Source organism: Pseudoalteromonas 'SMAR', assembly GCF_048515945.1.
In the GTDB taxonomy this organism is placed as follows: domain Bacteria; phylum Pseudomonadota; class Gammaproteobacteria; order Enterobacterales; family Alteromonadaceae; genus Pseudoalteromonas.
Map to the genome: position 1 here is coordinate 1 of NZ_JBLWMW010000038.1, position 41980 is coordinate 41980.

44 protein-coding genes are annotated in these 41980 nt (G+C 46.8%); 16 read left to right on the forward strand and 28 right to left on the reverse strand.

The features are described from left to right. Positions 1-1127: 1127 nt before the first annotated feature. The 11 genes from ACNKW2_RS14855 to rpoE all read right to left on the reverse strand — a co-directional run bounded on the left by ACNKW2_RS14855 (position 1128) and on the right by rpoE (position 11768). Positions 1128-3179: a TonB-dependent receptor gene (locus tag ACNKW2_RS14855; protein ID WP_419149255.1), complete on the reverse strand. Its 2052-nt coding sequence runs from the start codon at positions 3177-3179 to the stop codon at positions 1128-1130. A 148-nt stretch (positions 3180-3327) separates the two neighbouring features. Then, positions 3328-4062, reverse strand: coding sequence for a pyridoxine 5'-phosphate synthase (pdxJ, locus tag ACNKW2_RS14860; protein WP_419149256.1), 735 nt, complete (start codon positions 4060-4062; stop codon positions 3328-3330). Positions 4063-4116: 54 nt separating this feature from the next. Then, entirely contained in the window at positions 4117-4809 is a 693-nt protein-coding gene (gene recO / locus ACNKW2_RS14865; RefSeq protein WP_419149257.1) for a DNA repair protein RecO, read from the reverse strand. After that, the gene (gene era / locus ACNKW2_RS14870; protein WP_419149258.1) at positions 4810-5709 is read right to left on the reverse strand and encodes a GTPase Era; all 900 of its coding nucleotides are present in this window, start codon (positions 5707-5709) and stop codon (positions 4810-4812) included. It abuts the gene before it with no gap. Then, positions 5699-6376 (reverse strand): ribonuclease III, encoded by a 678-nt coding sequence (gene rnc / locus ACNKW2_RS14875; protein ID WP_419149259.1) that lies wholly within the window; start codon positions 6374-6376, stop codon positions 5699-5701. The genes era and rnc overlap by 11 nt, the downstream gene beginning before the upstream one ends. A 2-nt stretch (positions 6377-6378) precedes the next feature. Then, positions 6379-7314, reverse strand: a complete 936-nt coding sequence (lepB, locus tag ACNKW2_RS14880; protein ID WP_419149260.1) for a signal peptidase I — start codon at positions 7312-7314, stop codon at positions 6379-6381. A gap of 12 nt (positions 7315-7326) precedes the next feature. Next, a complete protein-coding gene (lepA, locus tag ACNKW2_RS14885) occupies positions 7327-9114 on the reverse strand; it encodes a translation elongation factor 4 (RefSeq protein ID WP_419149261.1) in 1788 nt (595 codons plus the stop codon). A 59-nt stretch (positions 9115-9173) separates the two neighbouring features. Further along, entirely contained in the window at positions 9174-9632 is a 459-nt protein-coding gene (locus ACNKW2_RS14890) for a SoxR reducing system RseC family protein (RefSeq protein ID WP_419149262.1), read from the reverse strand. Then, on the reverse strand, positions 9629-10579 hold the full coding sequence (locus ACNKW2_RS14895) for a MucB/RseB C-terminal domain-containing protein (RefSeq protein ID WP_419149263.1): 951 nt from the start codon (positions 10577-10579) through the stop codon (positions 9629-9631). Before ACNKW2_RS14895 ends, ACNKW2_RS14890 begins: the two co-directional genes overlap by 4 nt. Continuing rightward, entirely contained in the window at positions 10580-11185 is a 606-nt protein-coding gene (locus ACNKW2_RS14900; RefSeq protein WP_419149264.1) for a sigma-E factor negative regulatory protein, read from the reverse strand. Position 11186: 1 nt separating this feature from the next. Further along, the gene (gene rpoE / locus ACNKW2_RS14905) at positions 11187-11768 is read right to left on the reverse strand and encodes an RNA polymerase sigma factor RpoE (RefSeq protein ID WP_419149265.1); all 582 of its coding nucleotides are present in this window, start codon (positions 11766-11768) and stop codon (positions 11187-11189) included. Between the two features lie 301 nt (positions 11769-12069). On the opposite strand from rpoE, the gene nadB reads away from it, so the two are divergent. Continuing rightward, positions 12070-13671, forward strand: coding sequence for an L-aspartate oxidase (nadB, locus tag ACNKW2_RS14910; protein ID WP_419149266.1), 1602 nt, complete (start codon positions 12070-12072; stop codon positions 13669-13671). A 40-nt stretch (positions 13672-13711) separates the two neighbouring features. Here the strand turns inward: nadB and ACNKW2_RS14915 are convergent, their stop codons facing one another. Together ACNKW2_RS14915 and ACNKW2_RS14920 are read right to left on the reverse strand one after the other, a co-directional pair. After that, positions 13712-14143: a hypothetical protein gene (locus ACNKW2_RS14915; protein WP_419149267.1), complete on the reverse strand. Its 432-nt coding sequence runs from the start codon at positions 14141-14143 to the stop codon at positions 13712-13714. Next, positions 14124-14375 carry an FAD assembly factor SdhE gene (locus ACNKW2_RS14920; protein ID WP_336566806.1) on the reverse strand — a complete coding sequence of 84 codons (252 nt, stop codon included), beginning with the start codon at positions 14373-14375 and terminating at the stop codon, positions 14124-14126. Before ACNKW2_RS14920 ends, ACNKW2_RS14915 begins: the two co-directional genes overlap by 20 nt. A gap of 159 nt (positions 14376-14534) precedes the next feature. Between ACNKW2_RS14920 and ygfZ the strand changes: the two genes are divergently transcribed. Together ygfZ and ACNKW2_RS14930 are read left to right on the forward strand one after the other, a co-directional pair. Further along, positions 14535-15446: a tRNA-modifying protein YgfZ gene (ygfZ, locus tag ACNKW2_RS14925; RefSeq protein WP_419149268.1), complete on the forward strand. Its 912-nt coding sequence runs from the start codon at positions 14535-14537 to the stop codon at positions 15444-15446. Positions 15447-15457: 11 nt separating this feature from the next. Then, positions 15458-15943: an FKBP-type peptidyl-prolyl cis-trans isomerase gene (locus ACNKW2_RS14930; RefSeq protein WP_419149269.1), complete on the forward strand. Its 486-nt coding sequence runs from the start codon at positions 15458-15460 to the stop codon at positions 15941-15943. A gap of 34 nt (positions 15944-15977) precedes the next feature. Here the strand turns inward: ACNKW2_RS14930 and ACNKW2_RS14935 are convergent, their stop codons facing one another. The 3 genes from ACNKW2_RS14935 to ACNKW2_RS14945 are packed head-to-tail and all read right to left on the reverse strand — an operon-like array spanning position 15978 to position 17606. Further along, positions 15978-16421: a hypothetical protein gene (locus ACNKW2_RS14935; RefSeq protein WP_336566809.1), complete on the reverse strand. Its 444-nt coding sequence runs from the start codon at positions 16419-16421 to the stop codon at positions 15978-15980. A gap of 9 nt (positions 16422-16430) precedes the next feature. Next, the gene (locus ACNKW2_RS14940) at positions 16431-17258 is read right to left on the reverse strand and encodes a DUF481 domain-containing protein (RefSeq protein ID WP_419149270.1); all 828 of its coding nucleotides are present in this window, start codon (positions 17256-17258) and stop codon (positions 16431-16433) included. Positions 17259-17285: 27 nt separating this feature from the next. Continuing rightward, positions 17286-17606 (reverse strand): DUF440 family protein, encoded by a 321-nt coding sequence (locus ACNKW2_RS14945; protein WP_336566811.1) that lies wholly within the window; start codon positions 17604-17606, stop codon positions 17286-17288. Between the two features lie 191 nt (positions 17607-17797). Between ACNKW2_RS14945 and ACNKW2_RS14950 the strand changes: the two genes are divergently transcribed. Genes ACNKW2_RS14950 through ACNKW2_RS14965 form a run of 4 tightly spaced genes read left to right on the forward strand, consistent with a single transcriptional unit; the run spans position 17798 to position 20555 of the window. Next, on the forward strand, positions 17798-18589 hold the full coding sequence (locus ACNKW2_RS14950; RefSeq protein ID WP_419149271.1) for a crotonase/enoyl-CoA hydratase family protein: 792 nt from the start codon (positions 17798-17800) through the stop codon (positions 18587-18589). A gap of 56 nt (positions 18590-18645) precedes the next feature. Beyond that, positions 18646-19035 carry a CidA/LrgA family protein gene (locus ACNKW2_RS14955; RefSeq protein ID WP_419149272.1) on the forward strand — a complete coding sequence of 130 codons (390 nt, stop codon included), beginning with the start codon at positions 18646-18648 and terminating at the stop codon, positions 19033-19035. Further along, complete coding sequence (locus tag ACNKW2_RS14960; RefSeq protein ID WP_419149273.1) at positions 19028-19720, forward strand: LrgB family protein; 693 nt, start codon at positions 19028-19030, stop codon at positions 19718-19720. The genes ACNKW2_RS14955 and ACNKW2_RS14960 overlap by 8 nt, the downstream gene beginning before the upstream one ends. 13 nt (positions 19721-19733) lie before the next feature. Beyond that, positions 19734-20555: a mechanosensitive ion channel family protein gene (locus ACNKW2_RS14965; protein WP_419149274.1), complete on the forward strand. Its 822-nt coding sequence runs from the start codon at positions 19734-19736 to the stop codon at positions 20553-20555. Here the strand turns inward: ACNKW2_RS14965 and ACNKW2_RS14970 are convergent. Together ACNKW2_RS14970 and cysS are read right to left on the reverse strand one after the other, a co-directional pair. Continuing rightward, entirely contained in the window at positions 20548-21438 is an 891-nt protein-coding gene (locus tag ACNKW2_RS14970; RefSeq protein WP_419149275.1) for a mechanosensitive ion channel family protein, read from the reverse strand. The two genes, ACNKW2_RS14965 and ACNKW2_RS14970, sit on opposite strands and share 8 nt — an antisense overlap. A 122-nt stretch (positions 21439-21560) precedes the next feature. Then, positions 21561-22940, reverse strand: a complete 1380-nt coding sequence (cysS, locus tag ACNKW2_RS14975) for a cysteine--tRNA ligase (RefSeq protein WP_419149276.1) — start codon at positions 22938-22940, stop codon at positions 21561-21563. A gap of 197 nt (positions 22941-23137) precedes the next feature. On the opposite strand from cysS, the gene ACNKW2_RS14980 reads away from it, so the two are divergent. Next, complete coding sequence (locus tag ACNKW2_RS14980) at positions 23138-23632, forward strand: peptidylprolyl isomerase (RefSeq protein WP_419149277.1); 495 nt, start codon at positions 23138-23140, stop codon at positions 23630-23632. 56 nt (positions 23633-23688) lie between these two features. Beyond that, positions 23689-24423: a UDP-2,3-diacylglucosamine diphosphatase gene (locus ACNKW2_RS14985; protein ID WP_419149278.1), complete on the forward strand. Its 735-nt coding sequence runs from the start codon at positions 23689-23691 to the stop codon at positions 24421-24423. Positions 24424-24429: 6 nt separating this feature from the next. Here ACNKW2_RS14985 and miaE read toward each other — a convergent pair whose 3' ends face one another. After that, a complete protein-coding gene (gene miaE, locus ACNKW2_RS14990) occupies positions 24430-25215 on the reverse strand; it encodes a tRNA isopentenyl-2-thiomethyl-A-37 hydroxylase MiaE (RefSeq protein WP_419149279.1) in 786 nt (261 codons plus the stop codon). Between the two features lie 209 nt (positions 25216-25424). On the opposite strand from miaE, the gene ACNKW2_RS14995 reads away from it, so the two are divergent. Beyond that, entirely contained in the window at positions 25425-26024 is a 600-nt protein-coding gene (locus tag ACNKW2_RS14995) for a Yip1 family protein (RefSeq protein ID WP_419149280.1), read from the forward strand. An 831-nt stretch (positions 26025-26855) separates the two neighbouring features. On the opposite strand, the gene ACNKW2_RS15000 is transcribed toward ACNKW2_RS14995, so the two are convergent. The 8 genes from ACNKW2_RS15000 to pspA all read right to left on the reverse strand — a co-directional run bounded on the left by ACNKW2_RS15000 (position 26856) and on the right by pspA (position 33518). Then, on the reverse strand, positions 26856-27200 hold the full coding sequence (locus ACNKW2_RS15000) for a 4a-hydroxytetrahydrobiopterin dehydratase (protein ID WP_336566821.1): 345 nt from the start codon (positions 27198-27200) through the stop codon (positions 26856-26858). Positions 27201-27211: 11 nt separating this feature from the next. Then, positions 27212-28009, reverse strand: coding sequence for a phenylalanine 4-monooxygenase (phhA, locus tag ACNKW2_RS15005; protein WP_336566822.1), 798 nt, complete (start codon positions 28007-28009; stop codon positions 27212-27214). A gap of 254 nt (positions 28010-28263) precedes the next feature. After that, positions 28264-29442 carry a trans-sulfuration enzyme family protein gene (locus tag ACNKW2_RS15010; RefSeq protein WP_419149281.1) on the reverse strand — a complete coding sequence of 393 codons (1179 nt, stop codon included), beginning with the start codon at positions 29440-29442 and terminating at the stop codon, positions 28264-28266. 221 nt (positions 29443-29663) lie between these two features. After that, the gene (locus ACNKW2_RS15015) at positions 29664-30692 is read right to left on the reverse strand and encodes a TIGR01620 family protein (protein WP_419149282.1); all 1029 of its coding nucleotides are present in this window, start codon (positions 30690-30692) and stop codon (positions 29664-29666) included. Then, entirely contained in the window at positions 30689-32101 is a 1413-nt protein-coding gene (locus ACNKW2_RS15020; protein ID WP_419149283.1) for a YcjX family GTP-binding protein, read from the reverse strand. The genes ACNKW2_RS15015 and ACNKW2_RS15020 overlap by 4 nt, the downstream gene beginning before the upstream one ends. A gap of 47 nt (positions 32102-32148) precedes the next feature. Then, on the reverse strand, positions 32149-32550 hold the full coding sequence (gene pspC, locus ACNKW2_RS15025) for an envelope stress response membrane protein PspC (RefSeq protein ID WP_419149284.1): 402 nt from the start codon (positions 32548-32550) through the stop codon (positions 32149-32151). Then, the gene (pspB, locus tag ACNKW2_RS15030) at positions 32547-32780 is read right to left on the reverse strand and encodes an envelope stress response membrane protein PspB (protein WP_336566829.1); all 234 of its coding nucleotides are present in this window, start codon (positions 32778-32780) and stop codon (positions 32547-32549) included. The genes pspC and pspB overlap by 4 nt, the downstream gene beginning before the upstream one ends. A gap of 78 nt (positions 32781-32858) precedes the next feature. Next, positions 32859-33518, reverse strand: a complete 660-nt coding sequence (gene pspA, locus ACNKW2_RS15035; protein ID WP_419149285.1) for a phage shock protein PspA — start codon at positions 33516-33518, stop codon at positions 32859-32861. A 183-nt stretch (positions 33519-33701) separates the two neighbouring features. Here pspA and pspF point away from each other — a divergent pair, with 183 nt between their 5' ends. From pspF to ACNKW2_RS15065, 6 genes are read left to right on the forward strand one after another with little or no spacing between them, the layout of a single operon-like run. Next, positions 33702-34781, forward strand: a complete 1080-nt coding sequence (gene pspF / locus ACNKW2_RS15040; RefSeq protein ID WP_336566831.1) for a phage shock protein operon transcriptional activator — start codon at positions 33702-33704, stop codon at positions 34779-34781. 2 nt (positions 34782-34783) lie between these two features. After that, positions 34784-36391: an ABC transporter substrate-binding protein SapA gene (gene sapA, locus ACNKW2_RS15045; RefSeq protein ID WP_419149286.1), complete on the forward strand. Its 1608-nt coding sequence runs from the start codon at positions 34784-34786 to the stop codon at positions 36389-36391. Positions 36392-36393: 2 nt separating this feature from the next. Continuing rightward, on the forward strand, positions 36394-37428 hold the full coding sequence (locus ACNKW2_RS15050) for an ABC transporter permease (protein ID WP_336566832.1): 1035 nt from the start codon (positions 36394-36396) through the stop codon (positions 37426-37428). Continuing rightward, a complete protein-coding gene (locus ACNKW2_RS15055) occupies positions 37415-38308 on the forward strand; it encodes an ABC transporter permease subunit (RefSeq protein WP_419149287.1) in 894 nt (297 codons plus the stop codon). Before ACNKW2_RS15050 ends, ACNKW2_RS15055 begins: the two co-directional genes overlap by 14 nt. Beyond that, on the forward strand, positions 38308-39315 hold the full coding sequence (locus ACNKW2_RS15060) for a peptide ABC transporter ATP-binding protein (protein WP_336566834.1): 1008 nt from the start codon (positions 38308-38310) through the stop codon (positions 39313-39315). The genes ACNKW2_RS15055 and ACNKW2_RS15060 overlap by 1 nt, the downstream gene beginning before the upstream one ends. After that, positions 39300-40061, forward strand: coding sequence for an ATP-binding cassette domain-containing protein (locus tag ACNKW2_RS15065; protein WP_419149288.1), 762 nt, complete (start codon positions 39300-39302; stop codon positions 40059-40061). Before ACNKW2_RS15060 ends, ACNKW2_RS15065 begins: the two co-directional genes overlap by 16 nt. 81 nt (positions 40062-40142) lie before the next feature. Here the strand turns inward: ACNKW2_RS15065 and ACNKW2_RS15070 are convergent. Beyond that, a partial coding sequence (locus ACNKW2_RS15070; protein ID WP_419149290.1) for a SurA N-terminal domain-containing protein occupies positions 40143-41980 on the reverse strand: 1838 nt, incomplete at its 5' end.

A 41980-nucleotide genomic window follows, 5' to 3' on the forward strand; every position in this document is an offset into this window, starting at 1 on the left:
GCTCATATGGTGCAGTGCGGGATCTCCGCGTAGCGGCTTAGTTCAACAGTGTATTAGCGTGAACGCAGAAATATCTCTATGTATGAAATATTGCATAGCTTCACACCAAAGCAGTTTATTCTCAACAATAACAGTAATTTACCACCAAACACTCTCAGTGCTCAAGTATTAGTCAGCTGGAGAAAGCGAGACCATAGATATTCGAGACTCTAAGTCTCGTTATGTAACATGATTAAGTTCCTTTATTTCATATAGTTAAAAAGGAAATTGAGTTATTCGAGACAATAAGAAATGATTAAAGCGAGAAGTATGGCTAGTGAATTTGAGCGCCTTTGCTTCGAGTAAACATCGATAAGTCAGTCGTCCACGCAAGCGGGCGTAAAAAGCCATCACAAGAACAGCTCTATCAGCTCTATCAGCTCTATCAGCTCTATCAGCTCTATCAGCAATAAAATAGCTAACAGAAATAAAACAGCAATCAACAGCAACATCCTCCTCCCTCATCACACCCTCAAGTCAGCAGCCAATTAACTTATTTCGCGCAGGGAAGCGCGAAAAAGCATGTCGGGCCAAGGACGGCCCTTACATGCTGGTAACGTTAAAATTGGCTGATTACTTGAGGACGATACCAGCTTGGCTTAATACATGCTCAATTCTGAGGGAGTAAATCTGCCACTAACTGCGTTAAAAATTTATTATTTAGCACCACCAAATCGCAAAATTTTTGCCTTGTTATTGACGAGATTTACTTGCCTCAGAATCGACCCTTTAATTAAGCAAACTGGTATTAGTGTGATGCTGGGAGCGCCCTTTCTTTTGCTTACTTTTCTTTGGGCGGCATCGATAAGTCAGTCGACGCCCATGGACGGGCGTCGAAACCCATCACGAGGACAACCAAACCCATTACACAAGAACAAAAAGTTCAGTCTCTAATAGTAAATGTGATGCTGGGAGCGCCCTTTCTTTTGCTTACTTTTCTTTGGGCAAGCATCGATAAGTCAGTTGGCGCCCATGGACGGGCGTCGAAACCCGTCAGGACGACAGCTCACTCACAACGAGAGGGCAAAGCGGGCTGTCCTTGCTAGCAGTTAAGGATAAGTTCCTAAATAAAATTACTACTATCTACTTCACCACACATAATCCAACGACAACATGACATTGCGAGGTCGCCCGGGAAAGTAGCGTTCGCCGCTAAAGGAAGTAAAGTCGGCGCGCTCGGCATAACGAGCATCAGTGAGGTTTTTCACCCGCATGGTAAGGGCTAGCTGAGGGCTGGCTTGCCACTTGGCACGCAGTGACAACAAGTCATGCCCTTCATAGCGGTGCAGGTTTTCCGGATCGGTGTAATACTCGCCAACATGACGCCACACTAATGCAGTACTAAAGCTATCAGAAGGCTGCCATTGCAGCTGTGACGTAGACACGACTTTCGGCGCCGTATCGAGCATATTGCCGTTAATATTTACGCCGTTAAGCACTCTATCTTGTTCATAGCGGTGTTCGGCATAAGTAGCAGCAATATCGAGTTGCCACTGCGGCGATAGACGATAATTTAACTCTACTTCCACGCCTTCGTGGCTAGACTCGCCATCGTTAATATAGAAAAAATCACTGTCTCTGAAGATTAGGTTGTCTTTGACCATACGGTACAGCGCTACTTGATAGCGCAGATCACGCGTTGCCCCTTTTAGCCCCACTTCGATGTTATCGGCCTGCACTTCTTGTAATTGCGCTTTTTGCTGAGCTCGCTGCAGCTGGTAAAGCTCCGCCGTTTGCGGTGCCCGAAAACCCTGTGACACGTTCGCATAAAGCATGGCATCGGCATCAAGGCGATAGCTCAGTGCCAAAGTAGGTGAAAAGCTACTAAAGTTGTCATCGCCACTGGCCGGGCGGCTATAGCGACACCCTCCCATGCCACATTCAGTGCCATCGGCTTTGGTTCTGCCCACGGGTAAAAAGTTGTCATAGTCATAGCGGATCGACTCAAAGCGTCCCCCTAGGTCCACAGTCCACTGCTGTTGTTGCCAGCGTAACAGCGCATATGGCGCGATTTGAGTGGCATCTACTTGGTAATCGTAATGCTTGCCCATGGGGATGGTGGCTTGTAAAAACGCCGACCCTTGCGTTGGGCTATCTTGCTGTTGCAGCATTTCCCCTTGGGTGTACTCGGCATCAAGCCCCCAATTAAGGGTGACATGCTCAGCCAACGGCGTTTTAACCGCAGTCTGAATACCGACACCGGTTTGACTGTTGGTTTCCAGTGGCTTGCCTGGTAAGAAGTGTTTTAAAAAGTCCATTTCTTGCCAGCGTAAGTATGGCTTCACTAAAACCTCGCTTTCTCCACGCTGCCAGTTTAGCGCACTCCAAGCTCGCAATGACTGGGCTTTACGATAGGCTTCGGGGTTTTCGTTGCCCTTAGCGGCCGCTTTATTTTTATAGCTATCGGCGCCAGTAATGTAGCCTGCAGTGTCTTGATCAAGGTGCGTGTAGGTGAGCCCAGAGGTAGCAAACACGCTTTGCCCTTGGTATTGGTGTCTTAGGCTCAGTTTTTGTTGTGAGACGCTTTCCCCTTCTCTGTAACCACTGTCGTGGCTAAGGGTTGCCGCGGCGCCAAGGTTATACTCACTGCTGCCGCCGGCCATGCGCGCCCGAGTATAACCAAACGAGCCATAATCTAGCCCCAACTCGGGAGCACTATTGATGGTATCTTTGCTTATTACATTCACCACACCATGCATGGCATTGGAGCCATACAGTACACTATTAGGGCCTTTTAACACTTCGATGCGCTCGGCCGCTTCAAAATGCGATTCAAACAGCTCATTGATGTTACAAAATCCCGCAGCGCGTAGCGGAATGCCATCTTCGGCGGTGAGTAAACCGCCGCACGCCCCGGCGCCAGAAAGCACCTGAGAGCGCAATGCCGGTAAATACTCTTGACCATTGCCATGCTGCAAATTAGCACCTGCTACCGTTTGCATGGCCTTTTCAATGTGCGTAACGCCTATGTCTTGCAGTTGCGCTTGTGAGATCTGAGATAAAGCCACCGGTTCAAGGGCACTGCTGGCTTCAAACCGCGATGCCGTAGTGGTGATCACCTCAATATCGCTGTTATCACTGGCCAAACCAAGGCTTGGCGCTAACACCACCCCAGCCAAAAACACTTTCCCATACGTCATAGTCGTCCTCGAAAAAAAAGGGCCTAGCGCCCTTTTCATTTTTTTAAACCATTATTGTACTGATTAGCGTTGCAACCTGATCATTGTAAATGGCGACTTTCACTTAAAAATGAATGTATTACCAAACAATTAAGCCGTGCTATGGAGCTTAAGCCGTTCTAGCCTCAAGCATGATCCGCTTCATATCGCGCACAGCCTTTTCTAAGCCATCGATGGCGGCTCTGGCAATAATGGCATGGCCAATATTCAGCTCGTAAATTTCTGGCATAGCAGCGATTGGCTTGACGTTATGATAATGCAAGCCATGACCGGCATTAACCACAATCCCAAGGCCGTGGGCATACTGTACACCTTCACGAATACGCTCAAGCTCGGCGGTCATTTCAGCGTCGCTTTCAGCATCCGCATATGCGCCGGTATGAATTTCGATGTACGGCGCACCAGTTTGTTTTGCTGCATCTAACTGCGCTTTATCGGCATCGATAAATAAACTCACTTTTATTCCCGCGGCGCTCAAGCGCTCAGTTGCTGCGGTGATTTTCTCTAAGTTGCCAGCTACGTCTAGGCCGCCTTCAGTAGTCAACTCTTCGCGCTTTTCTGGAACTAAACACACATACTCTGGTTTTACTTCGCAGGCAATATCGAGCATTTCATCGGTCACTGCGATTTCCAGATTCATACGAGTTTGAATGGTTTTTGCCATCACATAAACATCGCGGTCTTGGATGTGGCGGCGGTCTTCGCGTAAATGGATGGTGATGCCATCAGCACCAGCGTGCTCAGCAACGGCCGCTGCATGAGCGGGATCGGGGTAACTGGTGCCTCGCGCTTGGCGCAAAGTCGCGATGTGATCAACATTCACGCCGAGTAAAATATCTTTCATGATTGGTCCTTTAAATATCAAGGGCTAGGCCCGGCGACACCGAGCTAACCTAAGCTATTTTTTGCTAATAAATAATTCTCTACTTTTTAAGCCCTGCTTACCCAAAAGTGGCTGCATTAAGCGCCGCGTTAATAACTTTGCTGCGCGCCGTACTCCGAGGTCGCTAAAGTCTTGCTGGGCAATGGCCAGTAATGATTGCCCCGGTATCGTATCAGGTTCACGACCAACCGCAACAAAGCCATATTCAGCAACGTATTTGTACGCATTATGCGGTGACACCGGATTACCTTCAGCATCAAACTCCAGTTCAACACCAAAGCCCAACTCTGCCAAAAGCTGCAATTCAAAACTACGCAAAATGGGTTCAACATCGGGCTCGTTGCTGAGTCTGGTGAGATGGAGTTGGTATAACTCGAAAATTTGCTCTAGCGGTTCATTGACCGGCACCACCCGTTGCGTCAACTCGTTGAGGTATAAGCCACAGTAAAGTTGTCTGCCAGTTAGGGTAACTTGGTTATCGGTGGGCTCAAAGCGATTAATGTATTTGAAGTCGTAGCGGCCAGCGTATTGTAGTAGCAGTAATGAGAAAGGCCGCAGTTGGGCATTGTGTTTGAGGGATTGCTTGCCCTTAACTCGGGCAAGCATTTTTAACTGTCCAACGCCTTCAACAAGCACATCAAGAAGGATCTGAGAATCGCTGTACGGGCGGCGATGTAACAGATAGGCTTGTCGAAAGTCGCTATCCAATCAGTCTTCTCCGTACCCTAGGCTGCGCAGCGCACGCTCATCATCAGCCCAACCGGATTTCACTTTTACCCAACACTCGAGATAGACTTTGTTGTCGAGCATGTCTTCTAAGTCTTTACGCGCTTCGCGACCGATCACTTTAAGCTTTTCGCCTTTGTTACCAATCACCATGCGTTTTTGTGATTCACGCTCGACTAAGATCAAGGCGTTGATCTGCCACACGCCATTGTCTTGCCACTTAAACTGTTCGATTTCCACGGTCACCGAGTACGGTAGCTCGTCGCCCATAAAGCGCATTAGCTTTTCACGCACAATTTCGGCGGCCACAAAACGCATTGAACGGTCGGTGACATAATCTTCAGGGAAGTAGAATTCACAGGCCGGCAGACGCTTGTGTACTTCATCTTTGATGATGTCGACGTTCTTACCTTGCTTGGCTGAAATGGGCACGATGCCAATAAAGTCACCTTGCTCACTAAGCCACTGAATGTGTGGCATCAGTAGATCTTTGTCTTTAACCTGATCGGTTTTGTTCATTACCACTAAAATCGGACGGCCGCTTTCTTTGATTTTGGTTAATACCATTTCATCATCGGCAGTCCAGTGGGTGCCCTCAACCACAAACAAGATCATCTCGACATCGCCGATAGAGCTTGAGGCCGCGCGGTTCATTAAGCGGTTAATGGCACGCTTTTCTTCAATATGAAGTCCTGGCGTATCAACGTACACCGCTTGATAGTTATCCTCGGTGTGGATCCCCATAATACGGTGGCGAGTGGTCTGTGGTTTGCGCGAAGTAATACTGACCTTTTGCTCAACCAGTTTGTTTAATAGCGTCGATTTACCCACATTTGGTCGACCGACGATGGCAATCATGCCGCAATGCGTATCAAGCGTCATTCTTTAATATCTTAAGCGCTTTTTCGGCAGCTTTTTGCTCGGCTTTGCGTCGCGAGCTACCTACTGAAATTATACTTTCCATCCCTTCCACTATACATTCTACCGTGAACGTTTGGTTGTGTGCTTGACCCTTGGTATCAATCACAGTGTAGCCTGGCAATGGTAGTTTGCGAGCTTGCAAATACTCTTGTAGCAGGGTTTTTGGATCTTTTTGGTTGTGCCCTGGTGAAATCGCCGATAATCGCGTTTCATACCAGTTCAGTACCAAATCTCGGCAAACATCGATGTCTGAGTCTAAAAACACCGCACCGATGATGGCTTCAACGGCATCGGCTAAGGTTGACTCACGACGAAAGCCACCGCTTTTCAGCTCGCCAGGACCTAGGCGTAAATAGTCACCTAGTGCGAACTCAACACCAAACTCGGCTAACGTTTGGCCTCGTACTAAGGTTGAGCGCATGCGGCTTAAGTCGCCTTCGCGGGCTTTGGGAAATTTGTGATACAAAGCATTGGCTATCACAAAGCTCAAAATAGAGTCACCCAAAAATTCGAGACGCTCGTTGTGCTGGCCTTTGTGACTGCGATGAGTTAAAGCCTGCTCAAGCAACGCCTTGTCTTTGAAGTGGTACCCTATTTTATTATACAGTTCTTCTACGTTTCTTTTCATTGTTACTGAATGCTACCTAGGCGTTCAAAACGAACACCAGTTGGAACCCAACTTGGCAAAATGCTATCTGGGCCATTATCAAAGTCAAAACTTAACCAAATAAACACCGCGCGACCAACCAAGTTTTCATCAGGAACAAAGCCCCACATACGGCTGTCTTGGCTGTTATTGCGATTATCACCCATGGCAAAGTAACTGCCTTCTGGGACCACCCACTCGTCGCGACGAGTACCTGGTTGTTGATAATAACGGTCGGTTAGTTCTAACACTTCTGGGTTAATTAAAATATCATGCTCTGCATCAGGCAAATGCTCAGTTAAACGCACCAATTGCATCGGCCCTTGGGTGAATTCGTCACGATTAACAATATCCACGTCAATCTTGTTGTATTCACCACAAGTCAAGCCATTGGCTTGGTCTTGCCCGGCTGTGCATTGCGGTTTGATGTAAAGCTGACGGTTGCGATAAACAATATGATCGCCAGGCAAGCCAACGATCCGCTTGATGAAATCGACACGCTCATCCAGTGGGAATTTAAATACCGCAATATCGCCACGCTCTGGGGTGCCTGTTTCCACCAACTTACTACGCCAGACTGGGTCTTTAATCCCGTAGGCGTACTTTTCCACTAAGATAAAATCGCCATCTAACAGCGTTGGCATCATTGAACCCGATGGAATTTGAAAGGGCTCAAAGATAAACGAGCGGAAAATGGTGATGGCTGCAATCATCGGAAAGATGGACTTTGCATTTTCTACAATGGCAGGCTCAGGAGCGATTTCGGCCATCACGTCGTCATCTAACTTGTGCTCCGACGCGCCTTGAGCAATGGCAAGCCGTGCTTGTCGTTTTGGTGCATATACTAAGTGGTCAATCAGCCAAATAAGGCCTGAGCCGACTGTAATAAGCACCAATAAAATCGAAAAATAACCTGCCATTTGTATTTCCTGTTACTTGCCTACTTTTAATATTGCTAAGAACGCGTCTTGCGGCACCTCAACGTTACCGAGTTGCTTCATGCGCTTCTTACCTTCTTTTTGCTTTTGTAGTAGCTTTTTCTTACGGCTCACGTCACCGCCATAACACTTGGCAATTACGTTTTTACGTAGCTGCTTGACTGTGCTTCGGGCAATGACGTGGTTGCCTATTGCCGCCTGAATAGCAATATCAAACATTTGTCGTGGGATCAATTCACGTAGCGCTTCTGCCAGTTGACGGCCACGACTTTGCGCGCCATCACGGTGCACGATAATCGCCAAAGCATCAACGCGGTCACCGTTAATTAAAATATCCACTCGAACCATGTCAGAAGGTTGGAAGTGCTTAAAGTTATAATCCAACGAAGCAAAACCACGGCTGGTTGATTTCAACTTATCGAAAAAGTCCATGACTACTTCAGACATTGGCAGCTCATAGGTCACCGCTACTTGTTTGCCGTGGTAACTCATTTTGGTTTGCATGCCGCGTTTTTCAACACACAAGGTAATGACGTTACCTAAGTATTCTTGTGGCACCAAAATGTTGGCTTCAACAATCGGCTCACGAATTTCAATGATGTCATTGACTGGTGGTAAGTCAGAAGGATTATCGACCTTGACAACGCCGTCTTTGGTCTCTACTTCGTAAATTACCGTTGGTGCGGTGGTAATAAGGTCAATGTTGTATTCACGCTCTAAACGCTCTTGGATGATTTCCATGTGCAACATACCCAAGAAACCACAGCGGAAACCAAAGCCCAGTGCGGTGGAGTTTTCTGGCTCGAAGAACAAAGAAGCATCGTTTAGGCTGAGCTTATCAAGGGCGTCACGGAAGTTCTCATAGTCATCTGATGAAATCGGGAACATGCCAGCATAAACCTGCGGCTTAACGCGCTGGAAGCCCGGTAAACGATCGGTGGCAGAGTCGCGTGCCATGGTGATGGTATCACCCACTGGAGCACCATGTATGTCTTTAATACCCGCGATAACAAAGCCAACCTCACCGGTTTTCAGTATACCGGTATTAGTTTGCTTTGGCGTGAAGATACCGACTTTATCCACTTGATGGACTTGCTCAGTCGACATGATTTTGATTTTTTCACCAGAGCGTAATTCACCGTTTTTAATTCGCACCAATGAAACAACCCCTTGGTATGGGTCAAACCACGAATCGATGATCAAGGCTTGTAACGGCGCATCTGGGTCGCCTTCTGGCGCTGGAATATCTCTTACCAGCACTTCAAGTACGTCTTCAATACCAATGCCGGTTTTAGCACTACACTGCACCGCTTCTAATGCTTCAATACCAACAATGTCTTCAATTTCTTCGGCAACGCGCAGCGGATCGGCCTGTGGTAAGTCAATTTTGTTTAGGACTGGGATAACCTCTAAGTCCATTTCTATTGCGGTGTAACAGTTTGCAAGGGTCTGCGCTTCAACGCCCTGGCCGGCATCAACCACCAACAAAGCCCCTTCACAGGCGGCGAGTGATCGCGACACTTCGTAGCTGAAGTCAACGTGTCCTGGGGTGTCGATAAAGTTAAGCTGGTAGGTTTCACCATCTTTGGCTTTGTAATTAAGCGTTACGCTTTGCGCTTTGATGGTAATACCGCGCTCACGTTCAATGTCCATCGAATCCAGTACCTGCTGTTGCATTTCGCGGTCTGTTAAGCCGCCACAAACTTGGATTAAGCGGTCTGACAACGTCGATTTTCCATGGTCAATGTGGGCGATAATAGAAAAGTTACGGATATGCTTCATATACTGGATTCAATACTTCTGTTAGTCACAAATAGAAATTAAGACCTCGATTTTACATTTTATTTAGAACAATCACCATCTATTTGCGTTATTGGTAGGCTAATTGGGTAAATTTTTATCACTTTTACCTGATGTTTGAGGGTTTCGCCCTTGGCTTTGGCGAAAAATAAACCGGCGGCGGCACCAACAACAGCAAAAATAATTTGTACTGGCTCAGATAGCTGCAACAACAGCGCGGCGCTAAACATCCCCACAAAGGCAAAAATAAGCGGCAGCATGTAAACATAAAAGGCATGCTTAACCACATTACTGTCATCCAGTGACAGCTTTATTTTTTGCCCCACCTCAACCGCTTGGTCAAGCTGGAGGGGAAATTGCTTTTTGTGGGTACCGAAGAGTTTGGCAAAGATTTGTGAGCCGCATTTACCATTACACCCTTCACAGGCGGGTTTTGCTTCTGCTTCTAAATAAACGGTCGCGCCTTTTATGGCCGCGACCGTCAATGTTTGTTCAATCATAGTGGTCTTTTAACGGATTCTGCAATCGCTTTGGCGGTCATCGCTGGAATTTTACCTACCACGGATACATCAAAGGCATTGGTGTTATGCACATACACTGTGGTGGCGCCAGATGATAGCGCGCCGCTTGGGCGCTGCCCCGGCAACGGCCGTTGCACGAACACCGAAATATCCACCAAACCGTCTGAGAACAGGTAGTAATCCGCCAGCTCATTGTTTAAATCTAACTTATGGCGGTCTGATTTTAACAGCTCAAAGCCTTCAGGTAACCAACCAATTTGCCAATTATTTTTGCCCGTTGTTTCCAGCTCGGTAAGTAGACCAGACACCGGCGCTGGAAATTGTTTCTCGGCAAGCTCTTGTAACTGCTCGGCAGGCGACTCGGTCACACTAATGTGAGTTAATTGCAACTGCTCAAGCATTTCACCTTGCTGATTTACATAGGCCGATTTCAACAGTAGCGATGACTCAGTATCAATCCATAACCAGTAGTTATATTTACTGTCATCTTTAGACTCTAACCGTACTAACTGTGCAGGACGGTCAACAATACGGCCTTTGCCACCGAGCACAAAATCATAACTGCGCTTCAGCGACTCAATGTTTTTGAATAATACTTCAGGAATGGGACCGGCAATGGAGTCGGTTTGAATGGTGTAAGGCTCAGACTGGGGCTCAAAGTAAGTGACGTTATCACCAATGCGGATCATCTCCAAACCGGCGCCATTGAGTAAACTCAACAGCTCGACCTCAACGCCATCTTGGTTGCCATGCAGCCAGCGATAAGGCTCCATTGATTTGCCTTTGACCACCACAAAAGAAGCGTCAAAATTGCGCTGATGAACCGCGGTGGCCATGTCTTTTAACAGTTGTTTGGCCGATAGGCCATCACTGGCCCATAAACCACTCGAGAAAAATACACTAACTACAAATAACAGTGCTCTCATTTACTGCTCTTTGTCCTCTTGTTGGTCAGCCGTTTTTGTGTTTGATGACTGCTGAATGGCATAAGCCATACGAGATTGCCTTTGATGCTCTAATACCAAAGCACCAATGCGCTGCTGTTGCAATTCGCGAATACCTTTAGAAGCGGTTTCTAAGGCAGGCTCCGACGACAAGCTCACTGGCGATACGCCACCTGTTAGTGGTGTGGATTGCAGCTGTAAGTGCTCGTTTGCAGGGGTTGGCGCAGTACCACTTAAGGTATTCACACCCAAGATAGCAAATAAAGACACACTCGCCGCGATTGCCACTTGGGCAAAGGGCTTACGCCAAGCACTCATGGTAATTACATTGCTGTTTGGCTTTTCGCTTTGTGGTGTTGCCACTTCGTTGTGGGCCGGCTCTTGCTCGAGTGCCGCGGCAAAACTACGGGTTATATCAATGCTTGGCGTAGCTTGTTGCTCGCTGCGCATGGCATCACCAATCAATGCATAACGGGCAAACTTTTCTCGGTCTAGCTGCGCGTCAGTGTCGGCATTAAGTGACAAATCACCGTCAAAAATACGTGACGTAGTTATATCCTCTGTCACTGGTTTTTCCGCTTGTGCCATATTAAGACTCACCTATTAATGGGTTCAAATTATTATCTATCGCTTCCCTTGCGCGAAAAATTCTCGAACGGACCGTACCTACTGGGCAGTCCATTATTACTGCGATCTCTTCATAGCTCATCCCTTCAATTTCCCGCAGTGTAATGGCGGTTTTTAAATCGTCAGGGAGGCACTCTATGGTTTTGAAAATAACCGCTTTAACCTCATCGCTCAGAAGTAGATTTTCTGGAGAAGCGTTGGAGCGCAGTTGATCTGCACCGTCATAAAATTCTGCTTCTTCCGCATCTACGTCATTGGCTGGCGGCTTTCTACCCTGCGCCACCAAGTAATTTTTTGAACAGTTAACCGCTATTCTATACAACCAAGTATAAAATGCGCTTTCGCCCCTGAAGTTAGGCAACGCTCGGTATGCTTTAATGAACGCTTCCTGTGCCACATCCGCCACATCGCCTTGATTTGCAACATAACGTGAAATCAGCGCTGCGACTTTATTTTGATACTTGGCAACTAACAGGTTGAATGCGTTTTTATCTCCCTGCTGAACGCGTTTAACTATATCTAGATCTAACTCCTGCTCGCTCATTCGAGCCGGTACTCCTCTTGTTGTTGTTCTAACATATCTCTAGTTGCCATCATTTACAGCTACTCTGACTGGGTACTGAATAAAAAGTTCTGTTTTTTTGTATTTTTTTTTAAAATAAACGAATTCAGTCACCTTTGCGTATTTACTGTCGCTGGCAACCGCTTGCAATGGTTGGCAGCAACAGCCGATATTTATTTGTCCGTGGCTGTTATGCATATGGGTGCAAACTCTCTGCCTCCTATGATAGCAGATGTGATATAAATAGCAGAATTAAACGCAAAAACAGCGAAGATCTTCAAATATGAAAAACAACATTCACCATCACGCTGATGTGGTCATTATTGGTAGCGGTGCTGCCGGGTTGTCATTGGCGCTGTCCTTGGCAAACCATTGCGATGTCACTGTGATAAGCAAAGGAGCTTTAAAAGAAGGCTCTACGTTATATGCCCAAGGTGGTATTGCCGCCGTTTTTGACAAGAAAAATGACAGCATTGAATCTCATGTTGAAGATACGTTGGCGGCTGGAGCGGGTTTGTGCGATCGCGAAGCCGTGCACTACACCGCCTCAAATGCGAAGCATTGTTTAGACTGGCTGATTGAGCAAGGCGTGCCATTCGATATGGAAGTGGACAGCAAAGGCAAAGAACGCTTTCACTTAACTCGCGAAGGAGGTCACAGCCACCGCCGCATTCTGCATGCTGCAGATGCCACAGGCAAAGCCGTGCAAACCACCTTAATCAGCCAAGTGCAGCAGCATCCTAAGATCACTTTATTGGAGCAGTATAACGCCATCGATCTGGTCAAAGACAAAGCAGCGACAGAGGCCAACATTAAGGGTGTGTATGTTTATAATCGCCAAGCGGATCGCGTTGAAAGCATTACCGCTAAATTTGTCGCATTAGCCACCGGCGGTGCCAGTAAGGTGTATTTATACACTTCCAACCCTGACGTTTCTTCTGGCGATGGCATTGCCATGGCTTGGCGGGTGGGCTGCCGGGTCGCAAATATGGAGTTTAATCAGTTCCACCCTACCAGCCTCTATCATCCAGAGCTGCAAAACTTCCTTATCACCGAAGCAATGCGTGGCGAAGGGGCACTATTAAAGCGCCCAGATGGTTCGCGTTTTATGCCTGACTTTGATGAGCGCGAGGAACTGGCACCCAGAGACGTAGTCGCCAGAGCCATTGACTATGAGATGAAACGCTTAGGTGCTAATTGCGTTTACCTCGATATCTCCCATAAAGATAAAGAGTTTATCATCGAGCATTTTCCCACCATTTATGCCAAGTGCTTAAGCGTAGGGCTGGATATCACTAAAGAGCCTATTCCGGTGGTACCTGCTGCGCATTATACCTGTGGTGGCGTTATGACCGACTTTAATGGCCGCACCGACATCGACAACCTGTATGCCATCGGTGAAGTGGCGTATACCGGCCTTCATGGCGCGAATCGCATGGCCAGTAACTCCTTGCTCGAATGCATTGTGTTTGCCCATGCGGCGGCCAAAGATATTCTCGCCAAATTGCCTAATACCTCAGTACCCTCGCCTTTACCGGCATGGGATGAAAGCCAAGTCAGTAACTCCGATGAGGAAGTGGTGATCACCCATAACTGGCATGAACTAAGACTCTTTATGTGGGACTATGTCGGCATTGTGCGCTCCACAAAGCGCCTCGAAAGAGCACTGCGTCGAGTGGAACTATTACAACAAGAAATCCATGATTACTATGCCAACTTTAGGGTCAGTAATAACTTATTGGAGCTTCGAAACCTAGTGCAAGTGGCTGAGCTTATTATTCGCTGCGCCCTAGAACGAAAAGAAAGCCGCGGATTACACTACACCATTGATTACCCCGAAATGGCAGCGGAGCCCAAGCCCACGATGCTGACACCTAAAGCCTAGAGGCCGCAATGGCAGCGCGGCTAGCGCTGCTATTTTACCACTACTGTTCTGGCGCCTTACCACTGTATAAGTTGGCCATTCTGCACAAGATGCGCCAATCGCTGGGAGCCACAGCCGTTTTGTGCAGCATCACTTTGGTGGTTCGCTGCTGGCTATTGCAAATATGGCATTCTAATAGACTATCGAACCACAGAGTGGACCGCAGTAGCTGCCCTTTGAACAACTGGCTCTCACAGTGTACTTCCATATAGGCTTTTTCTGGTAATAACAGCAACGAGCCGGTTTTTGGCGTTCTCTGGCTGTAGTAGCGCCAACATGCTAACGCGCAACTGGTGTAAAGCGGAACAATCAGCCACCATAGCTGTGGCAATATGACGAAGGTGATCAGGGCAAGGCAGGTAAACAGAACCACAAAAAATTTATGGCTCTGTTGGTTATTATGAAATTCAATTCTAGACGCGGATACGGTCAAGGATCAGTTTAACCATTTGTCTAAGCTCTGGATCAGGGCATTCTTCGTGACCCATAAACCAAGCGAATAAGTCAGGGTCTTCCACCGTCACTAAGCGTTGAAACACATATTTACCTTCGTCCGTCAGTGCATCGTAGGCTTCGTCAACAAACGGCCCTAAGATCACATCTAACTCCAGCATGCCACGGCGACACGCCCACTTTACTCGAGCTTTTGGCAGCAATTCCACCATAAATCATTCAACCCCAATTAAAAGATTTTAAAATTATACTTAACCGACTTACTTTATACCACAAAACCATTTCTGATGGGTTATTGAAAAGCCCGCTAACTATCTCCACATCTGATTTTAAGATACTATTACGAAAACACTTTAATAGGGATCAACATTATGTCAATTGCTCGTGCTTTCAAGCTACCTATGGCGGTTATTCGTGTTTCAGGGCAAGATAAATTAAGTTACCTGCATGGTCAGGTTACCCAAGACATCAACCTTATCAAAGACGATAACTTCATGTGGTCAGGTCATTGTAGCCCCAAAGGCAAGCTATGGTCAGTTGCGCGACTGACGCGCTATCAAGACGATTACGTGTTATTGAGCAGCGAAGCCGAAACCCAAGCCTCACTGAAAGAGCTACAAAAATATGGCGTGTTTGCCAAAGTCGATATTACGGCACCAAACTGCCACGTATTTGGCTTACTGTGTGAAGATGAGGGCCAGTTGCTTAGTCATTTTCAGCAAGACCCAAACAGCAGCGCCACTGCCTTTGACGTAACTGCAGGTAAGCTACTGCGGGTGGCACCGGGGCGCTTCATTGTAATCGCCTTTGATGACCTTGCATTAGGCGACGATATAACACTGGAAGATGATCCAAGCCCCTTTATCGCTGCTGCAATTTTAGCCGCTGAGCCACAGTTAAACGCTGAACACATCGACGAGTTCGTGCCACAAATGGTAAACTTGCAAGCATTGAATGGCATTAGCTTCAAAAAGGGCTGTTATACTGGTCAAGAGACCGTGGCGAGAATGCGCTACCTTGGCAAGAATAAACGCGCTATGTTTGTAGTTAGCGGCAGCGCCGATGCGCCATTACAAGAGTCTGATCTGGAACTGCAAGTCGGTGATAACTGGCGTCGCGGTGGAAAAGTCATTCAGCAATGCTTTGATAAAAGCAATAGCACCTATTATGCATTGGCCGTTATGCCTAACGACACGGCGGCAGATGCGGTACTTAGGGCGAAAAATACACCTGAGGTGAGTCTTACGATTCAGCCTCTACCTTATTCTTTAGAAAACGATTAACGGGATCGCACATGATTATTGCCCCAAACTCAGTAGTGACAATTCATTACTCAGTGCAAGACAAAGACAAAAATACCATCGACAGCACCTTTGACGATGCGCCAATCGTAGCCATGCTTGGCACTGGTTACTTGATCCCTGGACTTGAAGATGCGCTACAAGGTACGCAAGCCGGTGATACATTCAGTATTACCGTTGAGCCACAAGAAGGCTATGGCGAGCGCTTTGACGAGCTAACGCAAGCGGTGCCAAAAGCGATGTTTGATGGCATGGAAATCGAAGTGGGCATGCAATTTAGAGCAACCACTGACGACGGCGAGCAAATTGTCGTGATCGTTGGTATCGAAGACGATGAAGTCATTGTTGACGGTAACCACCCACTGGCGGGGATCACCTTAAACTTTGATGTTGAAGTGGTTGATGTTCGTGAAGCGACAGCGGAAGAGCAAGCACACGGCCACGTTCACGGTGAAGGTGGCTGCGGTCACGAACACTAAGCACAGCTATTGTTGAGCCTAAAAAGCGCTGATGTTATTCAGCGCTTTTTTGTTGCTTACTGGCCATGGCCGCGACGAGATTACTTTGATCTGCGGTACCAACCCGGTATTTGGTGCCATCTTTCATCACCACCTCTAAAGCCTTAAAGCCAGCCACTGTATACACCCAACCATCGGTGCTAATGCGCATACCAATGCCATGACGCAGCGAGTTGGTAACAGGTTGCACGTAGTCAATATCAGCAAATGCCAAGGTAACCTTGGCTACCTTAGGGCCAAACCACCAGCTTAGCGTTTCACGCTCTGGGTCAACCTCAACGGTTAAGCCATAAAAAATAAACGCCACGATTGCCAGTAGCACCAAAAAGCCAACATAGGCAGGATTGTAGCCGGTGAGGTAGATGGCTAACAAAGTAATGCCAGCAATAAAGGCCACAAACAGCCAAATAACCCACGCAAACTGAACTTTTTTATACATGTTTTTTCTCTAATTAAAGCTATACACTAACGTGGCACTGAGCTCAGTATCCACCTTCTCTTTATCTTCTTCTGGCTTTGAGTTGTAGCGGTAAATAAAGGCAAATTTCAACGCTATGCCACCTAATACTTGAGTCACTAACGCCGTTTCCGATAACAACCTGGAGTTGAGTCCTGACAGCGATTGTTCGTAACTAATGTCTTGATTAAACCGCGTGCGCGCTGAAACATTACGCTGCCATTGCAACGCCAAACGTAATAATTGACCTTGCTCGGTGCGACGTTGCCCCGCTGCCAGCTCGGTTTCATCATCAATGCGAGAGATGGATAAACCCGGGCCAATATCAATATCCACGGTGTTTTTACGCCCTTCAAATACCCGATTACCATACCCTAATGCAAACGTCGCGGTGTATTCTTTACCGTTAAATTGGTCGCGCTCGTAATCACCATAAATAAAGAACGACGCGTTATCACTGCCCAGTTTATAATTTCCTTGCGCAGAGCCAAAATAACGCGACGCCGACACGTCTTCTTCGCCCGTTTGCGCATCCGTTTCACGACGGTACAAGCCGTCGAACTTAAACTGGTTACGCCAATGAGTAAAGTCTTGATAAAGATTGCTCTTTAGTTTGAATGCGGTGTTCTCGGTATTGCCTTTGTTAACAATAAAGCCAAACTCTACATCGCCATACAACAACTCACCTTGATGCAAAGTGTGAATTTCATCATCGGGTAACTTGCCATAGTCGTGAAAGTCTTCAAACGGGTCGGCGGCCAGCGCCACGTTTGCAGTGATTACTAATAAGCTCGCGAATAAATAATTAAGGTACTGCACAAATTACTGCTTAGTTATTGGGTTAACTTAGGAATCTTTCCAGATAATGTGACAAAACGGGGCATCGAGATCGCGACTGATTAAAATCTTCGCGTATACCTGATCGCTGTCATCAAACTCAATTCCCACCAACACTTGAATAAAATGCTCAGGCTCCGCCTCTTGGGCGTAGCTGGTCACCTCATCCCAACTGCTATCGGGTTCACTTTCCTCGATAAAACCGCGGTCTTCACGATGTTCATTAAACATGTCGATATCATGCTGTTCGAGATTTTCTGGTGCCAACTCAAGAAAAATATCGTAGGCCTGATGGGTTGCTTCCTCAACGGAACAAAGTCTTGCAGTCATAGCGGTTTGCCTGTGATTATCTGTATCGCTGCAATAATAACAAAATGTACAGAAACATGAATACAAGCAAACGATATTCCGGCAGAAAATGACGGTAGATGTCACTGCGCTGACTTTAATGGTTGGATCTTCCGCGCTTTTAAGTTATTACTCTACTTAAAACAAGAAACTACCACTAGGAACACTGCTTTATGATTTCACTTTCTATCAAGGACCGAGTTGCTTTTGTCACCTTGTCACGACCAGAAAAACAAAATGCCTTGTCGCTGGAGATGTTTGTGGCGCTAGATAAAACCATAAAGCAATTGCGCCGCGACCGCACCTTAGTTGCGGTGGTGTTGCAAGGCAGTGGGGATCACTTTTGTGCTGGGTTAGATGTAAAAAGTGTCATGAAGCGCCCCAGTAGCATTGTAAAGCTATTATTTAAGTGGCTACCAGGTAATGCCAATTTAGTACAACGAGTGGTATTAGGTTGGCAAACACTGCCTATACCCGTGATCGCCAATATCAAAGGAAATTGCCTTGGCGGTGGCTGCCATATTGCACTGGGTGCCGATATTCGCATCGCTGCAAGCACGGCTCAGCTGGCCATTATGGAAGCAAAATGGGGCTTATGCCCGGACATGGGAGCCAGTTTGTTATTGCCAGGCTTAGTCAACAAAGATAATGCCTTGGCGCTCAGCATTGCCGCTGAACGGATTGTGGCCAGCAGCGCTCAGCAATTAGGCTTAGTCACTGAAGTGTGCGACGACACAGATGCTCGCATAGCACAATTGTTAGCTCAGTACCGCAGCCGTTCACCTGATGCCATTGCGGCCATTAAGCAAGTGTATAATCGCGCTTATAATCAGCCCAGTAGAAAACTGCTGTGGCAAGAAACTTGGTCGCAAATCAAATTGCTATGCAGTAAAAATACGCGCATCGCCATGAGCAACGCCACCAGCGACGCAGCGAAAGCGTTTCGACCACGTGCAAAGTGGTAGTGGCCCTTGCCATAAAGTAGAATGGTCAACACAGTGCCATAAGGTAAAATAAAGCAATGACAGACACCAAGGTAGCGCTCACTGATATGCTCAAGGCCACGGGCTATTTTCTTCGCGGCTTTATTATCATCCTCGCCTGCTTGCTGTTGGCAAAAGGTGTGAATAGTTACTTCGCTTTAGCGGCCCCTGCCGCCTTAGTCGCGATGCTGATACTACTGGCACTACTGGCAACTAAGTTAGTGCCTGCGCAGTGGTTAGCCCCGGCCGCCGAGCCTATTTTAAAGTACATGGCATTATTTTTTATTCCCGCCGGTGTGGGACTGGTTGAACACCTAAATCTGTTCGCCACTCGCTGGCCACTGTTGTTATTGTTATTACTGGGCTTACCCAGTTTATGTTTACTGCTATTGGCTCCGCTGGTAAAGAGAATTAAGTTTCGTGATTAATACTGTGCTCCCTGCTGTTTTAACCATAGTGTTGTTTTTTCTCGCCAGGCGACTCTATGGCCGCTATGCCATTGCCCTGCTTAACCCGGTTTTGTTGTGCATAGCCATCATCTCCGCTGTGCTACTGTTAACCCAAAGCGACTACCAGGCATACCAGCAATCGACTATGGCGATCCATTATTTATTAGAGCCTGCAGTAGTGGCCTTGGCTTACCCTTTGTATCGTCAGTTTCATCAAATTAAACCGGTCTTTGTGGCGCTCTGTTTTACCAGCTGGCTAGGTGTCAGTATCTCAACCACTGCGGCCTTCTTACTGTGCCAAGCTTTTGCTGCCAGCGCCGAGATTTCCGCATCCATGGCGGCATTGTCAGTGACCACGCCAATCACCTTATTAATCAGTGACTATCTCGGTGGGATCCCGGCAGTTGCTGCCATTATGGTGATTTTAATTGGGGTTTTTGGTGGGGTATTCGGACTGCACATACTTACCTTTTGCCAAGTCAGAGGAAATGCCGCTAAAGGCGTGGCACTAGGGATCGTATGCCATGCCATTGGCACCGCTGCCGCCATGGAACACCATCCCCAAGCCGGGGCTTTTGCTTCGGCCGCTATGACCATTACAGCCGTGATCACTGCACTTTGGGTGCCAGTGCTTTATCATTGGCTAAGTATAAGCTTTTTATAGTGAGACCATAACCTTGATTAACCAAGAAATAGAACAAATCGAACACTACTACAACCTGATCCGCGACTATCTGGTCACCTATAGCTTTCAGCTCCTGGCCGCGATTGTTATCTTTTTATTAGGCTTGTGGCTGTCACGCAAGCTCTCAAAAGCCACCGAAGGAGTGATGCTCAAGCATCGGATAGACCCAGCACTGACCAACTTTGTTGGCAATGTCATTAAGGTGCTGATCATCGCCATGTTTGTGGTTATTGCGTTAGGCAAGGTGGGGATCAGTATCACGCCATTTGTGGCTGCCATTGGTGCCGCATCATTGGGTGCGGGCTTGGCATTACAAGGGATGCTGGCGAACTATGGCGCGGGTCTGGCCATTATCGCCACACGCCCGTTTGTGATTGGCGATACCATCAGCATTAAAGGCGTCAATGGCGAAGTAAAAATGATAGAGCTTGGCCACACTACGCTTATCAATGAAGAAAAAGTTGAGATCACCATTCCCAACAAACACATTGTTGGCGAAATTCTGCATAACTCCTTTGCCAATTCTTTGGTCAAAGGTGAAATTGGCATTGCTTACGATGCCGACTATGAGCAGGCACTTGAGCTAATAACCGCCATTTTGACGCAACACGATAAGGTCAGTAACGACCCCAAACCACAAATTGGTATCGAGGCCTTTGCCGACAGCGCAGTGGTGTTAAGCTACCGTTACTGGGTGCCTACCACCGCACAAATTGAAACCAAGTTAGAGATCAATAAAGCCGTGTTTGCCGCCATTCAAGCTGCTGAAATTGAAATTCCTTTCCCGCAACGGGTGGTGAAAATACTCAATTAAGCTTGTCGTCACTGAAGCCACTGCGCAAATGGAGATCGCGTTGCGGAAACGGGATCTCGATTTGATATTTATGAAAGGCATCATCAATGGCCCACAAATAATCAGACACCAGTGCCGTCGGCCGCTTCACTTGCTCGGGCTGCACCCACACTCCTAAGGTAAAATTAAGGCTACTGTCACCAAACCCTGTCATCCATACCGTGATTTCTCTGCCTGGCGTATCTAAGGTGTACTGTACATTGCGTGCTGCCTCCAGTGCTGCCCGCTTCACTTTTTCTTTATCACTGCCATAAGCCACCGAAAATGGAATACGAAAGCGACGGTATTTATCCGACATGGTCCAGTTGGTTACGGTATTCGATACCATGGCAGAATTGGGGATCAGTAAGTCGACGTTGTCGTTGGTGCGGATCCAGGTTGAGCGCATATGTATGGCAATGACTTCACCCACCACGCCATCGCTCAGCTCAACAAAGTCCCCCACTTTAACTGACTTTTCTAGTAGCATCACAATGCCCGAGACAAAGTTGTTAACCAGCCCCTGTAAACCTAAGCCAATGCCCACACCAAGGGCACTGGCGACCAATGCCAGCTCGGTCATTTCGATGCCCAGCGCAGTGAGCGCAATAATAAAACCAATGAACAGAACGATATAGTGAATGATCCGCCCTATCACATAGGCAGAGGTGTGTTGAATAACTCCTTGGCGCGATGCTAAACGGTTAAATGCCAAACGCAGCAGTTTAGAAATAATAAAAGTGGCAATGATGACAGCAACAAATGAAAGCGCCTCACCCACTTGCAACGAAAACTTGCCCAGCGCAAACAGCTCTTGCTCAAGCCAAGAAATATCAAGCTGGGTAACGTCAGATGGTTTAATCATGTGATTTGGTTATTGTTTTGTTTTTATTAGTTTGGTCATTTATACACCGAATGACAAGTCTAGATAGCACAGTAACAAAAAAAGCCTTCACTGGGTGAAGGCTTTTTCAAGTAATGCGATGGTTATGCTTTACGCCACGTGGTTTTGCCGGCGCTGTCTTCGAGTACCACGCCCATGGCAGTAAGAGCATCCCGAGCTTCATCGGCCGCAGCCCAGTCTTTATTGGCACGGGCAACCTTGCGCTGCTCGATAAGTGCTTCAATTTGCGCCACTTCGTCATCGTCTTGCTCGCCTTTTAAGAAGGCATCAGGCTCTTGTTGTGCAATGCCTAACACGGCAGCAAGTGTGATTAGAATATAAGCATGTTCAGCCGCTGCTTGTTGATCCGTCTCTTTTAAGCGGTTCACTTCTTTGGCTAATTCAAAAATAACCGGTAACGCTTCTGGGGTATTAAAGTCATCGTTCATGGCCGCTTCAAAACGCGCCACATACTCATTGCCTTTGAGCTCCACCACTTGTGGCTCAACGCCACGCAGTGAGGTATAAATGCGCTCTAATGAGGCGCGTGCCTGCTCCAAGTTTTCTTGCGAGTAGTTTAACTGACTGCGATAGTGGCCATTGATCAAAAAGTAACGCACCGTTTCGCGGTCGTAGGCTTTAAGTACTTCGCGGACGGTGAAAAAGTTACCTAATGATTTCGACATCTTTTCTTTGTTGACTTGAACCATACCGGTGTGGATCCAAGTATTGACGTAGCGGCCATTGTTAGCACAGCATGACTGCGCGATTTCATTTTCATGGTGTGGGAATTGCAAATCTGAGCCACCACCATGAATGTCAAAAAACTCACCTAAATGTTTCGAGCTCATGGCGCTACATTCAATGTGCCAACCAGGACGACCATCGCCCCATGGCGACTGCCACGATGGCTCATCAGCCTTGGCTTTTTTCCACAGCACGAAGTCCAGCGGATCTTCTTTGTCTTGTGCCACTTCAACGCGAGCACCTGCTTGCAACATGTCGAGGTCTTGCTGTGACAGCTGGCCGTATTGCTCAAACGTTGAAACGTCAAACAGGACATCGCCGTTTTTAGCCACATAAGCATGACCTTTTGCTATTAAGCGTTCGATCATGGCGATGATCTCATCCATGTGCCCAGTAACCGTGGGCTCAATATCAGCAGGCAAGATGTTAAGCGCGTCAAAATCCTCGTGCATGGCTTTAGTCATCCGCACCGTTAAGTCATTAATGGCTTCGTTATTTTCTGCGGCTCTTTTGATGATTTTGTCGTCAACATCGGTGATATTACGCACATAAGTGACATCGTAACCTAAGTAACGTAAGTAACGATTCATCACATCGAATGAAACATAGGTTCGAGCGTGTCCCACATGGCAGAAGTCATAAATGGTGATACCACACACGTACATATCAACCTTGCCTTCTTTGAGCGGTTTAAAGGGGGCTTTTTGTCGAGTGAGTGTGTTGAATATCTGCAACATGTAGTTCAATTCCTAGTTTAGGGTATATTTACAAAATTACTGATAATCATATCACCTGCGTGGCGTAGGCTCTAGCAATTAACTGGGATTTAACGTCCCTTTTTTGCTTTTTTCTGCTGATTTTACTGCAAAGCTTTTTCACCTTGGTAAAGTTGTTATAAAATAGGGTTTTAATCACTAGCACTATGGACACTAACATGGTTGTTTTAGAAACAAATCACGGCGAGATCCGCATTAACCTTTTCGCTGACAAAGCACCTGAAACGGTTGCCAACTTCCTTAACTACGTTAACAGCGGCTTTTACAATGGCACTATTTTCCACCGTGTCATTGATGGCTTTATGGTTCAAGGCGGTGGTTTTGCCCCAGGTATGGAGCAAAAGCCAGTTGAAGCCCCAATTAAAAATGAAGCCAATAATGGTCTTGCCAACAAAGTAGGCACTTTAGCCATGGCGCGTACACCGGATCCACACTCAGCAACCGCGCAGTTCTTCATTAACGTCAATGACAATGACTTCCTGAACTTTTCTAGCGAAACAGCGCAAGGTTGGGGTTACTGTGTCTTTGCAGAAGTGGTTGAAGGCATGGACGTAGTAAACAAAATCAAAGGGGTAGCAACAGGCTCTGCCGGCTTCCACCAAGATGTACCACTTGAAGACGTGATCATTGAAAAAGCCTACGTTGCAGAATAACGTACTTTTTTCATTTCGGGCCAGCGCTACGCTGGCCTAATTATTCCAGAGGGATCATGGCTAAAACCTACTTTATTGCCGATTTACACCTAACCGAGCAACGCAGTGATATCACTCAAGCATTTTTTGCTTTTTTGGATCAGCACATGACTGAGGACGTGGATGCGCTATATATTCTCGGCGACTTTTTTGAAGTATGGATTGGTGATGATGAACGCGACCCATATGCACTATCCATTGCTGCTAAACTGCGGCAATTGCAGCAGCACAATATTGCCGTTTTCTTTATCCATGGTAATCGCGACTTTCTAATTAAGCAGGCGTTTGCCGACGAATGCCGCATGACTCTACTACCTGAACAAGCGGTGATCGATCTATACGGTACGCCAACCGTGATTTTGCACGGTGACGAGATGTGTACTCAGGACGAAGCGTATCAAAAGTTTCGTAAAAAGAGTCGTGGCTGGTGGTGGCCAAAACTGATGCTTGCCATGCCACTTTGGTATCGCCGCCGTGTCGCTGCAGATGCCAGACGCAAGAGTGTTGAAAATCAAAAAGGCAAACCACTGGAAATTTTAGACGTCACCGAAGAGGCGGTAGCCCAGATGTTTGCCAAGCATCAGGTCAACAATATGATCCATGGCCATACCCACAGGCCGAACGTGCACCACTACCCTGACGGCAAAGTACGCACAGTGTTAGGTGACTGGTACTCTCAGAGCTCATACTTAGTGGTTGACGACAGCGGTGAGCAACAACTCCTTTGTCACCCGTTTAGCGCTAATGGTTAACGGCCGCTAGCTTAGCGGCGCACCAGAGTGAAATTTAAAATCACTGTCTTGGCTGGTGATGAGTTCATTTTCAACCTGCTGAAATAACGCAATACGCCCCGCCACATCACAGCGCTTAGGGTCGGTGGCATTGGCGACCTGCTCGGCTAGGCTAATGTAATCTTGATAATGTCGTGCTTCAGAGCGCAGTAATGACACATAAAACTTGGCAATGTCTTTATCGAGCAAAGGTGCCAATTTGGCAAAACGTTCACATGAACGGGCTTCGATGTAAGCACCAATAATTAACTTATCCACCAAGGCTGCCGGCTCGTAAGTGCGAATGTGCTTAATCATCCCCGAGGCATAACGAGAGGCCTGCACGTATTCCACCGCAATATGGCGGCTGCGAATAATCTCCAGCACCTGCTCAAAATGATGCAACTCTTCTTTGATTAAGCGCACCATCTTATCCAAGATGTCTTGGTTATAGCTGTACTCCGGCTTGGCGGTGAGTGTGCCGATAAGCTCATTTTTACTGCCACTAAACTCACCATCGCCAATACTACGATAAACAAAATCTTCGTAGGGCTTGAGCCAGCTCAGTAAGGTTTGAGCGGAATTATCGTCAATGGCGTATTTGCGGATCAAAAAGGCGGCGCTCTGTGCCGCTTTAAGCTCACAATGCATATGATCAATAAGCAACAACGGCAAATGCTCCGCTTGTTTGGCTTTATCCAGCCAAGTTTGCGGCGTTTGCGCACCTAAGAACTGATTAATGGGTTCGAGGAGTTCTCTATACTTTTCTAACATAACAATAAAATACTCTGGCTTTGTGTCATTTTAACACAAGTTGACGCTGCAGGGACTACTAGGGCAAGGGTTGGCGTTAATTTTTAGAACTTTCTGAAAATAACAATGGCGCTATTTAAAGACATTTTCTTGACAAAAATTCAGTCGTCTCCCATAACTTAAAATGAATTGTACAAAAATAGTACAAAGCTAATTATAAGGGGCTAACTATGATCTTTAATCATTTATGGGGCCTATATGCCCACCCACACGAAGAGTGGCAAACCATTGATAACCGACACGAAAGTATGTTTTACAGTTTGTCACATATTGCACTGATTGCTCTTACCCCGAGCATTATGGGTTACTATTCTTCTGTTTATTTAGGCTGGAGTGTTGGTGCCGGCAACGATGTTTACCTAACTCACGACTCTGCACTGCTGATTGGCGTTGCCATGTATTGTGCGCTTATTGTTGGGGTGTTTATCCTCGCTTACCTTGCTCATTGGATGGCGGTGACTTTTGGTGCTCAGCCAACTTATACGCAAACCCTTGAGCTGTCGGCTTACACAGCAACGCCGATGTTTATGTCTGCGTTTGCGGCATTCTACCCCGAACTCTGGTTCGTGGTGTCTGTCGGCATGGTGGCACTGGCCTACTCGGTTTACCTACTCTATACCGGTGTGCCCATCTTGATGCACATTCCTGAAGAGCGTGGTTTTATTTACGCCAGTTCAGTGGTTACCTGCGGCTTGGTTTTATTAGTCATTATTCTAGCTGCCACGGCCATTTTATGGACCAATGGCATTATTAGCCCTACTTTTACCTAAATACAGCTTAAGTCTGTTGTGGCAAGACCCATATGCGTTTTGCCACTTTCCTAAATTAATAACAATAGCGGCGCCTAAAGCGCCGCTATTTGCCAAGGCTCGTGGCTCCCCCTACCTGTATTTAACCAACCGACCTGTATTAATCCAACCGAAATGAAGCAAAGAGCGGGTCAGGCTGTCTTTTATCAAGTTGTGCAAAGTACATAAAAGCGACTTACACTAGGCAGGCATGGTATTAATAGGCTCCGTAATTGGAGCCCTATAGCGGGTTAGAGACAGTAAAACGTTTTAAAGGTACCAGTGTTACAGCGCTCATCTGTAATGCAATACTGGCTAGGAGGAGGCGCAGCACCACCGATCTGTGGTGTTACTTTAGTAGCTAGCACTTTGTCATCATTTGATAGCTTTTTTATACTTCTTTTACTTAACTTTAGTTTCATCGTATTATCCTTATTGATGTCCGTCGCCAAAACAGCAACACAACCAAACTAACTGGTTAAAATACATTCTGCAACCCTTTGAAAGTATTTTTCTTAGTATAAGCGCTACTCGTTTCGCATCTAGTTTAGCTAGGGTTGTGTGATGAGTGAAGAAAGCCAACACAACAGCTAAAAACCATTCCTCCCTTTCTCGCTGATACCAACGCGCATCTATGGGCTCCTTGTTCATTCTTTGATAGCGGTGTGATCGAGCGAGCTAAGAAAGTGTCGCTCTCACAGGTATAAAGCCACTTGAAATCACTGTTTGCTATGCCCTAATCGTGACCACAAAAAAGCGCAACCTCTGTCGAGAGTTGCGCTTTTTTACACTTTATTCTGCTCTACAATATACTTACAGTGCGTCGAACACCTCATCGGTTTTTGCAGCACAAATAAAGTCGTTTTTATGCAAGCCTTTAATTGAATGGCTCCACCAAGTTACGGTGACCTTGCCCCACTCGGTTAACAGGCCTGGGTGGTGACCTTCTTCTTCAGCCATATCACCCACTTTATTGGTAAATGCCAAGGCTTGTTTGAAGTTCTTAAACTTATAAACTCGCTCTAGCTGCATAATACCGTCGCGTACCTCTGGCACCCAATCTGGGATCTGCTTGATCAGTACCGCCAGTTCTTCATCTGATACTTTAGGCGCATCCGCACGACACGCTTCACATTTTTGTGCACTTAAATCAGACATTAATACATTCCTTAACTTGCTAGTTTTTCTTTTGGGGGAAACTTTGGCTCAAATAGCCCCAGCTCTTTTGCTTGTTCCACTAACGACATAATATCGAGTTTTGAGATTTCAAATAAGTCGTCAATGCCATTAATGGTATAGTAAACAGGTTGCATAATGTCGATTCTATACGGGGTACGCAACACGTTCAGTACATTCATTGGGTTAATTTCAGGCTTGTCGGTGTAAACGTACTCAGTCTCACCTGGGCTTGATAAAATGCCACCGCCGTAAATACGTAAGCCATCTTCGGTTTGCATTAAACCAAATTCAACCGTAAACCAGTATAGACGCGCCAGATAGACACGATCTTTTTTCTCGGCGGCATACCCTAACTGACCATATTTGTGAGTAAACTCTGCAAAAGCAGGGTTCGTCAGCATGGCGCAATGACCAAATATCTCGTGGAAGATATCCGGCTCTTGCAGATAATCAAACTCTTCACGTGAGCGAATAAAAGTAGCCACTGGGAATTGCTTGTTGGCAAGTAACCTGAAGAACTCATCAAAGTCGATGAGTGCTGGAACTGGCGTAACCTGCCAGCCAGTTTCTTTTTCTAAGACTTCGTTAAGCTCGCTCAGCTGGGGAATTCTGTCGGTTGGCAGATTGATTTTCTTCAAGCCCTCAAGATATTCATCACAGGCTTTGCCCTCAATGCATTTTAGCTGGCGCTCAACGAGCTCTGACCAAGTTTGGTTTTCTTCATCTGTCCAAGCAATGTAACCATTTTCGTCTGGTTGCCTAGAAACGTATTTACTTGCTTTAGCCATAATTTACTCTCTCTTTACCACTTCAGTATGTTATTGAGGTTCGACGTACGACCTGTCCTGTTGATGATCTGAAGTGCTTCAACTTGTGATATTGATACTAAGTAAAACTGACTTAAAGTGTAATAGTTGAGCGGTTTATGCCTTAGTGGCAAAACCACCAAAACGTAAACCAAACAAAACATCAATGTAAACTTATAAAAACACAACAATAAAAAAGGGGCTTAAAGCCCCATTTTTAGTAAACTTAACTGTACTTAAATCTTATCAAATGCCTGTTTCAGATCCTCGATAATATCATCGACGTCCTCTAACCCTACCGAAATACGAATAAGACCATCCGAAATTCCAGCCGCAAGACGCTCTTCAGGGGTGTATGGAGAGTGTGTCATCGAAGCCGGGTGCTGGATCAAGGTTTCAGGGTCGCCCAAACTAACTGCAAGAGTACAAAGCTCAGTGGAATTAATAAATCGCTCACCTTGCTCTAGGTTGCCGTCTAGCTCAAAAGCAATAACGCCCCCTGCTCCTTTCATCTGCTCACCCAAAAATTTATAGCCAGGGTGTGAAGGCAGGCCAGGATAATACACCTGATTCACTTTTGGGTGCGCCTGTAAAAACTCAGCAACCGCTTGAGCATTTTGACAGTGGCGCTGCACTCGTAGCGCCAAGGTTTTCAAGCCGCGGTTAATTAGCCAAGCATCGTGCGGGCTAATTGTCGCACCGATGTCTTTTAATACCGTCAACTTGATGGTTTCAATGTGCTCGCTAGAGCCACACACTAACCCCGCCACAACATCACCATGACCATTTAAATACTTAGTGGCACTGTGGACGATAAGATCCGCACCATAGTTCACTGGTTTTTGCAGCAGTGGTGTCATAAAGGTGTTGTCGACAACAAACAGTAAGCTGTGCTTTTTCGCCACCGCGCCGAGCATGGCTAAATCCAGCACCGTCATATTGGGGTTAATTGGCGTTTCGGCAAACAGCATTTTGGTATTACTTTGTACCGCCTGCTGCAATGCCTTCTCGTCAGTCAAATCAACAAAGGTAACCTCGATGCCAAATTTAGGCAGCATGTGGGCAAATAAAGCAAAGCTGCAGCCATATAACGCGCTAGATGCAATAAGGTGGTCACCTTGTTGCAAAAAGCTCAGCACCGCAGCCGACACCGCGCCCATACCCGTCGCAGTTGCCGCCGCATCTTCCATGCCCTCAAGCTGAGCCACTTTTTCTTCTAGCTCTCTGGTAGTGGGGTTACCAAGACGGGTATAGATATATCCCCCTTCTTCACCGGCAAATCGGGCAGCACCTTGCGCGGCATCTTTAAAGTGGAATGTCGATGTTTGATATAACGGAGAAGTTAATGCGCCATGGGGGTCGTCGAAATGGTTGGGACCGTGAATACATTGACTGTCGTCTTTTAACTTTTTCATACTTGCCTGCTGATTTTATTTATAATTGCTTGTGTATTAACTATTTATTGCAGACGGTGATAATAAACAAGCATGCCAGATGGGCAGACGGCTAGTTACGATTAAGTTGCTGGCATTTTTTGCTAGCACAAGTGTATAAAATAGTTGCCGACCATTGTACTGAGAGCAATAGCAGGGCCATTTTAGCGGCCCTTAACTTTTTGTTTAAACGAGCTTTATACTCACTTCTCAGCTGACTTGGTGGTGCGCTTCAATAACACTTCAAGCAAAGACGAAATGGCGCTTTTCAGTAAGCTTTGTTTATGGGTCAAACGCGGGAGTGGACGACAAAGCTCCATCGCCTTGTAGCCAAGGCGCGCAGTAAAGATCCCCGCACTGAGCCCTTGTGCCGAGCGAGTGGAGAGTTTACCTAATAGCTCAGCACCAACACTGGTGGCAGCCAAATCACTAAGCAGCTCACTGGCGCCAACAAAGACCATCTGCTTGAGCAGCATTTTATAGAGCGTGATGCGGCTACGATAAGCTAGCCGAATACCATAATGTTTGCTGATCTTTTCCACCAGCACCACACCGCGCCACAATACCGCCAACATATCCACCAGCGCCATTGGGCTCAAGGCCACCAACAGTGCCGAAGTGGTAGCATGTTCTTGGATCAGCTTTTTTGCTTGGGCATCTTGGTCGTTTAGCAGTGACTTTTCATACAGCGCGATGACTTCTTTATCCGTGTGGTGCGGTTGCAATGCGGCTTTAAACTCGGCGACTTTCTCTTTTGGGTGAACTCGAAGCAGCGGCTTCAACCACTCTTTTGCTTCACCGATTTGGTCACTTTGCAATAACCGTTGAGCATCAATTTTATGTTGTTGATGACGCTTTAGGTGCCTAAGCGCCATGACTTCTGAGACTAAAAACTTAAACAGCGCCAACAATCCCAGAGTTAGTACGCTGGCATACAGCGCAAACAGAACGATATTTTCTTCAAAGCTGGTTACTAAGGTCACTCCAGCCTCGACCACAATTAATAGCAGTAAAGAAACAACAAACAGCTGCTTTATGCCAAAGCGCCAAGCTGGTTCGTAAACACGCTCAATTTTTGGCATTTCGGGCGCATCCGTCGTGCTATCGTGGTTGGTTTGGCTAATGTCAGCGGGTAAAATCTGACCTTGATGCTGATCCTTGTGCTCTGAAACTTCAGGCTCGGCCTCGAATCGCCTGCCAGAGCCGTTATAGTTGTTTGGCTGTTCACTCATCGTAATTTATCTCCGATCAAAAACTGCATCACGTGATCGAGGCGGATATGAGACAACGCCCCTTGCTTGGCCACCAGCGGTTCAAACGCGAGGAACTCAAAGCCCCCTTCGGGCCAATGACTTGCCGCGGGGATATGATCCGGAGGAATGGGCGGAGCATAATTAATAAACGCGGTTTCACCAACGGGTTTACCATAAATGCATTGCAACTTGTGCTTACCATCTTGCACACTTCTTGACTCCACACTGCGCACCGATGAAATCGACATGGTATCCACCGCCACACCATTAAACCTAAGCTCATTGGCACTGTCCGCTAACATTGAGTTCAATAGTCGAGTGAGGTTACTCTGCTGTTCGCTAAGAACACCATCGCACTTGTTGGCAGCAAACAATACTTTATCAATTTTGGGGCTCAGCAACCGCGATAAAAAGCCACTTTTACCATGGGCAAACATCCCTAACACATGTTTTAGGGCATGCTCTTGTTCTTTTAAGGTGTCGTAACCATCGTTAAGGCTGGCCAACAGATCCACTAACACAATTTGCCGATCAAATTGGCAAAAATAGTCTTTATAAAATGGCGTAACCACCTGCTTCTTATAGGCTTCAAAACGTGCTTCGAGTTGCTTATATTGACTGTTTTCCGCCCCTTGTTCAGGGTGTGATGGCAGCGGGAAAAACAGTAACACCGGGGCTCCGGCAAGATCGCCTGGGATCAAGGCGCGGCCAGGCTGCAGGTTCGATAACCGCGTATTACTTTGCAAAGTGTGTAAGAGTTGGTGATACTGCTCTGCCAGCGTCTTTAGCTGTGTTTCATTAACCTCAGCTTGGCTATCAAACTGATTAACTTGCTGCAAAAACTCAGCGGCATACGGCCGGTATTTCGGCTTATTTAACAGTGCAAGCTGTTGTTCACACCATTGCCGATAATCCATTTTCAGTAAGGGCAAATCCATTAACCACTCACCGGGGTAGTCATATAACTCTAGGTACAGGGTGTGGGTTTGTGCCAGATGCTGTTTTAAGCCCCGTTGACTGGTATATTTAAATGCCAAAGTGAGGGTATTAATACGTTTAGTCGAAGGCGGCCAGCTGGGCTGCTCTTGCAAAAGGCAACTTACCGCTTCTTGATAGTCGAAGGTTGGTACCACCAAAGCTTGTTGTGGTTCGGTGCGGCACGCCACCAAGCGACCTTCACTCACGACATCAAAAAACGGCAAGTTTTGGCGTTCGGCTTGGGTCGTCAGCTGCTTAATTAAGGCGGTAATAAACGCGGTTTTACCACTGCCACTGAAGCCGGTAACGGCAAGCTTTACGTGCTTATCAAAGGAGCGGTGGAGCGTTTTTTTGGCATGTTGTTTTAGTTTTGTTATGGATGTTGGGGGGCGAAAGCCTGATTTGGTCATCGGTTAAATGTATCCCCTCTAAAAATGCTAAAGGCGGGCTGACCGCCTTATAGCTTGTCTATTTCTCGGCTCACCGTAAACTCTGGTGAAGTAACGTAGCGTTCCATACTTTGAATACGGTTGTCTAAGCGCCCTAATCTGTCTTTTAAATCAAACAGCGCCTGACGTGGTGGCTCACCTTTTTGCCATACCTTAAACTTTACTGAGACGCGGTCCTCGTCTTTATCATGACTGGACTTTTCAGGTTGAGCTTCACGTTTGTCTAAGATAAACCAACAAGCGACATACGCAACCACAAATAGTGGACCACCAGATAACAACACCGCCGTCACGAATAAAATTCGTACCAGCCACAACTCCATATTAAAGTAATCACTTAAGCCGGCGCAAACCCCTGCTATTTTTCCGCGACTGGGGTCGCGATACAGTTCTCGTCTCATTCTACTCATAACTTGCGTCTCCACTGCGGTGACTCTTGGTCAAGCAAGGCTTCCAGCGTTTCTACGCGCTCTGCCATTTTCTCTGCCTTATTAGCAAGTTCAATTAACTGGCGGTGCTCATGTTCACTCAAACCTTGACTCACTTGCTTCTTACTGCGGTAATGCAAAATAAGCCAAAGCGGAGCCACTATCACCATAAAAATAATCAATGGTGCCATTAATAATTCTGGATCAAACATACTCTTCTCCTGCCTTCAACTGGGCTTGTTATTATTGTAGTAAGTATGCACCTACCATGACAGTAGGTGCGGTTATTTTCACTTGCCAGCCATTTTCTTTTTCAGCTGTTCAAGTTCATCGTCGATTTTTTCATTCTTTTGCAAATCGGCGATTTCATCAGACAGGCTCTTCTTACCTAAGTCGTATGACTCAACTTGAGACTCCAAGCCATCAATTTTGCTTTCAAAGCGCTCAAAGCGATTCAAAGCATCGTCTACTTTGTTGCTGTCTAGAGTCTTTTTCACTTCAAGACGCGACTCGGCTGAACGCTGACGTAGCACAATGGCTTTTTGTCGCGCTTTGGCGTCTGCCAGCTTATCTTGTAAAGTACTGACTTCTTGTTGCAACTTTTCGATGTGGGTATCAACGTGCTCCAGCTCTTTCTCAAGTGCCGCAACATCGTCTGCTGATTTTTGCTTTTCCAAAAGTGCTGAGCGGGCAAGATCTTCACGCTCTTTACTTAACGCAAGCTCTGCTTTTTGCTGCCAATCATCAACCTGAGCTTGAAGTTGCTCAAGGCGGCGTGTCAGCTCTTTTTTCTCAGCCAATGTTTTCGCTGAAGTGGATCTTACTTCGACAAGGGTGTCTTCCATCTCTTGAATAATCAAGCGAACCATTTTTTCTGGGTCTTCCGCTTTATCCAAAATCGCATTGATATTAGAATTCACTATGTCTGCAAAACGTGAGAAAATTCCCATAGTGGTTACCTCTTTGGTTAATAGCTAAATTGCTTACTAGCTATGTATCAAATAGCTTGCCAACTTTATCAAAAACATTTCCTTATATATATCAGTAATTTATTTATATTTTAAAACTCCTTTAGTTATCCTCATTTTTGAAATACACTAGTAATTAGTAAAAAACACTAAGAGTTAGGCAATATGAGCCGATTTCGTCAACAGGATAATTTACTGGGCCAATCCGATAGCTTTTTAGCGGTGCTCGATAAGGTCTCACAACTGGCGCCATTAGAGAAGCCCGTCTTGATCATAGGTGAGCGCGGTACTGGTAAAGAACTGATCGCCGCACGTCTGCACTACTTATCAGAGCGCTGGGATCAAGAGTACGTCAAACTCAACTGCGCCGCACTAAACGAAAACTTACTCGAAAGTGAGTTGTTTGGCCACGAAAGTGGTGCCTTTACTGGCGCTAGCAAACGCCATGAGGGCCGTTTCGAGCGCGCCAACAGCGGCACCTTGTTTTTAGATGAGCTGGCCAACACCTCTGCCATGGTACAAGAAAAACTGTTGCGAGTGATTGAGTATGGCGAGTTTGAACGTGTCGGCGGTAAATCAACGGTCAAGGTGGATACCCGTTTGGTCTGCGCCACCAACGAAGACTTACCGAGCCTCGCTGATGCCGGCGAGTTTCGTCATGACTTACTCGATAGGCTGGCGTTTGATGTCATCACACTCCCGCCACTGCGGGCCAGAAAAGAAGATATCTTATTATTAGCCGAGCACTTTGCTATAAACATGGCACGTGACCTGGAGTGGGAGCTGTTCAGTGGCTTTACCCGCAAAGCCACGGAAAAACTATTAGAATACCCTTGGCCTGGTAATGTTCGTGAGCTGAAAAATGTCATCGAACGCAGCTTATACCGTCACGGCAACGACCAAATTCCGGTCCATGAAATCATCTTCGACCCGTTTGCCAGTCCTTACCGTCCAAGTCAACGGATCAAAGCGCCGCAACCACAAACTGTGGTGCAAACACCCACTGAAACCGTTGCCGCGACGGATGAAGCCGTGACCGAAAGCCCAGCACTCGAATTCGACTTTCCTTGCGACTTGAAATCGCTATCCAATGACTATGAAATTTCCTTGTTGCAAAAAGCGCTGGAATTTAGCCAATTTAATCAAAAGAAGACTGCACAAAACCTCGGTTTGACGTATCATCAACTAAGAGGTTATTTGAAAAAATACAACCTGTTAGATCAAAACCAAAAACAAGAGGCATAGCGGTGCGAAAATTGTTTTTTGGGGTGCTTTGTTCGGCGTTATTTGGCTGTAACGAGGCACCACCAAACAAAGTCAATAACCAATCCCAAGGTTTGGTGTATTGTGCAGAGGCGAATCCCGTTTCGTTTAACCCTCAGGTGACAACGACCGGCTCAACCATAGATATTATCGCCAATCAATTGTACGATACCTTGATCAGTATTGACCCCAACACCGGTGAATTTCAGCCCGAACTGGCCACTAGCTGGCAAGTGAGTGACGACGGCAAGGCCTTTACCTTTACCCTACGCCAAGACGTCAGCTTTCACGATACCTTGTACTTCACCCCCAGCCGCAACATGAATGCTGACGACGTGGTGTTCTCGTTTAACCGCTTGTTTGATGTTTATAACCCCTACCATTTTGTTGGTGATGCCGAGTATCCTTATTTTCAAAGCATTGGTTTGGATCAGTTGATCCGCCGAGTGCGAAAAATTGATGATTACACCGTGCGGTTTGAACTGTTTAATGCCGAGAGCAGCTTCTTGTCTAACATTGCCACCGATTTTGCTGTTATTCTCTCTAAAGAGTACGCCGAGCAATTAGTAGCACAAGAGCGCAAAGCGGATTTTGATAGCAAGCCCGTGGGCACCGGCCCCTACAAATACCGTGAGTTTTTGCGCGATAACCTGATCCGCTATTATCGTCATGACGATTACTGGAAACACCCCGTGCATTTGGAGCAATTGGTGTATGATATTACCACCAATGGCACCAGCCGCATTGCCAAGATGTTGACCAAAGAATGTGATATCACCGCTCACCCCAGCGCTACCCAGCTCAGTGTGTTAGAGCAGCGACAAGACATCGAAGTGGAAAAAGCAGCCAACCTAAACATTGGCTACTGGGCGTTTAACACCGAAAAGCCACCTTTTGATAACCCTCAGGTGCGCCGCGCCCTGGCCCATAGCATCGATTTTGAGAAAATCATGCAAGCGGTATTTTATAACAATGGCATTCGCGCCAACTCCATGCTTCCGCCGTCTTCTTGGGCATTTGAAAAACAAGCGCAGATGCCCACTTACAACCCAGAAAAAGCGCAAGCCTTACTCCGGCAAGCCGGGTTTGAAGAGGGTTTTGATATGACCTTGTGGGCCATGCCGGTGTCGCGGATTTATAACCCGAATGCCAGAAAGATGGCTGAGCTTATCCAACGTGACTTACGCCAAATTGGCATTCGGGCTCGCATCGTAGAATACGAGTGGAATACTTTCTTAGAGCGTGTTGGCCGCCATGAACACGACAGCGTTTTATTAGGCTGGGCCGCCGACACCCCAGATCCAGACAACTTTTTTAGCCCTTTACTCAGTTGTACTGCCACTTTTAGCGGTAAAAACCCAGCCAATTGGTGTAACCCAGAGTTTGACTTGCTTCTAACCCAAGCTCTAGACACCAATGATATGGAGCAGCGCAAACATTATTATCATTTAGCGCAGCAAATGGTGATTGAGCAGCTGCCCTTAGTGCCCATTGCCCATGGCCTTAGATTCCAAGCCACCAGTACCGATATCAAGGGGGTGGCACTGCGACCCTTTGGTGGTATCTCGCTGGCTGAAGCTCGGAGGAAATAGTCATGGTTGTAAAGTATGCATTGCGGCGGTTAAGTTTATTGCTCTTTATGCTGTTTACTTTGACCCTGTTTACCTTTTCGTTGAACTACTTGTTCCCTGGCGAGTTGGTCACCAACTTTAGTGGCGAAATGAACTCAAGCTATGCGCAAACCCAAGAGCTGATAGCCAAGTACCGCATCGAGGACAATATTTTGGTGCAGTATCTGGCCTTTATGACGCGGATGTTTGAGGGCGATTGGGGGCTGTCGCTGTCTTCTGGGCAGCCAGTACTGGATCACGTTAAGTTGTTTTTCCCTGCCACTTTAGAGCTGTGCTTATATGCATTGAGCGTCTCGGTTATCGTAGGCGTACCTGGCGGGATTATTGCCAGTGCCTATTACAAAAAGTGGCCTGACAGAGTGATCAACTCCTTAAGTTTAATGGGTTTCTCAATTCCTGTGTTTTGGCTGGCGTTATTACTAATTATGGCGTTCTGCCTCGGCTTAGGCTGGTTTCCAATGTCTGGCCGCATTGGCTTGCTCTATGAAATACAGCCTCTAACCAATTTACTGCTATTGGATATTTATCTTCAAGGCTTCCCGTATGGTGGCGCTGCATTTTGGGATGCCGTTCATCACTTAGCCTTACCAACCATCGTATTGGCCATGTATCCCACCACGGTATTAATCCGTTTTACTCGCGATTCCATGCTCGAGGTGCTAGAGCAAAACTACATCAAAACAGCTCGTGCTAAGGGCCTAAACCGCAGCCAACTTATTGTCCATCACGCCCTGCGCAACGCCCTGTTACCGGTGATAAAACAAATCGGCCTACAGTTTAGTACCTTGATCACCTTGGCGATGATCACCGAAGTGATCTTCTCTTGGCCCGGCATTGGCCGCTGGCTCATCGATAGCATCTACCAACGCGACTACCCTGCTATTCAAGGGGGTCTTCTGGCGGTGTCGTTTTTTGTTATTATTGCCAATATGCTAGCCGATACCATCCATTCAGCCCTCGACCCACTGGCAAGGAACCAAGCTCATGGCAAAGTTTAGTTTATACAGTGAAGAGTCGAACCGCTCACCGCTGTTTCGGTTGTGGCGTAAGTTTCGGGGTAATCACGTTGCCTTGGTCGGGTTGTGGCTATTTTTGGGTCTTACCATATTAGCCGTGACAGCGCCCTTGATTGCCCCCTATGGTGTCAATCAGCAACATGCCGATGCGCTGTTATTACCGCCATCATGGCATGAACAAGGGGATGTCCGCTTTATTCTCGGTACCGACGACTTAGGTCGCGATTTATTATCGCGGTTGATGAATGGCGCCACCTACACTTTTGGTTTGTCTATTCTAGCCGCCTTGGTCACCACCGCGCTGGGGGTGGTGCTGGGGACGTTGGCCGGAGCCAGCCGTGGTTTAAAATCGAGCTTTTTAAATCACCTGCTAGACATCACCTTGGCCATTCCTTCATTGCTGTTAGCCATTATTATTATCGCCATCTTAGGCCCGGGCCTGATAAATACCGTTTGGGCCATTATTTTTGCCTTATTGCCGCAGTATATTCACTCCATTCGGAATCTGGTGGTTGGTGAGCTCAACAAAGATTATATTGTTGCCTTTAAGCTCGACGGTGCCAGTCGCTGGAAGATATTAGTTCGAGGGATCTTGCCCAATATTTATGAACACATTGTGGTTATTTTCACCATGGCATTATCAACTGCCATACTTGATATTTCTGCGCTGGGTTTCTTGAAATTAGGGGCGCAACCGCCGTCAACGGAATGGGGCGCTATTTTGGCTGAGAACTTATCGTTAATCTATTTAGCGCCATGGACAGTGGGCTTACCAGGCGCGTTACTATTTCTAGCGGTACTGTCAACCAATCTGGTTGGTGACGGTCTAAGAGAAGCGTTAAAGCAAAGAAAGGCCGACTAATGCAATTACTCGACATTAAAAACCTAACTATAGAGCTGAGAACGGAAGATGGCGTTATTCGCGCGGTAGACCGGGTCAACCTAAGCTTAAAAGAAGGTGAAGTGCACGCGTTAGTCGGTGAATCGGGTTCGGGAAAGAGCCTGATCGCTAAAGCCATTGTCGGTGTGCTCAATCAACGTTGGACAGTCACCGCCGACAGAATGCATTGGCGTGGTGTTGATCTAATGCGCTTATCCCCAGAGAAACGTCGTAAGTTGGTAAGCCAAGATATTGCCATGATTTACCAAGAGCCAAGTCGGAGTCTTGACCCTACGGCCACTATCTTCGATCAGGTGGCTGAGTCTATTCCCGACAGCGTGCTCAAAGGTGGTTTTTTTCAGCGTCGTAAAGCCCGTAAAGAAAAAGTCAAAGCACTGCTTCATAAAGCGGGGATCAGAGACGATAAAAGTATCTGTTCAAGCTATCCTCATGAGCTGTCAGAGGGCATGTGTCAAAAAATAATGATTGCCATGGCCATTGCCAGAAGCCCTAAGTTATTAATTGCTGATGAGCCAACCACGGCACTTGAGAGCACCGCTAGAGCACAAGTCTTTCGGCTGTTAAAAGCATTAAACCAGCTTAAGAATATGTCGATTTTGATGATCTCTCACGAGCTCGAAGAAATCTCTGATTGGTCTCACGCCATGCATGTGCTGTATTGCGGGCAAATGGTGGAAGCCGGACCAACACGGGCTATTTTTAAACAGCCCCTGCACCCATATACCCAAGCTTTGGTAAAAAGTCTGCCAGATTATAGCCATGGCATAGGCCATAAAGAACCATTTTATGCTCTAAAAGGCACCATCCCGCCATTGCAGCATTTACCCATTGGCTGCCGACTGGGGCCGCGCTGTCCACAAGCGCAAAAAGAGTGTGTGGTGACACCGCGGCAAAGTAAATCACATGGTCACAGCTATGCCTGCCACTTTCCTTTGATAAAGGTAAAACAAAAATGCAGCCAGTCCTAAAAGTACAATCTCTGAATAAGTCATTTAGCACTCGGCAAGGGCTCATTAAGCGTCACTCTTTGCAGGTATTAAAGGACATTTCTTTCTCTTTGGCACCGGCGCAAACATTGGCCATTATTGGTGAGACAGGCTCCGGTAAAAGTACCCTGGCTAAGGTGTTAGCTGGGGCTGACATCGCCGATTCAGGGCAAATTTTACTGAACGGCATAACCATTGAGGACGATGGTAATCGAGAAAGTGACTGTCGCACCATCCGATTAATTTTTCAAGACCCAACTCGCTCCCTCAACCCGGGGCTTAGAATTGGCGATATGCTCGATGATTGTTTGCAATTTAACACCGAACTGACTGCCGAGCAGCGCTATAAAAAAATCCGCATTACCCTGAGCCGTGTTGGCCTGCTGGCTGAACATATTGATTACTACCCACATATGTTCAGTGGGGGTCAATTACAACGAGTGGCATTAGCCAGAGCACTTATTTTAGACCCAAAAGTGTTGGTACTCGACGAAGCCCTGTCTTCACTCGATCCTTCAGTAAGAGCGCAAACAGTTAACCTGCTGCTAGAGTTACAGGCAGCTACCGGACTGGCGTATGTGCTTATTACCCACCATTTAAGCTTGGTGCGCCACATGAGCGATGAAATCTTAGTATTAAACCGCGGCAAGGCGGTTGAGTATGGTGAGACGGAGCAGGTATTTACCAAGCCGAAATCAAAAACCATGCAAAAGCTATTGTCGGCATAGCGATTAGCCAACTTCCCTATTTCATAACCATTAAAAAAGGTGCCATTTGGCACCTTTTTTAGATCTGAATTCTCAACCTGATTAAGGTTGTTCAGTCACTTGTAGTTGTGGCTTTTTGATTTCCGCTTTTTCTTTTAATGCGGCGATCAACGCAGTGTAGTTTTTGTTAGCCACAGATGACACAAAGCTTTGCTTTTGCTGTGGATCAACATTGCCCTCTACCTCAGGTGTGGTCACTGACTTAAGTACCAGTAAGGCAGCATCGCCATTATTTAAGGCCACTTGCGCTGTTTCGGTCTCAGCAACACCTGGGTGTGGCAATTTAAATGCTTCAGAGGTGATGGCTGGCGGTACCTCACGGCTACGACGCTGGAGCTCATTCACGCTTTTCACTGCAACATTTTGGCTAGCAACAACCTGAGCTAGCGACTCACCCGCTTGCAGTTGCTCAAATAGGCTCTGGGCTTTTTCTGCAATCAGTGTCGCGGCTTTTTCATCAATCAACTGAGCTTTAATTTGCGCTTGCACTTCTTCCAGTGGTTTAGTCGCTGCAGGCTTATGCTCTTCAACGCGTACTACCACAATATGCTCAGGAGCCACTTCTAACACTTCAGAGTTTACTCTGTCTTCTAGCAGTTCAGGGCTGAAGATAGTATTGCTGATAGCAGGTGTATTTAATGGCTCAGGTAATGCCGCACGGCTTACTAATTCAGTAGACTTTACTTCTACCTCAGCCATTTCCGCAGCATCTTTTAAGGTATCAGCGACTTCAAAGGCCAGTTCAGCAACTTCAGTCTGCTTTTGATAAAAAGCGTCAATTTTAGCTGTTTTTTCCAGCTCAGCGCGTAACTCGTCTTTTACTTCTTCAAACGATTGTACTTGCTGAGTTTGAATATCGGTAAGTTGAATAATGTGGAAGCCAAACTCCGATTCCACTACATCTGTGATGTCTCCCACTTCAGCAAGCTCAAATGCTGCTGCTTCAAACTCTGGATCCATCATGTCTCTTTCAATCCAATCCAGATCACCACCCATCTCTGCACTGACAATATCGTCAGACTTTTGCTCTGCCAGTTCGGCAAAGTCAGCACCAGCTTTAAGCTCAGCTAAAAGCGCTTGGGCTTTCTCTTCAGCCGCTTGCGGATCGTCACCTGCATCAACAAGAATGTGCGACACACGGCGTCTCTCAGGCTCTAGGTACTGATTTTTTTGCTCTTGGTAATAGGTTGCCAACGCTTCTTCAGTAACCGGCTCAAGCGGCTCAAGCTCGTCGGCTTTCAACTCAATGTAGTTAACCGCCACTTGCTCAGGTGATTGAAATTGGTTTTGATTAAGATCGTAGTAGTTTTGAATTTCATCAGCCGTTACGCTCACTTCATTCTTCACCAAGTCTTTGCTCAATACCGCGTAGTCGATGGCGCGTGTTTGCTGCTGCAATGCTAGTGTTTGTTGTAATTCGTTGTCTAGCACGAAGTCTGTTCCTGCAAGTGCAGAAACCAGTTGCGAACGCGTCATTTCGTCACGAAGATACTCACGGAAACGATCTGGTTGGAAGTTCATTTGACGAATGACTTGCAAATAACGGTCGTTGCTGAATTCACCGCCCACTTGGAAATACGGCATTTCAACAATGGCATTTTTTACCTGCTCATCGCTCACACGCAGACCTAACTCTTGCGCTAATTGGTTTTGTAATTCTTGTTGTACTAGACGATCAACCACAGAGCTACGGATCTGAGCCATGTAGTTTGGATCCGCTGCAATTTGTGCGAAGTATTCACCAAATTGTTGTTCTAAACGTGCACGCTCATTGGAGTATGCACGAGAAAATTCTGTTTGGCTGATTTTAACGCCATTGACTTCTGCAACAGGCTGCTCTGTGGTTTGACCTAGGTAACCACCGATCCCTGCTAAAGCAA

Excerpts from the sequence above, each read along its gene's own strand:
- miaE (WP_419149279.1), bottom strand. The coding sequence starts at position 25,215 with ATGTTAGAAAAGTATAGAGAACTCCTCGAACCCATTAATCAGTTCTTA.
- ACNKW2_RS15060 (WP_336566834.1), top strand. The coding sequence starts at position 38,308 with ATGCAATTACTCGACATTAAAAACCTAACTATAGAGCTGAGAACGGAA.
- ACNKW2_RS14895 (WP_419149263.1), bottom strand. The coding sequence starts at position 10,579 with ATGAGAGCACTGTTATTTGTAGTTAGTGTATTTTTCTCGAGTGGTTTA.
- ACNKW2_RS14930 (WP_419149269.1), top strand. The coding sequence starts at position 15,458 with ATGATTATTGCCCCAAACTCAGTAGTGACAATTCATTACTCAGTGCAA.
- ACNKW2_RS14945 (WP_336566811.1), bottom strand. The coding sequence starts at position 17,606 with ATGACTGCAAGACTTTGTTCCGTTGAGGAAGCAACCCATCAGGCCTAC.
- phhA (WP_336566822.1), bottom strand. The coding sequence starts at position 28,009 with ATGGCTAAAGCAAGTAAATACGTTTCTAGGCAACCAGACGAAAATGGT.
- ACNKW2_RS15050 (WP_336566832.1), top strand. The coding sequence starts at position 36,394 with ATGGTTGTAAAGTATGCATTGCGGCGGTTAAGTTTATTGCTCTTTATG.
- rpoE (WP_419149265.1), bottom strand. The coding sequence starts at position 11,768 with ATGAGCGAGCAGGAGTTAGATCTAGATATAGTTAAACGCGTTCAGCAG.
- ACNKW2_RS14900 (WP_419149264.1), bottom strand. The coding sequence starts at position 11,185 with ATGGCACAAGCGGAAAAACCAGTGACAGAGGATATAACTACGTCACGT.
- nadB (WP_419149266.1), top strand. The coding sequence starts at position 12,070 with ATGAAAAACAACATTCACCATCACGCTGATGTGGTCATTATTGGTAGC.
- pspC (WP_419149284.1), bottom strand. The coding sequence starts at position 32,550 with ATGAGTAGAATGAGACGAGAACTGTATCGCGACCCCAGTCGCGGAAAA.
- ACNKW2_RS14950 (WP_419149271.1), top strand. The coding sequence starts at position 17,798 with ATGATTTCACTTTCTATCAAGGACCGAGTTGCTTTTGTCACCTTGTCA.
- ACNKW2_RS15020 (WP_419149283.1), bottom strand. The coding sequence starts at position 32,101 with ATGACCAAATCAGGCTTTCGCCCCCCAACATCCATAACAAAACTAAAA.
- pdxJ (WP_419149256.1), bottom strand. The coding sequence starts at position 4,062 with ATGAAAGATATTTTACTCGGCGTGAATGTTGATCACATCGCGACTTTG.
- ACNKW2_RS15000 (WP_336566821.1), bottom strand. The coding sequence starts at position 27,200 with ATGTCTGATTTAAGTGCACAAAAATGTGAAGCGTGTCGTGCGGATGCG.
- era (WP_419149258.1), bottom strand. The coding sequence starts at position 5,709 with ATGACGCTTGATACGCATTGCGGCATGATTGCCATCGTCGGTCGACCA.
- pspB (WP_336566829.1), bottom strand. The coding sequence starts at position 32,780 with ATGTTTGATCCAGAATTATTAATGGCACCATTGATTATTTTTATGGTG.
- ACNKW2_RS14980 (WP_419149277.1), top strand. The coding sequence starts at position 23,138 with ATGGTTGTTTTAGAAACAAATCACGGCGAGATCCGCATTAACCTTTTC.
- ACNKW2_RS15055 (WP_419149287.1), top strand. The coding sequence starts at position 37,415 with ATGGCAAAGTTTAGTTTATACAGTGAAGAGTCGAACCGCTCACCGCTG.
- ACNKW2_RS14970 (WP_419149275.1), bottom strand. The coding sequence starts at position 21,438 with ATGATTAAACCATCTGACGTTACCCAGCTTGATATTTCTTGGCTTGAG.
- lepA (WP_419149261.1), bottom strand. The coding sequence starts at position 9,114 with ATGAAGCATATCCGTAACTTTTCTATTATCGCCCACATTGACCATGGA.
- ACNKW2_RS14995 (WP_419149280.1), top strand. The coding sequence starts at position 25,425 with ATGATCTTTAATCATTTATGGGGCCTATATGCCCACCCACACGAAGAG.
- pspA (WP_419149285.1), bottom strand. The coding sequence starts at position 33,518 with ATGGGAATTTTCTCACGTTTTGCAGACATAGTGAATTCTAATATCAAT.
- ygfZ (WP_419149268.1), top strand. The coding sequence starts at position 14,535 with ATGTCAATTGCTCGTGCTTTCAAGCTACCTATGGCGGTTATTCGTGTT.
- pspF (WP_336566831.1), top strand. The coding sequence starts at position 33,702 with ATGAGCCGATTTCGTCAACAGGATAATTTACTGGGCCAATCCGATAGC.
- ACNKW2_RS15015 (WP_419149282.1), bottom strand. The coding sequence starts at position 30,692 with ATGAGTGAACAGCCAAACAACTATAACGGCTCTGGCAGGCGATTCGAG.
- ACNKW2_RS14920 (WP_336566806.1), bottom strand. The coding sequence starts at position 14,375 with ATGGTGGAATTGCTGCCAAAAGCTCGAGTAAAGTGGGCGTGTCGCCGT.
- ACNKW2_RS14890 (WP_419149262.1), bottom strand. The coding sequence starts at position 9,632 with ATGATTGAACAAACATTGACGGTCGCGGCCATAAAAGGCGCGACCGTT.
- ACNKW2_RS14955 (WP_419149272.1), top strand. The coding sequence starts at position 18,646 with ATGACAGACACCAAGGTAGCGCTCACTGATATGCTCAAGGCCACGGGC.
- ACNKW2_RS15010 (WP_419149281.1), bottom strand. The coding sequence starts at position 29,442 with ATGAAAAAGTTAAAAGACGACAGTCAATGTATTCACGGTCCCAACCAT.
- ACNKW2_RS15065 (WP_419149288.1), top strand. The coding sequence starts at position 39,300 with ATGCAGCCAGTCCTAAAAGTACAATCTCTGAATAAGTCATTTAGCACT.
- lepB (WP_419149260.1), bottom strand. The coding sequence starts at position 7,314 with ATGGCAGGTTATTTTTCGATTTTATTGGTGCTTATTACAGTCGGCTCA.
- ACNKW2_RS14855 (WP_419149255.1), bottom strand. The coding sequence starts at position 3,179 with ATGACGTATGGGAAAGTGTTTTTGGCTGGGGTGGTGTTAGCGCCAAGC.
- cysS (WP_419149276.1), bottom strand. The coding sequence starts at position 22,940 with ATGTTGCAGATATTCAACACACTCACTCGACAAAAAGCCCCCTTTAAA.
- ACNKW2_RS14935 (WP_336566809.1), bottom strand. The coding sequence starts at position 16,421 with ATGTATAAAAAAGTTCAGTTTGCGTGGGTTATTTGGCTGTTTGTGGCC.
- rnc (WP_419149259.1), bottom strand. The coding sequence starts at position 6,376 with ATGAAAAGAAACGTAGAAGAACTGTATAATAAAATAGGGTACCACTTC.
- ACNKW2_RS14985 (WP_419149278.1), top strand. The coding sequence starts at position 23,689 with ATGGCTAAAACCTACTTTATTGCCGATTTACACCTAACCGAGCAACGC.